The following is a 56,814-nucleotide window of genomic DNA, read 5'->3' on the forward strand; positions in this document are numbered from 1 at the left end:
GGCCCGCCCGCGCACGAGGTGTGGCTGCCGCCGTTGGACGAGTCGAACTCGCTCGACACGATGCTGCCGAACCTCAACCCCACCGACGACCGCGGTCTGTCCCCGGTCGGGTTCTTCGGCAACGGCCGGCTGCAGGTGCCGCTGGGCATCGTCGACCGGCCGTTCGAGCAGCGGCGTGACCTGCTGTGGGCCGATTTCTCCGGTGCGGCCGGTCACGCGGTGATCGCCGGTGGTCCGCAGGCCGGCAAGTCGACCATGCTCCGTACGCTGATCATGTCGATGGCGCTCACCCACACGCCCGATGAGGTGCAGTTCTACTGCCTCGACCTCGGTGGTGGCACGCTCGCCGGTCTTGCCGATCTGCCGCACGTCGGTGGCGTGGCCGTGGCCCGGCGCGAGCCTGACAAGGCCCGCCGGATCGTGGCCGAGCTGACCACGCTCATGACCGAGCGCGAAGGCCGGTTCGGCGCGCTGGGCATCGACTCGATGACCGAGTTCCGCAACCGCAAGCGCCGCGGCGAGATCTCCGCCGAGCAGGACCCGTTCGGCGACGCGTTCCTGATCGTGGACAACTGGCGTGCCATCCGCGACGACTTCGACGAGCTCGAGGCGTCGATCACGCGACTGGCCCAGCAGGGTCTGTCCTACGGCATCCACGTGGTCATCTCGGCCAACCGGTGGGCCGACCTGCGTCCGGCGATCAAGGACATGCTGGGCACCCGGTTCGAGCTGCGCCTCGGTGACCCGACCGAGTCGGACATCGACCGCCGCGTCGCGGTCAACGTGCCGGCCGGCCGCCCCGGCCGTGGTCTGACCCGCGAAAAGCTGCAGATGCTCACGGGGCTGCCGCGCATCGACGGCTCCAGCGACGCCGAGTCGCTGGCCGCGGGTGTGGCCGACGCCGTCGCGAAGATCCGCGGCGCCTGGCGTGGCCGCTCCGCGCCGCAGGTCCGCCTGCTGCCGGAGATGATCACCTACGACGAAGTCCTCAAGATCGACGCCAACCGCAACACGAAGCTGGTGCCCTTCGGCGTCAACGAGGACAACCTCGCTCCGGTCTACCTCGACTTCGACGCCGAGCCGCACTTCTTCGCGTTCGCCGACGGCGAGTCGGGCAAGACGAACCTGCTGCGCCAGATCGGCCGCGGGATCGCCGAGCGGTACTCGCCGCAGGAGGGCGTGATCCTCCTGGTCGACTACCGGCGCACGATGCTCGGCTTCCTCGAGGGCGACTCGCTGCTCGGGTACGCCGTGTCGTCGAACCAGCTCGACAGCATGGTCCAGGACGTGCACGGGTCGATGACCCGGCGCCTGCCGGGCCCGGACGTCACGCAGGACCAGCTGCGCAACCGGTCGTGGTGGACCGGGCCGGAGCTGTTCATCCTGGTCGACGACTACGACCTGGTGGCCACGCAGACGTCCAACCCGCTCAAGCCGCTGGCGGACTTCCTCGCCCAGGCGAAGGACGTCGGCCTGCACCTGATCATCGTGCGCCGCACCGGTGGTGCGTCGAGGGCCTCCTACGACCCGGTCATCGGCAAGCTCAAGGAGATCGCGGCGCCGGGCATGGTCATGAACGGCTCGAAGGACGAGGGCGTGCTGATCGGCAACATCCGGCCCGCCGCGATGCCGCCGGGCCGGGGCGTGATGCTCAGCCGCAAGAACGGCAGGCAGCTCGTGCAGGTCTCGTGGATCCAGCCCGACTGATTTCGGTGGCCGGCCGCGGCGTGCGCGGCCGGCGCCTGGGCGACGGCAGGAGTGACGGGTGACGGTGCGGGTCGCGGTGGACTTCGGAACCACCAGCACCTGCGTCGTCGCCTCCGTCAACGGCCGCGAGCCGCAGGTTGTGGTGATCGACGGCCAGCCGTTGATGTCGTCGGCGGTCTTCGCGGCCGCCGACGGCACGCTGTTCGTCGGCCAGGAGGCCGAGCGGCAGGCGGCCGTTGACCCGTCGCGCTACGAACCGAACCCGAAGCGGCGCATCGACGAGGGTGACCTGCTGCTCGGCGACTCCGTGCTGCGGGTCACCGACGTCGTCCACGCCGTACTGGGCCGGGCGGTGGCCGAGGCGCGCCGCATCGCGGGCGACGCCGAGGTCGACCTCCTCGTGCTCACGCACCCCGCCGACTGGGGTGCGATCCGCACCCGTCTGCTGCGGCAGGCCGCGGGCCGGCTGGCGCGCGAGGTCGCGCTGGTGCCCGAACCGGTGGCCGCGGCCGTGTACCACGCGGCCACCTTCACCCCCGTCGCGCAGCCGGACGGGCGGACCGTGGAGTTCAGCGGACGGCCCGGCGACGCGCTCGCGGTGCTCGATCTCGGGGGCGGCACGGTCGACGTCAGCGTCGTGCGGCGGCTGCCCGAAGCCGGGCGTGGGCCGGGCGCTCGTGGTGGCTTCCAGGTGCTCGCCACCCGCGGCGATCCGAGCTTCGGCGGGGCGGACATCGACCAGGCCCTGCTGGAGCACATCGGCTCGCTGGTGTCAGGGGCCGATCCGGACGCGTGGCAGCAGCTGGCCACGGGCCGCGAGCTGGCCGACCGGCGGCGCCGCCGCGTGTTGCGCCAGGACGTGCGCGGCGCGAAGGAGACGCTGTCGCGCCACACGTACACCGACGTGCCGATGCCGCCGCCGTTCGCCGACGCGCACGTGACGCGCGAGGACCTCGAGAAGCTCATCGCGGCGCCGCTCGGGCGCACGGTGGAGCTGACCAGCGCGGCGATCGCCGACGCCGGGTTGCGGCCCAAGCAGCTCACCGCGATCTTCCTCGTCGGCGGCTCGAGCCGGATCCCGATGATCTCCCGCCTGGTCCACGAGCGCACCGGCGTGGTGCCCACGAGCCTCGACCAGCCGGAGACGGTGGTGGCGCGCGGTGCGCTGCGGGCGGTGCTCGTGGACCCCGACCGCACGGGCGCACTGCCCGGCGCTTCGGTGGGGCGCCGGGCCGGTGCCCTCGGTGGCGTTCCGCCGGTCGAGCAGCGCACCGACGTCGTGCGGCCCGGCGAGCTGCCCGAGGGCGACGGCCGCACCGAGCTTTTGTCTCGGCCCGCTGCACCGCGGGTTCAGCCGAGGCCGCAATCAGCGCCCCCGGCGGTGCCCCAGCCGTTGTCCGGGCCGACCCCGGCCGTCCGGCCGACGCCGGGCCGAGGCTTCGCTGGACCTGCTCCAAGTTCGGCGCGTCCGGGTGGTCCAGGCCGCCCGCCGGGACAGCCGTGGCCGCCGGAGACCAGCGCCACCGGCAAGAGCGCCGGCCGGAAGCGGCTGTGGGGGATCGGCGCGGTCGTGGCGGTGGTCGTGGTCGTCGCCGCGGTGGTGCTGTTCGTGGTCAACCGGGGCGGTGACGACCCGGCGGCGCTGCCGGGCAAGACGTTCGTCCAGTACGACTTCAGCGTCAGCGCGCCCCAGGACTGGGTCCAGACCTCCGACCAGGTCGCCGAGCGCCAGGTGATCCTGCACCCGCAGGACGCGTCGGCCGGCAACGACCTCGTGGTCGCCCAGGAGTTCGTGATGGACTACGACGCGACGGTCGACCGCGCGCAACTCGTGAAATCTTTGCAAGCGCAGGCGGCCAGGGACCCGAACTACAGCGCCTTCGATCCGGACCTGACGTACGGTGGCCGCACCGTGATCGGGTACCACCAGCGCAAGAGCGACCAGCTCACCGTGAACTGGTACGTGGTGGTGCAAGGGAAGATCCGGGTGCACGTGGGGTGCCAGTACGAAGCCCCCGCGTTGCGGCAACGCGTCGACACGGCCTGCGAGCAGATCGTGTCGACGCTGAAGATCACCAGCTGAAGGAGTGCCCGTGCCGTCGGAACCCGAGTCCGCCGCGGCGGCTTTCACGCGAGCGGGGCAGGACGCGGTCACGCACGCGCGCCGGGTCGCCGGCACCGCGCTCGCCCGCAACGTCCGCCACCGCGAGGACAACCGGGAACTGATGAAGGCCTACGCCCGCCACCGGCTCGCGGGCGGCGGCGCGGTTGAACCGACTCCGCGGGTGCTGCGCGGTGCCGCCGCCCGGTTCCGCGCGGCGTGCGGGCTGCCGATGCCGCACCTGCCGACGGAGGCCGAATTGGTCCGGTCCGAGCCCGAAGTTCCCTCGCCGGCCGCACGAACGAGTGATGACGAAGAGGACTTTTCGCAGTTGCGAATCATGAGCCGGGAACCGTGAAACTGGTTCATCCCGGCTGTGCGTGTGCTAATTGCCCAGTAGGCCAAGGGTTTTGCGACTTTTCGCGGCGGCGTCGCGCTCGGCTCGGCGGCGTCGGTTCCCCCGGGTGGCGTTCACGCAAGCAACTACTTGGGAAATCTCGCACCAAGGGTGAACCGAACCTGGCACTGTCTTCGTCGTAGGGGTGTACGGCGGAAACAGGACGCCGGTACGCACGACAATCAGATGAAGGGGGTAGTTCCCATGGCGGCTGGCGGCTTTGAAGGAACTCCGGAAGAGTTCACCAACGCTGAGAACCAGGTCACCGACGTTCGCGTCGCGATGGACCAGCGGCTTTCCACCCTGCAGGGTGAGATCGAAGCGACCCGCGCGGGCTGGGACGGCGAAGCGGCTCAGGCGTTCAACAACGTCATGCAGCGCTTCGACGAGTCGGGCAAGAAGCTGAACCAGTCGCTCCAGCGCATTGCGGACCTGCTGCAGGAAGCCGGCTCCAAGTACCAGCGCACTGAAGCCGAGCAGAACGAAATCGTGAGCAGCTTCAACAAGGGCTTCGGCGTCCTCGGCTGAGCCGAGCGGCAACGTTCAGTTCATCCATTCCACACCCCGACTTTGACAGGAGTACGACATGGCACGCATCCTCGTTGACCCGGCCACGATCCACCGGGCGGCTGACGACTGCAACTCGACCACCAAGGACCTGAAGTCCTCGTTCGACCGGCTCAAGGAAGACCTGAGCAAGCTCACGAACACCTGGACCGGTTCGGCCAAGGACAACTACCTGAAGGCCCAGGCCGACTGGGACAACAGCTTCAACGACCTCACCCAGCTGCTGGCGCAGATCGCCATCGCGCTGCCGGAGATCGCCGACGGTTACACCAAGACCGACAAGGACGTCGAGAACCTCTTCTGATTCTCGGGTTCTGACGAAACCACGGCGGGCTCCGCACTTCGGTGCGGGCCCGCCGTTTTCGTTGTGGCGCAGTCGTGTGCGGAGCAAGGGGATTCGCCGCGTCCGTTGTGGACTGGGGCGGCGGGTCCCCTGGCGCTCAGTGCGGCGCGCCGACCTCGTACTCGGGCTTGTCGTTGAGCACCCGCACCGTGACCTTTCGCGGCTGCCCGCCGAGCTGCAGCGTGCAGTCGAAGGTGGTGCCGTTCTGCGTGGACTCACCCGATGGGCAGGCCACGTTCTTCACGTCGGGCTCGCCGTAGTTCTCGGCGAGCACGCGGGAAACGCCGTCCTGCAACGACTTCTGGTCGAGCGTGTCCCCTTGGAAGGCGCCGAGCAGCCACGCCGCGCCGCCGCCGATGATCACCACGGCCACGGCCGCGCCGGCGATCACCCACGGCCGCTTCGAGCGCGGGGCCTTCTTCACGGCTTCGGCTGAGAACGCGCCGAGCCCGCCGTACGTCGTCGGCTGGAACCCGCCGCCGAACGCCGCGCCCTGCTGCTGCGGCGGCACGCCCGGCACGTGCTGTGCCTGCTGTCCGGTGGGGTAGGGCTGCTGTTGCGGTCCGCTCGCCGGGTTCGCGTACTGCTGCGGACCACTCGCCGGGTACTGCTGCGGGGCGGCGCCGGGCTGCGGCTGCGCCGCGGGGTTCGCGTACTGCTGGGGGTTGGCGTACGGCTGTCCGCCGGTGTTCGGGTACTGCGCCGGTGTTCCCTGCGACCACGGGTTTTGCTGCTGCGGGTTTTGCGGCTGCTGCCACGCACCCTGCTGCGCTGCACCCTGCTGCATCGGGCCCTGCTGCCACTGGCCGGGGTACTGGGCTTCCTGCCCACCAGGACCGCCGGACGCGGGCGCCGTGGGCGGCTGCCACCACTGCTGTGGTTGCCGGGGCTGCTCGGGCGGCTGGGTCATCGGAGGTCACCTCGGGTGCTCATCAGTTGCCCTGCAGCTGGGCGAGCCGGTTGTAGAAGTCCTGCTTCGCGGCGTCGTCGGGCAGTGCGGTGATCTGGCTCGCGTCCGGCAGCTTCGGCAGGTCCTGCGCGGTCGCCTTGCCGGTGAAGCGGAAGTCGTAGTTGAGCTCGATGTCATGGCCGTCGCCGGAGAACTTGGCGGCCATCACGAACTCGGCGAGCGAACCGTCCGGCTTGAGCTTGATCGTGGTGGGGATCACGGACTTGTTCAGCTGCGGCCCCACCTCTTTGAGCAGCGAGTCGGGCAGCAGTTCCACGCGCTTGTCGAGGAACTGTGAGAAGGGGACGTTGACGGTCAGCTCCGCCGAGCCGTCGGCCGCGCTCTTCGCGCCGCGTACGGCCTTCTTGTCGGCGTTGTACGAGTCGTCCACGGCATTGGCCATCTTGCAGGCCGTGAGCACACCGCCCCACGCGCACGGCTGGATCAGCCCGGCCTCGGGCTTCGGCATCGACACCCACGCCGTCGGCTCGAGCGACTTGTACGTGGGGCCGAGGTAGACGTACTCGAGCGTCCCGTCGGCGGGGGTGAACGTGTCGATGATCTCGTCGGGGTTCTTCTGCGACCGGTTGTGGACCACGCGACTCTCGGGGCTGCCGGTGCGGGCCGAGGTGATCACGCTGTGGATCCACTTGTCGTCGAACTTGAAGTAGGCGTCGGCGGAGTTGGTGACGTCGCGCGCGTCGAGGATGGAGTTCTCCAGCTTCGACATCGCCTTCTCGAACTTGGCGCCGACGTAGGCCGAGGCCTGGTCGCCGTTGGGCAGCGCGGTGCCGGCGCGGGCCTGCCCGCACGCGGTCGCGAGCACCAGCACGGCGCCCAGCGCGAGCGCCACCTGGCTTGCCCGTTTCGTCATCGCTTTCCCCCGGGTGTTCGGCTGTCCGCGCGGATCGTCTCATCTTGACGGGTCGCGCGGACCCGCGTGGGTGGTTCGGCGACGTCGGCCGGTACAATCATCGACGCGGTCCGAGGTGCCCGGTTTCGGGGGTCTCGACCGGCGGGCACCCCCCGCTGCACGGGTCACGTAAGCAGAGGCGTATCTTTATATGTCGTTGTGCGTTGCGGCGCGTCAGCGCTAGGCCCGCACAGAACCCACACGCAATGTTGACGACGAGGTAGACCCTTGCCCACGTACAGCCCCAAGCCCGGCGACGTCACTCGTGCCTGGCACGTGATCGACGCCGAGGATGTCGTGCTCGGCCGGCTCGCGACCGAGGTCGCCACGCTGCTGCGCGGCAAGCACAAGCCGACTTATGCCCCGCACGTGGACACCGGCGACTTCGTCGTCATCGTCAACGCCGAGAAGGTCGCGCTCACCGGTAACAAGCGCGACCAGAAGTTCGCGTACCGCCACAGTGGCTACCCCGGCGGTCTGCGCAAGCGTTCCTTCGGCGAGCTGCTCGACACCAAGCCCGAGCACCTTGTCGAAAAGGTCGTGAAGGGCATGCTGCCGAAGAACAAGCTCGGCCGCGCCATGGCCAAGAAGCTGAAGGTGTACGCCGGCCCGCAGCACCCGCACGCCGCGCAGCAGCCGCAGGCGCGCGAGATCACCAAGATCGCGCAGGTCGCGCAGTGAGTGAGGAACAGTCTGTGACCAGCACCGAGACCGAGGCTCCTGTGGCCGACGAGGCCGTTGTCGCCACGTCGGAGACCCCCGCGGTCGAGACCCCCGCTCCCGAGACCCCCGCGGTCGACGGCGCTGTCGCCACCAGCGAGTCGCCGGCCGCCCCGCGTCCGTCGCGTGCCGCGGGTGGCAACGCCCAGACCGTCGGCCGTCGCAAGGAAGCCGTGGTCCGCGTCCGCGTCGTCCCCGGTACCGGTGAGTTCAAGCTCAACGGCCGCACCCTCGCGGAGTACTTCCCGAACAAGGTGCACCAGCAGCTCATCCGTGAGCCCCTGGTCACGGTCGACAAGCCGGACTCGTTCGACATCTTCGCCAACCTCCACGGCGGCGGCATCTCGGGCCAGGCCGGCGCTCTGCGCCTCGCCATCGCCCGCGCGCTGGTCGAGGTCGACGCCGATGACCGCCCGGCCCTCAAGAAGGCCGGCTTCCTGACCCGTGACGCGCGCGCCACGGAGCGGAAGAAGTACGGCCTCAAGAAGGCCCGTAAGGCTCCGCAGTACTCGAAGCGCTGATGTTGCGGTCGTGGGGCGAGTCCTGCTCAGCGCCTTGAGGCGCTTCGCCGGACTCCCTCCGCGATCACTGCGTTCGTGGGTGGGCTCTGCTCGCGCCAGTGGCGCGTCGCTGGGCTCACTCCGCGGACCATTTGGGGGTCGAACCCCCAAGCCCCCGGCTGCGTTCGTGGGTGGTCCTGCTCGCGCCTGGTGGCGCTTCGCCGGGCTCACTTCGCGGACCATTTGGGGGTCGGACCCCCAAGCCCCAGCCAGGGCGAGCCCCTGGACCCCCGTGGCTCACGCAGTCGTGGGCTGGAGCGGGCGACGTACGTCATTCGTGGGGTGGGCCCTGGTGCTTCGCGGGCTTACCTCGCGGTCGTGCGGGGGTTGAAGTGCTTGGCCTCGTGAGAGGCAACCTCGGGAGCGCCCATCCGTCCATCGGATGGGCGCTCTCGTGCTTTCCGAGTGCTGTCTGAACGTGTTCTCTGGGACCTCATGCGTCCCATCTGCCCCACAGTGATGCATTTCGCGCGCGGTCCGCGACATTCCTGGGGTGGGGGCAGGGGCCGCCGGGTCGTAGCCGCCGCTAGGTTGTCGTGGTCTATTGGACCTAGGAGGTCGTGGAGATGGCCCGACTGTTCGGCACCGACGGGGTACGAGGCCTGGCCAACGCCGAGCTGACCCCCGAGCTGGCGCTTTCGCTCGCGGCCAGCGCCGCGCGTGTGCTCGCCGCGCACGACCGTTCGCACCGCCCGGTGGCTGTGGTCGGCCGCGACCCGCGCGCCAGTGGCGAGATGCTGGAGGCCGCCGTGGTGGCGGGCCTCGCGTCCGCCGGCGCCGACGTGCTGCGCCTGGGCGTGCTGCCGACGCCCGCCGTCGCGTACCTCGTGGGTGCGCTGGAGGCTGATCTGGGCGTGATGATCTCGGCTTCGCACAACCCCATGCCGGACAACGGCATCAAGCTCTTCGCCGCGGGTGGGCACAAGCTCCCCGACAGCATCGAGGACGAGATCGAAGCCGGCCTCGGCGGCGCCGACGTCGTCCGCCCGACAGGCTCGGGCGTCGGCCGCGTGTCCGACGCCTCCGACGCGCTCGACCTGTACCTCGCCCACCTGGTCTCGGCCACGCCGCACCGCCTCGACGGACTGAAGGTCGTGGTGGACTGCGCCAACGGTGCGTCCGCCGTCGCCGCCCCCGAGGCTTACCGCCGCGCCGGCGCCGAGGTCGTCGCCCTCCACGCGGAGCCCGACGGCATCAACATCAACGAGCACTGCGGTTCGAACCACCCCGACCTGCTCCGCGCCGCCGTCGTCGAGCACGGCGCCGACCTGGGCATCGCCCACGACGGCGACGCCGACCGCTGCGTCGCCGTCGACGCCTCGGGCGAGCTCGTGGACGGCGACCAGATCATGGCCGTGCTGGCCCTCGCGCTGGCCGAGGACGGCGAGCTGGTGAAGGACACGCTCGTCGCCACCGTGATGAGCAACCTGGGCCTGCACCTCGCGATGAAGGCCCATGGCATCACGGTCGTCACCACCTCCGTCGGCGACCGCTACGTGCTCGAAGAGCTGCGCGCCTCCGGCCTCGCCCTCGGCGGCGAACAGTCGGGCCACGTGGTCCTGCCCGCCCACGCCACCACCGGCGACGGCCTGCTGACCGCCCTGCGCCTCATGTCCCGCATGGCCGCCACCGGCAAGAAGCTCGCCGAGCTGGCGTCCGTGATGAACCGCCTGCCCCAGGTCCTCGTCAACGTCCCCGTCGCGGACAAGGCGGCCGTCGCGGGCTCCTCCGAAGTCCGCGACGCCGTCGGCGAGGTCGAAGCCGAACTCGGTGAAGAGGGCCGCGTCCTCCTGCGCCCCTCGGGCACCGAACAGCTCGTCCGCGTCATGGTCGAGGCCCCGGCCCACTCCACGGCCCAGGCGGCGGCGGATCGGCTGGCCGGCGTGGTGTCCGCGGTCTCCTGATTCGTCCCGGATTTGGTGAACGCCCTGCGCCCTCGGTGACCCCGGAGGTACATTCCGCATGCAGTGCGGACCGACGGGGGAGTGGGATGGACGGGCAGGAGGGGCTGAGTCCTCAGTTCACCAGGAGCCTGGTGGCGATGGAGGAGGCCAGGGCCCAGTACCGGGCCGATCACGAGCGCGCACTCGCCGACGACGAGACGCGTCAGGCGGAGTTCGCCAAGCTCGTCGAGGAGAACCGCGCCCGCAGCGAGCAGCTGCGCGCGGAGCGTGAGGCCGCCGGAACCGAGAGCGATCCCGCCACGTCGAAGGAAGCGGAACTGGCCGCCATACAGGCGGCGGAGGCGGCCGAAGACGGCGCGATCTTCCAGTTCGAGGACGAGGCCGCGGTGGAAGCGCCGCCGCAGCCGGTGGTGCCCGCCTTCCGGCCACCCGCGGCGCCGGTGGCTCCACAGGCCCCGGCCCGCCCGGCCGCACGGCACCGCGCGTCGGAGGTCGACGACGACTTCTCGGCCACGAACTGGGTCGACGACCACTGAGGCAGCTGTTCCGCACGAGGGGAGAAGTGCGTTGGCCGGATTCAACATCGAACCGGATCAGGTTAAGAACGTTGCGAACGAGGTGTCCTCGATGGCGACGTCGTTCGACGAGATGAAGACCTACACCGCGCAGTCGCAGCTGACACCCGCTCACTTCGGCAAGATCCCCGGCCTCTCCGAAGCGGCCGGCGCGTACGTCGCCAAGGCCCAGGCACTCGGCGACTCCGCCACGAAGGGCGGCGCGTTCGTCAAGGATTACGCGACGCGACTCAACCAATCGGCCACCGTGCACTCGGAGAACGAGCAGGAGAGCACCTGGGGCATCACCGACGCGGGCAGGGAGGCCTGACCGTGACTCCACCTCCTGCCACTGGCCGTCTCGGCGACACCATCATCGCCCCGCTGCAGCCCCCGGCTGACGTCCACCTGGACGACACGTCCGACAACATGCTGAAGTCGCTCACCGGCTTCCACGACAAGATGACCGGCAAGCTCGGCGGTCTCTACACGCGGTGGATCGGGCACCCGTCGCGGAACCTCGCGATCCAGTTCGCCGCACCGTATGGGCAAGGTGACGAGGAGAACCGGCTGCTCGGCGAGCTGGGCGGCTTCGGCTTCGGCTATTTCTGGGGCGCGCAGGGCCGAGCGGCAAACCTCGGCAAGGCTGCGAAGGCGGCGCAGGACGCGAGCGGCCAGGTCAAGCAGGATCTGTCCGCAGCTTGGCAAGGCAAGGCCGCGGACTCCGCCGCTGAGAAGATGGATGACCTGAACAAGTCGCTCGGCGACTACGGCGGCACGGTCAACGGGTTCAGCCAGTTGCTGCAGAACCTGTGGCACACGGTCCGGCCGCCGATCGTCGACTTGGCGAAGCTGCCGGATGCGCCGGGCCAGGCGCCGAAGATCTTTGTGGATGCGCACAACCCCGATGACTGCGATGGCTTGTCGATGTTCATCGACCGGCTCGACGACGCCATCAAATGGGGCCGACAGAACACCAATGTGCAGTGGGACATCGCGACGGTCTGGGGCGATAACCGCAGCACCTCCGAGGTTGCGAAGAGCCAAGAGGACGGCACCGGGCCGATCGCGCCCCAAGACCTGCGCAACATGTCCGTCGACCTGGATGTTCATTTCGACTCGAAGTGGTCGAACGACCTCATCAGGCAGATGGACGAGTACAGCGCGCAGTACTCCGATGCCATGACCACCTTCCGCCAGGCGATCCGCAACGCGCACACCGCCGCGACCAACGCGTTGCGGGCGTTCTCGGATGGTCTGAACGTACCGACGGACCCGTTCGGCTCGCTGCACCTCGGCGCGTCGCCGGGCACCGGTGGTGGCACCAAGACCAGCAGCTCGGGCGGGCACAGCAGCGGCTCGGGCGGACCGTCGTCGGGTGGTGGGGGCGGGATGACCGCGCCGTCCGCCGCGGCGCCGCAGCCGACCCCCGCGGTCACACCGCCGGCGGCTGCGGATCCGAACCTCAACCCTGTCACCCACCAGCCGCTCGAGGTGGACCCGGCGACGGGGCAGCCGTACCCGATCGACCCGAAGACCGGCGAAGCGATCAAGTCCGACGCGACGGAACCCGAGACGGTGACCGTCAAGCAGGGCGACAACAAGATCTCCATGACCGAGCCCGATGACGACGGGAAGATGGGCATCACCGTCGACGACGGGACCGGGCAGGAGAAGCAGTACCAGCTCGATTTCGGCGACGAGCCCGCGCCAAGCCAGGGCAGCGACGCCGACTTCGGCCCACAGGGGCACGACGGTGCGCAGGACGCGTCGGGCCAGCCTGACGCTGGTCGTCACCAGGCTCCGCAGCCCGACGGCGCGCCCACCGCGGCCGACGGCACCGCGACCTCGGGCCAGGTCTTCCAGCCAGGCCCCGACGGCAAGATCCACATCGACGACGGCAACCTCAAGATCACCGCCGAACGGCCGGACGGTGCGGACGGTCCCACGGTGGTGACCGTCGACGACGGTTCCGGCCAGCCGACGAAGTACACCCTCGGCGACGACGGCGACCTCCACCCCGCTACTGCGGACGGCCAGCCCGCCGGGAACCTCGCGCAGCCCGCGGCGGCTCAGCACGCCGGCGTGCCGGACCAGACCGGCCCGATCGACCACGCCACCCCGGTCAGTCACGGCGCATTGGACCAGACCGGCCCCGTCGATCACTCCGGTGCCGTCGATCACTCCGCCGCCCACGACGCGACCGACGCCGGGGCGCCGACCGGTCGTCACCACGCTTCGCCGGACGTCGGGATGCCGGCCGATACGGTCGATGCGACGGCGGCGTCGGCCGATCAGCCGAGCGTGGACGACTCGACGACCGCTCAGTCGCTCACCGATCCCACCGACAGCCACAGCGGCCTCGGCCCTGGGTTCGACGACGGTCTCGGCCAGACCTCCGAACCGGCCGACTGGCAGGGCGGCGGTGGAGCCACTGCTCCGACCTCCGGCGACCTCGGCACGGCCCCGACCACGACCGACCAGCAAGGACAGCCCATGGCCATGATGGGCGGCGGCGGCATGATGGGCGGTGGTGGGCTCGGCAACACAGGCGGTGACCAGGAGCGCGGGGCGAACCCATACCGGTCCGGCCTGTTCGAGTCGACGCCGAGCGGCCGCCGGATCAGCGGCTCGCTACTCGACGACGAGGACTGAGCTCTTTGTCTTTGTCGACTCGGGCCTTCTGACTCGCTAGATTTTCGGTGCACGCAAAGTGGCACCGGGCGCCGCCGGCGTGCGTCGGAGTGGGTGCGGGTCGGCGGAGTGAGGGGGTGGCCATGCCGGAGGGCAGCCACCGGGCGGACGCGGAGGCGATGCGCGCCGCGAAGGGCGCGCTCGAGGCCGCGGCCGGGCGGGTGTCCGGGGTGGCGTCGCAGGTCGTCGAGGCGGATTTCGGGCGCGGGCACGGCGGGGCGTTTGCCGCGTACCGCAACGGGTTCGCCGCGCTGGGTGGTGCCGTCCAGGCTTACGCCGGTGAGCTCGCGTCGTTCGGCAGCAGCGTCGACGTGGCGGCGGGGCGGTACGCGTCCATCGAGGGCGAGCACGTCGACACCGCGCGGAACACGGCGAACCGATGACCGGCGCGCTGCGTGGCCCCGAGCCCGGTGGCGTCGGGGTGGCGACCTCCGACAATGTGCTCGCGCTCGCCGCGCCGGCGCTGGATTTCTTCGCGCAGTGGGCCTCGGTCTGGAACGCGTTCGCGGCCACGAAGATCGACGTGGACAAGGACATCCGGGACAAGTTCCAGGACAGCGCCGGCCTCGACTTCCGCAAGTTCCTCGCCGACGCCGACGCACTGGCCCACACGCGCGAGACCCTCGACTCCACCCACGCCGACGCCACCACCGCCACCACCACCCTCTTCCGCGACTGGCAAAGCCCCGCCGCGACGGCCGCTCAAAGCGCCTATCGTCGCCTCCACCCCGACGCCTTGCTCGACCACCTCGCCGGAGCCGCCCAGCTCATCCCCGAGACGATGACCCACGTCTTCACCGCCCTGAAGACCAAAGTGGACGAAGCGCTGAAACTCCGCACCGACTCGATCGCGGGCGCTCCTTTGCCGGTGGCGCAACGGGTTGCCGCGGTGGCCCAAGGCGGCGCCGTCTCGAAGAACGAGCTGCTCGACCTCGCCCAGTGGCTCGACTCCGCCAGCCCCGGCAACGACCTCCACAACCGCCTACGCGACTGCGAGCCCGGTGACAACGATTACGCCACCCGCGCCGCCCGCCAATGGCTCAACGGTCCTTTCGCGACCGAGTTCAGCAGCCGCTACGCCGCGTTCCAGGGTCTGTGCGCGACGGCCACCTCCACCATCGACGGTCACTTCCGTGTCTTGGCGGGATTCCTGGCTGTTCCGGCTGGGACGTCCACAGTGGACACTTCGGTGGATTCCCCCACTCCGACCCTGGGTCTCCCCGCTGACTCACCGACTCCCGCCCTCGGCCTCCCCGTGAGCTCACCGACTCCTGGCCTCGGCCCGTCCGTGGACTCGTCAACCCCCGCCCATGGCATTCCAGTGGGCTCACTGACTCCCGCCCTTGACCCTTCCGCGGACTCACCGACCCCCGCCTTTGGTCTCCCCGTGATCCCGGCCGACTTCGACCCGTCGTCAGGCTCGACCTCGGGTGACCTGAACGTCCCGGACGACAGCACCACGGCCTCGGCCTCCCTGTCCGACCTCGGCGCCCACATCGTCGACCCGCCCCAGGACCAGCACCCCTCCGCGGAACTCGGCACGGCCCCCGGCGGCGACGTCACCTTCGACCCCCTCGGTCCCAACCCCGACTCCCTCCCCGACGGCATGAACGGCTTCGGCGCCCTGCCCTTCCCCGGCCCGAGCGGCCTCGGCGCCGCCCCCGGCGACCAAACACGCACGGCCGCCCGCCTCGGCACGGACGTCTTCGACACCCGCGCCTCGGCCGGCCGCATCAGCGGCTCCCTCGACGAGGGGCCCGGCGTTGACCGCCGCTGACCCGCCCGCCCCACGCAGCTTGACCGCCGCCGCTCAGCCCGCCGGACGTCGGGTCGTGAACCCCGTTGCCCAACAAAGCACGAGCGCTGTCGACCAGGTCACGGGACGGCGGAACCGACCTTGACCGCCGCCGACCGACTCGGTGCCGCGCGCGCGGCCCAGGACGCCGCCACCCGCGAACACCAGGAACAACGCGCGCTCCGCGACCGCCACGTCACCTCGGCCACGTCCGCCGCCACCGAGTCCCTTCACCGCGACGCCGCCACCCACGGCCGCTACCTCACCCGCGCCCAGGACCTCCAGCGCCGCCACCGCGAAGCCGGCGGCTGGCTCACCGAAAAGACCATGACCGACCGCACGCACACCATCGACCTCACCCCGCCCGCCGACCCGCAGCCCGACGAGCCCGCCCCGCCAACCCCGGGCCACCCCACCCGCCCCGGCCGCTTCGACGACCACGACTTCTCGAACAACACCTGGATGGTCGACTGACCCCATTCGGTCGCCGCGTGAAGGCGTGAAGGGTCCCTTCAGGCCTTCTCAGCGCCACACGCCCTAACCCGCCGCCTCCGCGAGACCCCGCAGCCCTGGTTGGCGTGATGAATGTCCCCTTCACGCAGCCTCGGGTTCGCGACCGGTCCCTTCGCGACGGGAGAGGCAGCGCGACCCAGCTTGGCCCGCACCGGCCCGATCAACGACAGCCAACCCTCGACCCGGCGCCGGTCCACTCAATACCGTGGCAAGTGCGCGGCGGGTCCCTTCGTCCAGCGGCGGGTCGCCGAGAGGTCCTTTCGCGAGCGGCCAACCTCGGGCACCCAGCCCAGGAGCGGCCCGGCAGAAGCGATGAAGGCCCCTTCACCCCAACCCCGGTCACAGACCGTCAGGCAGCCGGCTCTTCCGTCAGCTCGATCGGCGCCCGCTTAACATCCGCGTCCAGCAGCGGCAGGTACCGCTCCGTACCCGTCAGGTGCGTCAGGAAAAACGCCGTGAACAACGCCCGAGTCAGCTGCTGCGTACGCCGGTGCGGTTTGCCGTGGAGCAGGAGCTGGCTCCAGTGCCGTCCTTCGGTCACGCCGAGGTGCGAGGACTTCCCCAACGTGCGCAGCTGAACGGGCCCAGCCCACGCCGTAGCAATGGCCTCCGCATGGCCCACGGCCGGCGCGACCAGGTCATCCTCCGCCGCGAGGTGCAGGCCGGGGGCGGTGATGAGCTGGGCGGCCGCCGAGGCGGAGGGGAGGGTCTGGGCGGCGGTGATCGTCGCGACGGCGCGGATGCGCGGGCGCACCGAGTCGTCGGCCGCGGCGGCCTGGGCGGCGGCGAGGACGGCGGACCCGCCGCCGGTGGAGTGGCCGGCGAGGCCAAGCTTGGCTGGGTCGACGCTGATGCCGTCGGGACCGAGGCGGACGGTGGTCACCACGTCGAGCGTCGTCAGCAGGTCGCTGGCCAGCAGGCGGTACGACGGCAGCGGCCCGCCCTGCGTCGCGGGCGCGGCGGCGACCACGCCCCAGCTCGCGAGGTGGTGCAGCAGGTGCCGGTACCGCGACGCGGGCTGCAGCCACCCGTGCCCGAACGCGATGGCCGGCAGCCCCAGTCCCTGGCGGGGCGTGAACACGACCCCCGGCAGCCCGACCAGGGCCAGGTTGCCGCGCAGGACCTCGTGGGGCCCCGGGTGTGACAGCTCCGCGAGCAGTTGCTTGGGCTTGCTGGCCATGCGCGTGACCTTACTGCCCGCACCCGGGCCCGGCCCGCCCGCCGCTCCGGGCCAGGTCACGCGCGCTCGTAGTACGCGATGAGCACGCCCTTCGTGGTCGCGACGCTGCGAGTGAGCTTGAACTCGGTCAGCGGCGCCGGGCCCTCGAACAGCCGCGCGCCGACGCCGAGGGTGAGCGGGTGGATGACCAGCGTGTAGCGGTCGACCAGCCCGGCCGCGTGCAGGCTGCGCACGAGCGCCGCGCTGCCGACGATCGCCAGGTCGTTCCCTGGCTCGGCCTTCAGCTCGGCGACCGTCTTCGTCGCGTCGCCGGGCAGGAGGATCGAGTTCTGCCACGCGCCGGCGCTGCCGAGGGTGGTCGAGGCCACGTACTTGGTGGCGGCGTCGAGGTGCGCGGTGAACGGGTTGCCGTCGTCGCGCCCCGCCCACACGCCGATGAAGTCCTCCCACGTCCGGCGCCCGAACAGCATGTCGCCGGGCCGGCTCATACGCCTGGCCATCTCGCGGCCGAGGACCTCGTCCTGGAACTTCGTGCCCCAGCCCCCGTGCCGGAACCCGCCGCGCGTGTCCTCGTCCGGCCGCCCGAGGCCCTGCACGACCCCGTCGAGGGTGACGTTCATGGTGACGCTGAGGGAACGCATGGTTTCTCCTCTCGTTTTGCCCTCTACACGAGCGGGAATCGCCTGATTCGACATCCGCCGGGCGCGGAGTTGTCCACATCTCGCCCCACCTGTGGGCAACTCGGCTCGCGCGCCGAGTGCGCCCGCCCAAGCTCACCTGCCGTGCCGGCTCAGCAGCCGACTTCCCCACCAGCATCCGATAGGGGCGAACGGCCACCCCCACCCGAAGCACCCACCCAAAGCCCCACAACTCACCCCCTCCCCAGCCCCGAAAAACCCCAGATCCCCACCGATCAGGGGTCCAAACCAACCCACCCCACTCCTCACCGTCACCGCTCGATCTCCCCTGGTCAGGTGGGTTGAAAAGCCTCGGGAAGGTACCGGAGTAGGGGACTGGACATCCCTCGTTAGGCTTGTTCGCGTGTGTGGAATCGTGGGATATGTCGGACACCGGCCGGCGCTGGATGTGGTCCTCGGTGGCCTGCGGCGGATGGAGTACCGCGGCTACGACTCGGCCGGGGTGGCGGTGCTCGACGGCGCCGGCGCGCTGAGGGTCGAGCGCAAGGCAGGGCGGCTCGCCAACCTGGAGGCGCAGCTCGACACCGTGGGCAGGGACGGCTTCACCGGCACTGCCGGCATGGGCCACACCCGCTGGGCGACGCACGGCGCGCCCGTGGATCGGAACTCGCACCCGCACCAGGACGCCTCGAAAAAGGTCGCCGTGGTGCACAACGGCATCATCGAGAACTTCGCCGCCCTGCGTGCGGAGCTCGAGGCCGACGGCGTCGAGATGGCGAGCGACACCGACACCGAGACCGCCGCGCACCTGGTGGCCCGGGCGTACAACGGCGGTGACACGCAAGGCGACTTCGCCGCCAGCGTCGCGGCTGTGTGCCGGCGGCTGGAGGGCGCGTTCACGCTGGTCGTGACGCACGCCGATCAGCCGGACACCATCGTGGCCGCTCGCCGGTCCTCGCCACTGGTGGTCGGGGTCGGGGAGGGCGAGCACTTCGTCGCGTCCGACGTCGCCGCGTTCATCGAGCACACGCGCGAGGCCGTGGAGCTGGGGCAGGACCAGCTGGTCGTCATCACCCGCGACGGCTACGAGGTCACCGACTTCCACGGCGACGCCGCGCAGGCCAAGCCGTTCACCGTCGACTGGGACCTCAGCGCCGCCGAGAAGGGCGGCCACGAGTACTTCATGCTCAAGGAGATCGACGAGCAGCCCGAAGCGCTCGCCAACACCCTGCGCGGCCACTTCGAGGCCGGCCGCATCATCCTCGACGAGCAGCGCATCTCCGACCAGGACCTGCGTGACGTCGACAAGGTCTTCGTCGTCGCCTGCGGTTCCGCCTACCACTCGGGCCTGGTCGCCAAGTACGCCATCGAGCACTGGACGCGCCTGCCGGTCGAGGTCGAGCTCGCCAGCGAGTTCCGCTACCGCGACCCGGTGCTCGACCGCGACACGCTCGTCGTCGCGGTCTCGCAGTCCGGGGAGACGGCCGACACGCTGGAAGCCGTCCGCCACGCCCGCGAGCAGAAGGCCCGCGTGCTCGCCGTCTGCAACACCAACGGCGCCCAGATCCCCCGCGAGTCCGACGCCGTGCTCTACACGCACGCCGGCCCCGAGATCGGGGTCGCGTCGACGAAGGCGTTCCTCGCGCAGATCGCCGCCAACTACCTCGTGGGCCTGGCGCTCGCGCAGGCGCGCGGCACGAAGTACCCCGACGAGGTCGCCCGCGAGTTCGCCGAGCTGGAGGCCATGCCGGCCGCCGTGCAGAAGGTGCTGTCCACTGTGGACCAGGTCAGGGACCTCGGCCGCCGGATCGCCGACTCCAAGGCGGTGCTGTTCCTCGGCCGCCACGTCGGGTTCCCGGTCGCGCTGGAGGGCGCGCTGAAGCTCAAGGAGCTCGCCTACATGCACGCCGAGGGCTTCGCCGCCGGCGAGCTCAAGCACGGCCCGATCGCGCTGGTCGAGGAAGGCCTGCCGATCGTCGTGGTCATGCCCTCGCCCAAGGGTCGCGCGGTGCTGCACTCGAAGCTGGTGTCCAACATCAGCGAGATCCAGGCCCGCGGCGCCCGCACCATCGTGATCGCCGAGGAGGGCGACGAGGCGGTGCGGCCGTTCGCCGACGAGCTGATCGAGATCCCCGCCGTGCCGACGCTGCTGCAGCCGCTGGTGTCCACCGTGCCGCTGCAGGTGCTGGCCGCGGAGATCGCCCGCGCCCGCGGGTACGACGTCGACAAGCCGCGTAACCTGGCGAAGTCCGTGACCGTCGAGTAATGCGGAGGGCCCGCCGTGCAGGGAATCTGGACCACGGAACGGATTCGCGAGGCGGAGGGCAAGCTGTTCGCCGTCACGCCCGAAGGCGAGCTGATGCGCCGGGCGTCGTTCGGCCTGGCCACGCACCTCGCGGGGTTTCTGGCCGAACGCACCGGCGGCGTCGCCGGACGACGGGTCGTGCTGCTCGTCGGCTCCGGCGACAACGGCGGTGACGCCCTGTGGGCCGGCGCGTTCCTGCGTCGGCGCAGCGTGGCCGTCACGGCGGTGCTGCTGAAGCCGGAGAAGGCGCACGCCCGGGGATTGGCCGCGCTACGCAGGGCCGGCGGCCGCGTGGTGTCCGTCGAGGACAGTCCACAGTGGATCGCCAAGGCCGACGTGGTGGTCGACGGCATCGTCGGCATCTCCGGCAAAGGCCCGCTGCGCCCCGACGCGGCCGAACTCGTCGACAAAATCCAAGCGCCCATCGTCGCCGTGGACCTCCCCAGCGGCGTCGACCCGGACACCGGCGCCGTCGACGGCCCCCACGTCACCGCCACGCTCACCGTGACCTTCGGCGCCCCCAAACCCGTCCACGCGCTCGCGCCCCAGCAGTGCGGCGACGTCGTGCTGGTCGACATCGGCCTGGGCCCCGAGCTCGGCGACCCCGACCTGCGGCGCCTGGAGCTCACCGACCTCGCCGACCTCTGGCCCATCCCCGGCGCGGGCGACGACAAGTACACCCAGGGCGTCGTCGGCATCGCCGCCGGCTCCGCGACGTACCCGGGCGCGGCCGTGCTCGCCTCGGGTTCCGCCGTGCGCGCCACCGCCGGCATGGTCCGCTACGCCGGCCCCGCGGCCGACGTGGTCCGGAGCCGCTGGCCCGAGATCGTCGCGACGGGCTCCGTCACCGACGCCGGCCGCGTGCAGGCCTGGGTCGTCGGCCCGGGCATCGGCACCGGCTCCGAAGGCCGCGACGTGCTGCGCCACATCCTCGGCCAGGGCGTGCCCGTCTGCGCCGACGCCGACGCCACCACGATCATCGCGCAGCACCCCGACGTCCTCGACGCCCGCGACCCCGAGACCCCGCTCGTGCTCACGCCCCACGCCGGCGAGTACGAACGCCTCATGGGCACCCGCCCCGGCGCCGACCGGGTGAAGGCCGCTCGCGACGCCGCCAGGAAGTACACCGCCGTCGTCCTGCTCAAGGGCCACTGCACCGTGATCGCCGCGCCGGACGGGCGCGTCGCCGTCAACACCCCGCGCGGCTCCTGGCTCGCGACGGCCGGCTCCGGCGACGTCCTCACCGGCCTCATCGGGTCGCTGCTCGCCGCCGGCCTCGACCCGTGGCTGGCGGCCGCCGCGGGCTCGCAGGTGCACTCGCTCGCCGGCGCCCTCGCCGCGGACGGCGTGCCGACCTCCGCGTCCGGTCTGGTCGACGCCATCCCGGGAGCTCTCAAGCTCGTTCGAGGTACCAGCGATGTAGAAGTTATCGAGTTACCCGTTAACTAACGCGATAAAATCTGGTAAGAACGAGGTGTGAGCACTGGCGCCCCCGTTCAGGTGACCCTCAACCGGGTCGACGGTGAGGTGCGCCGTGCCTAGGACCCGACCGTCCGACGCGGCCGTCGAGCAGCGCCGGCAGGACATCCTCGACCACGTCATCGAGCACGGCGAGGCGCGCATCGACGACCTCACCACCCGCTTCGGCGTGAGCCTCATGACGATGCACCGCGATCTCGACGACCTGGCCGACCGCCGCCTCCTGCGCAAGCTGCGCGGCAAGGTCGAGGCCTACCCGGCGCTCACGATGGAGACCGCCAGCCGGTTCACGCTGCACTCCGCCGAGAAGGAAGCACTCGCCGCGGCGGCCATCAAACACGTCGAGCCCGGCCAGACCGTGTTCGTCGACGACTCCACCACGCTGTTCCCCCTGGTCGAGCGCCTCGCCGACATCGACGGCCTCACCGTGATCACCAACTCCCTGCGCGCCGCCAAGCTGCTCGGCGACGGCGTGAACGTCGTCGTCGCCGGAGGCCGTTACCACCCGGAATACGACTCCTGCTCCGGTCCCGACGTGCTGGCGCTGCTGGAGCGCACCCGCGCCGACATCGCGTTCGTGTCCGTGAGCGCCGTCGCCGTCGGCCGGCTTTTCCACCCCGTGCAGGACTACGCCGAGCTCAAGAAGGCCGTGCTGCGCGCCGCGAACCGCAACGTGCTCGTGCTCGACCACTCGAAGTTCGGTCGCACCGCGACGTTCGCTCATGGCGACGTCGGCGACTACGACCTCCTGATCACCAGCGAGATCACCCCGACCGAGGAGATCGAGGCCGCGCTCAACGCCGGCACGGCCGTGGAGACCGTGGAGCACGTCGAGGAGGGACAGCCCTATGACAGCTGAGCTGGTGGCCGGGATCGACTCGTCGACCCAGTCGACGAAGGTCGTGGTCTGCGACGCGCGCACCGGCGCCGTCGTGCGCACCGGCCGCGCGCCGCACCCCGACGGCACCGAGGTCGACCCCGCGGCCTGGTGGCAGGCCTTCGGCGAGGCCACCGACGGTGTGCTCGACGGCGTGAAAGCCCTCGGCATCGGCGGTCAGCAGCACGGCATGGTCACCGTCGACGAGGACGGCGAGGTGGTTCGCCCCGCCTTGCTCTGGAACGACACGCGCTCCGCGCAGGCCGCCCAGGACCTCATCGAGGAACTGGGCGGCGCCGGTGTCTGGGCCAAGTCCGTCGGCTCCGTGCCGGTCGCGAGCTTCACCGTCACCAAGCTGCGCTGGCTCGCCGAGCACGAGCCCGCCAACGCCGACCGCGTCGCGCGCGTGCTGCTGCCGCACGACTGGCTCACCTGGCGCCTGCTCGGCAAGCCCGAGCAGGCCATGACCGACCGCGGCGACGCGTCCGGCACCGGCTACTTCTCGCCGACGGAGAACGCCTACCGCGTGGACGTCCTGGCCCACGCGTTCGGAGGCCGCACGCCTGAGCTGCCGACCGTGCTCGGCCCTTCCGATACCGCCGGTCACACCGAAAACGGCCTGCTCGTCTCCGCCGGCACCGGCGACAACATGGCCGCCGCGCTGGCGCTGGAGCTCACGCCGGGCGACGCCGTGATCTCCCTCGGCACCAGCGGCACCGTCTTCGGGGTGACCGAGACGGGTTCGGCCGACGCGAGCGGCCTGGTCGCCGGGTTCGCCGACGCCACCGGCCGCTTCCTGCCGCTTACCGCAGCCCTGAACGCCGCCCGCGTGCTCACCGCGGGCGCGACCATGCTCGGTGTCGACCTCGCCGAGTTCGATCGCCTCGCGCTCGCCGCCGAAGCCGGTGCCGGTGGGCTCACGCTCCTGCCGTACCTCGACGGCGAGCGCACCCCGAACCTGCCGGATGCCACGGGCTCGCTCCACGGCCTGACCAAGGCGAACATGACGCCGGAGAACCTGGCCCGCGCCACCGTCGAGGGCATGCTGTGCGGGCTGGCCGCGGGGCTCGACGCCGTGCGCGCGCAGGGCATGGACGTCCGGCGCGTGCTGCTCATCGGCGGTGGCGCGCAGTCGGCCGCCGTGCGGGCCGTGGCGCCGATCGTGCTCGGCGTGCCCGTGGTGATCCCCGAGACGGGCGAGTACGTCGCCCTCGGTGCCGCGCGCCAGGCCGCCTGGGCGCTGGCCGGCACCGCCGAACCACCCGCGTGGGTGGCCGAAGGACCTGGAAACCGGCTCGTGCTGGACGAGCCGGCCGAGGCGCAACGCGCCGCGGGCAAGGAGATCCAGCGACGCCACCTCGAAGCGCGCGAAGCCGCGCACGGGGTTCCCGTGAAATTCGGAGAGGACTGACCGATGGCCACCATCACCTACGACAAGGCTTCCCGGCGCTACGCCGGCACCGAGCGGCCTGCCGTCGACGCACTCGAGCTGGAGATCGCCGACGGCGAGTTCCTCGTGCTGGTCGGCCCGTCGGGTTCGGGCAAGTCGACCGCGCTGCGCATGCTCGCGGGTCTGGAGGACGTCGACGAGGGCTCGATCTGGATCGGCGACCGCGACGTGACGCAGCTGCCGCCGCGTTCGCGCGACATTGCGATGGTGTTCCAGAACTACGCGCTGTACCCGCACATGACCGTCGCGCAGAACATGGGCTTCGCGCTGAAGATCGCGGGCCGTCCGGCGTCGGAGATCAAGCAGAAGGTGCTCGAGGCCGCGAAGCTGCTCGACATCGAGGATTACCTCGACCGCAAGCCGAAGGCCCTCTCCGGTGGCCAGCGCCAGCGTGTCGCCATGGGCCGCGCGATCGTGCGTGAGCCGCAGGTGTTCCTCATGGACGAGCCGCTGTCCAACCTGGACGCCAAGCTGCGTGTGTCCACGCGTACGCAGATCGCCGCGCTGCAGCGCCGCCTGGGCGTCACCACCGTGTACGTGACCCACGACCAGGTCGAGGCCATGACGATGGGCGACCGCGTGGCCGTGCTGTCCGACGGTCTGCTGCAGCAGTGCGACACCCCGCGCGCGCTCTACGACCACCCGGCCAACGTGTTCGTCGCCGGCTTCATCGGCTCGCCCGCCATGAACCTCGTCTCGGCGAAGCTCACGGCCGACGGCGCCGAGATCGGTGGCGCGAGCGTCCCCCTCACGCCCGCCGTTCGTTCGGCTGCCGACGGTGACACCGTGACGCTGGGCTTCCGCCCCGAGTCGCTCGAGGTCACCACCGACGCCGCGGGCGCGCTGCCCATCAAGGTCGACCTGGTGGAGGAGCTGGGCTCCGACGCGTACGTCTACGGAAAGCTCTCAGGCGCGCACCCCGAGATCACCGCCGAGGGCGCGTCGAAGAACGTCGTGGTCCGCGTCGACCCGCGCGCGACCCCGTCGATGGGCGACACGCTGCACCTGCGGATCCGGCCCGACGAACTGCACGTGTTCTCGGGTACCAGCGGGCTCCGCCTGCCCTGACGCACAGCACTCTCGGACCCGCGTGGGAAACTGGCGGTCGCTATGACTGCCAGTTTCCCGCGCGCGGAGGTCGTGATCGACCTCGACGCCGTGCGCCACAACGTCGCTCTGCTGGCCGGCCGCGCCGCCGGTTCGGCCGTGATGGCCGTGGTCAAGGCCGACGCGTACGGCCACGGCGCGGTCCCCGTCGCGCAGGCCGCGGTGGAGGCCGGCGCCACCTGGCTGGGCACGTGCTCGCTCGGTGAGGCGCTGGACCTGCGCCGCGCCGGGCTGTCGGTGCGGCTGTTCAGCTGGCTCGACGTGCCGGAGGTCGACTTCGGACCCGGCATCCTCGCCGACATCGACCTGGGTGTGAGCTCGGTCGACGAGCTTCAGCGCATCGCTTTGGCGGCACGGCAGGTGGGTCGCCGCGCTCGGGTGCACCTCAAGATCGACACGGGCTTGTCGCGCAACGGTTGCCAGCCCGCCGACTGGCCCGAGCTGGTCGCGGCCGCCGCGGCTTCGGCCGACGTGGACGTGGTCGCCGTCTGGTCACACCTCGCGTGCGCCGATGAGCCGGGCCACCCGTCGATCGACATCCAGGCCAAGCGCTTCGCCGACGCGTACGACGCAGCGCGCGCGGCCGGTCTGGACCCGCTGCGGCACCTGGCGAACTCCGCGGCCGTGCTGACGCGGCCCGACCTGCACTTCGACCTCGTGCGGCCCGGCATCGCGATGTACGGGCTGAACCCCGTGCCGCAGCACGAAGACCTGCGGCCGGCGATGACGTTCCGCGCGGCCGTGGCGCTCACGAAACGGCTGCCCGCCGGCGAGTCCGTCTCCTATGGACATACGTGGACGGCCGAGCGCGACACCACCGTGGCGCTCGTGCCCGCCGGCTACGCCGACGGTGTGCCGCGGTCGCTGTCGGGCCGCATGGACGTGTGGCTGGGCGGGCGGCGCCGGGCGGTCGTCGGGCGCGTGTGCATGGACCAGCTCGTGGTCGACTGCGGTGACGAAACCCCGGCTGTCGGCGAAGAGGTGGTGCTGTTCGCCGACGGTCGCTCAGGTGAGCCGACCGCGCGCGAATGGGCCGACAAGCTGGGCACGATCGACTACGAGATCGTCACGTCGATGTACCGTCCGCGCGTGCGGCGGCGGTACCTGGGGGAGAGGCCGTGAGCCCTTCGGCTCGGTTGTGGGCGATCGTCGGAGGTCTCGGCGCGGTGGCCACGGGTACGGCCGCCGCGGCCCTCGTCGCGGCGCAACAGCGCAGGCAGAGTGAGGACCAGTACGTGGACGAGCAGCTGGGCGAGCTGAAGCCCGACCGCACGTCCACGGTCGCGGCCGAGGACGGCACGCCGCTTTCGGTGGAGGAGATCGACCCCGAGGACGGCGGCGAGCCCGAGCTGACGCTGGTCGGCGTGCACGGGTTCGCGTTGTCACGCAAGTCCTGGCACTTCCAGCGCCGCGCGATCGCTTCGCTGCGGCTGCCGCGCGTGCGGCAGGTCTACTACGACCACCGCAGCCACGGCCTGTCCGGCGCGGCGACGGCCGAGACCAGCACCATCGAACAGCTGGCGCACGACCTCGACAGCGTGCTGCGCGCGATGGTGCCCGAAGGGCCGATCGTCCTCGTGGGACATTCCATGGGCGGCATGGTGATCATGGAGCTGGCCGCGGAGAACCCTTCGCTGTTCGAGGATCGCGTGTGTGGCGTCGCGTTCATCGCGACGGCCGCGGGTGAGGTGGGCGCGCGCGGGCTGCCGCGTTCGCTGCTGTCGAAGTACAACCCGTTGACGCGCGGCGTCGGCAACCTCGCGGGCTGGCAGCCGGGCCTGGTGGAGTTCGTACGGGCGGCCGGTGGGCAGCTGGAACGGCAAGCCGTGCGGCGCCTCGCGTTCGGCAGCCGCGACGTCTCGCCGCGGCTGGTGGACTTCATGATCGAGATGCTGGCAGTGACGCCCGTGCGGGGCCTGGTGAACTTCGTCGACACGCTCGGCAGCCACAACCGTTACGCCGCCTTGGCGGGCCTCAAGCACACCCAGGTCGTCGTGATCGGTGGTGACTCCGACCGGTTCACGCCGTTCTCGCACGCCGAACGCATCGCGGCCGAGCTGCCCGAGGCCGAGCTCGTGCGCGTGCGCGGCGCGGGCCACATGGTGCAGCTCGAACAGCCCGACCTCGTCACGGGCCGGCTCATCGATCTTCTGCAGCGCTGTTCCGGAAGCGCCGCACCCAACCGGCGGAACTGGTGGTGGACACGGTGACGTTCCTTCTCGCGACCCCCGACGACACGATGGCGTTCGGCAGGTCCCTGGGCGCGTCCCTGCGCGCGGGCGACCTGGTGCTGCTCGCGGGCCCCCTGGGCGCCGGCAAGACCACGCTCACGCGCGGCATCGCCGACGGCCTCGGCGTCGGCGGCCGCGTGAGCTCCCCGACGTTCGTCCTGGCCCGCGTCCACGCCGCGGGTTCCCTCGGCGTGCCCTTGATCCACGTCGACGCCTACCGCCTCGGCGGCGACCTCGCTCAGCTCGACGACCTGGACCTCGACACGGACCTGGAACGCTCCGCCGTCGTGGTGGAGTGGGGCGAGGGCTCGGCGGAACGGCTGTCGTCCGACTACCTAGTGGTGCGGATGTCCCGTCGGGACGACGACGTGCGCGAGGTTTCGCTTGAGCCGCACGGATCTTGGGCGGCACGGATGTCGGCGTTGCCGTCGGCTTAGACCTGGCCCCGCCCCTGCCCCGCCGCCGCACGCCCGGCAAGGTGACAGGTCAGCGGTGGTGCCTTCGCGGGTGGCAAGATGCCCAGCTCCGTGGCCACGCCGCCAACCGTGCGGCAAGGCCACGCCGCCAATGGCAAGCCCCAGTGGTGATCGGCAGGCCTCGCCAGCGAATGGAATCTTGCCGCACCCGTCGCAAGCCGGCCGGAGCCGGCAACCAGCTCGCGCCCGTCGCACGCCATGCGTCACCCGGTGATCGTCTGCCCGGACCCCGTCCCGGAAACGCACCCCACGTACCAGCGGGCGACCTCGGCAGCGGACGTACCGACGGCGTCGGTGATACCCAACGCAGCCAGGGTTTCCGCCACCCAACCCGGACTGACGACGTTGATCCGCAACCCCCGCGGCAGCTCGGCGGCGGCGTTGCGCACGAAGCCCTCCAGACCGGCGTTGACCAGAGCGCCGAGAGAACCACCGGCCATCGGCGCGGCAAACGTCCCCCCGGTGAGCGTGATCGACCCGTTGTCCCGCAAGTGGAGCAGCGCGTGCCGGGCCAGCGCCACCTGTCCCAGCAGCTTGCCGCGCAACCCCTGCTCGAACTCCTCGTCACTGGCAGAAGCCAAGTCCAGCAGCGGCCCACTCGCCGCACAGCACACCACGGCGTCGACCTCCGGCACCGCGCGGAACAGGCCCTCGATCGACGAGGTGTCCTCCAGATCCACCTGCACCGGCCCCCGCCGCGACGCTCGCACGACCACGTGCCCGGCCGCCTCCAGCGCCGCGGCGACCGCGCTGCCGACGGTCCCGCTCGCCCCCACCACGATGATCTTCACGCCCCCATTCTCACCTCGGGCGCAACACCGTTTCAGGGCTCCACGATCCCCCGCGCCAAGCCGAGTTCGACGAGGTCCTGAGGCCGTAACCGCAGCTGGTCGGCCGTGGCCGGAATCTCGGTCATCGGGCGTTTGAGGATCGCGGCGGCAGCCTCGGGCGAGGTGACGGAGAAGTAGGCGTCCGGCGCGATCCACGTGTTGTCCGGCGCCGCGAAGGCCAGCGCGCCGCCGGAGCCGCCCTCGCCGATGACCAGGGTGGTGATGGGGACGGCCGCGGTGGCGATCGCCTCGAACAGCGACGCGATGGCAGGGCCGGCGCCGCCCTCTTCGGCGTCGGCGTCGTTGGCGGCGCCCGGGGTGTCGACGAGCGTCAGCACGGGAATGCCGAGCCGCGAAGCCAGGTGCACGAGGCGGGCGGCCGTGCGGAAGCCCGCCGGACGCGTGGCGGTGCCGCACTGCGCGGCGAAGGCCACCGCACGGCCCTCGCGCAGGCCGAAGCCGCAGAGGACGCCGTCGTCGACCGCGCCGGTGCGGTCGCCGCGGAGGGTTTCGTGCCAGTCGAAGTACGCGTCCACGTACGAAGCCGCACGGGGGCGGCGCGAGGATCGGGCGGCGCGGACAGCGTCCCACCCCGTCGAGGGCAGCGGCACCGACCGCAGCGCGCCCGGGGGCGGAGCCGCCGCGGAAGAACGGGAAGTCAGCAACACCAGCCACCGCTCCAGCACCGATGCCAGCGAAGACGGCGACACCAGCTGGTCGACCTGCCCCCACTCGTACTTCGCCTCGACTGTGTAAGCCTCCGAAGGCGACGTCGCAGGCCGCACGCGCGAGCCCGCGAACCCCACCTGCGCCAGCGGCAGCCCCAAGACCACGTCGGCACTCGCGCCCAGCGTCGCCCAGCCGCCACCGGTCGTCGGGTCGCGCAGCACGGAGATCTGGGCGACGCCGTCCGCCCGCGCCGCCGCCGAGGCGCGCGCGATCCGCTGTAGCTGGGACAACGCGCGCATGCCGTGCTGCATGCGCGAGCCACCGGTCGCGATCAACGCCACCACCGGCAGTTTCCGCGACCGAGCCCAGGAAAACGCGGCCTCCACGCGGTCACCGGTCCGTCGCCCGATCGACCCGCCGAGGAACCCGAACTCCCACACCACGAGCACCGCGGGCGTCGCACCCACCAGCGCCTCGCCGACGACCACGGACTCCGTCTCGCCCGTCCGCGCCGCGGCCGCCGCGTAGGCCTCGCGGTAGCCGGGCCAGCCGAGGGGGTCGTCCAGACTACTGTCCGCACTACTGTCCACATCGGACAATTCGGTGAACCCCGTCGACACCTGCGCGATGACCTCACGGGCCGAGGGCCTCACCCCAGAGCTCGCTTCAGGATCTTGCCCATGTCGTTGCGCGGCAACGCATCCAGGTACCGCACGACCCGCGGCCGCTTGTGCGGCGCCAGCAGTTTCGCCACGTGATCAGCCAGCTCCGAAGCCGACGGCCGCTCACCCGCGGGCACCACCCACGCCACGATGCGCTCACCGAGATCGTCGTCCGGCTCACCCGTCACGGCCGCCTCGGCGACGCCCGGGTGCTCCAGCAGCGCGTTCTCGATCTCGCCGGCGCCGATCTTGTACCCACCGCTCTTGATCAGGTCGGTGGCCTTGCGCCCGACGATCTTCACGTACCCGTCGGTGTCGCGCGTCGCCATGTCGCCGGTGCGGAACCAGCCGTCGGCGAGTGCGGCGGCCGTCGCGTCGGGGCGGTTGAGATACTCGGTGAACAGGTTCGAGCCGCGCACCTGGATCTCGCCGACGGTCTCTGCTGGATCAAGTCCGGTGATCGCTGTGCCTATTTCCCTGCCCGCCTCGTCGACCAGCCGCAGCTCGACGCCCGCCAGCGGCACCCCGACCGTGCCCGGCTTGCGCTCGCCGTCGGCGCGGACGCTCGTGTTCATCAGCGTCTCGGTCATCCCGTAGCGCTCCACGACCTGCTGCCCGGTCGCCGCCGTGATGCGCTGGTGGTCGTGCACGGGCAATGCTGCCGACCCGGACACCAGCAGCCGCGCGCCGCGCAGGGCCGAGGCCAGCTCGGTGTCGTCCGCCACCGTTTCCGCGATCCGGTGGTACATCGTCGGGACGCCGAACATCATCGTCGCGCCGCTGGTCAGCTCACGGGCGACGCCTTCGGTCGAGAACCGCCCGAGGTGGCGCACCGAGCCACCCCGGCGCAGCGGGCCGAGGATGCCGAGGATCAACCCGTGCACGTGGAACAGCGGCAGCCCGTGCACCAGCACGTCGTCGCCGGTCCACTCCCACGCGTCCTCCAGCGCGTCCAGCGTGGCCGAGATCGCGCGGCGGGGGAGCACCACGCCCTTGGGCGGGCCGGTGGTGCCGGAGGTGTAGACGATGAACGCGGGCGCCTCGGCGTCCGGCTCGTCAGTGGGCACGGACCCCGACCCGGTGAGCGGGATGTCGCGCCGCTCGAGCCCCGCCAGCCCCTCAGGCAGCTCGACGCCGGCCTCGGCCAGCACGAGCGCCGGGGTGCTGTCGGACAAGATGTGGGTCAGCTCGCGTTCACCGATTTTCGGGTTCAACGGCACCACGGGAACCCCCGCGAGCAGTGCGGCGACCACGGCGACGCTGGTGTGCAGCGTCGGTGTCGCCCACACCGCGACCCGGCCGGCGGGCATCTCGTTCGCCAGGGAACCGGCGACCGCGCCCAGCTCGGCGTAGGTGAGCGCCTGGTCACCGAAGCGCACCGCCTCCTTGCCAGAGCCGTCGGTGATCGCGGGGAACAGCGGATCGGGCACGGTGAGGACCTCCTGCGGCGCGGCGTCGGCGGGCGTCTCACCGGCACCGTACCGCGCCGTGACCTCGGCCACCTGCGACGCGATTCACACGGTTGCGGGGTTGCCCCTTCGGCCCGCCAGTCTGTCACTTCGAGACTGGACGTAAGCTGGGAAACCGTGCTGGTACTGGCGATCGACACCTCGACCCCGGCCGTGACCGCGGGCATCGTCGCCGTGGACGAGTCGGAACTGACCACCCGGGCCGACCGCGTCACGGTCGACCCGCGAGCCCACGGCGAGCTCATCACGCCCCACGCCCTCGCGGCGGCCGAGGCAGCGGGGGTGACCCTGCGCGACCTCGACGCGATCGTGTGCGGCGTCGGCCCCGGCCCGTTCACGGGCCTGCGCGCCGGCATGGCCACGGCCGCGGCGTACGGCCACGCGCTCGGCATCCCCGTCTACCCGGTCGGCAGCCTCGACGCGATCGCCGCCGAGGTGGTGCGCACCGACAAGCCGTTCCTCGTGCTCACCGACGCCCGCCGTCGCGAGGTGTACTGGGCCGAGTACGACGCGGCCGGCACGCGCGTGAGCGGTCCCCACGTGCAGCGGCCCGCCGAGGTCGAGACCACTTCCCGCGTCGCCGCGGGTGACGGTGCGCTGCAGTACGCCGACGCGATCGGCGTCGTGCCCATCGAGCCGCGGTTCCCGTCGCCGTCCGGGCTGGTCCGCGTCGCCCGCGAAGCCCTGCTCGCCGGCGCGACGCCCGAGCCGCTGACACCGCTGTACCTGCGCCGCCCCGACGCCGTCGAGCCGGCGGCCCGCAAGCGGGTGACGTCGCCGTGAAGCTCGACGGCCTGCGCCGCAGCGACCTGAAGCGCTGCGCGGAGATCGAGCAGTTGCTCTTCCCCGGCGACGACCCGTGGAGCGCCCGCGCGTTCCACTCCGAGCTCGACCAGGGCCACTTCTACGTGGCCGCGCGCACCGACGACGGCACCGATCTGCTCGGCTACGGCGGCCTCGCCGTGGTCGGCCGCCGCGGCGAGTACGAGGCGGAGATCCACACCATCGGTGTGGTGCCCGAGGCGCAGGGCCAGGGCATCGGCAAGGCCCTGCTGCGCGCCCTGTTGGACCGCGCCGACGAGGTGTCGGCGCCCGTGTTCCTCGAGGTGCGCACCGACAACGACACGGCCGTCGGCCTCTACGAACGGCACGGTTTCGAGAAGCTCGGCATCCGGAAGCGCTACTACCAGCCCTCCGGCGCCGACGCGTTCACCATGGCCCGCCCGGCGCGGACCCCGGCACGAGATGAGGTGGCCGGCTGATGTCGCGCGTCATCATGGGTATCGAGAGCTCCTGCGACGAGACCGGCGTCGGCCTCGTCCGCCTGCACGACGACGGCGCGGTGGAACTGCTGGCCGACGAGGTCGCCTCCAGCGTCGAGCAGCACGCGCGCTTCGGCGGCGTGGTGCCCGAGGTCGCCAGCCGGGCGCACCTCGAAGCGATGGTGCCCACGGCCGAGCGGGCGTTCGCGACGGCCGGGCTGAAGCTGTCCGATGTGGACGCCATCGCCGTGACGGCCGGGCCTGGGCTCGCCGGTGCGTTGCTGGTCGGGGTGTCGGCGGCGAAGGCCTACGCGTCGGCGCTCGACGTGCCGCTCTACGGCGTGAACCACCTGGCCGGGCACATCGCCGTGGACACGCTGCAGCACGGTCCGTTGCCCACGCCGGTGCTCGCACTGCTGGTGTCCGGCGGGCACACGCAGCTGCTGCGCGTGGACGACATCGCGTCGAAGATCACCGAGATCGGGTCCACTGTGGACGACGCTGCCGGCGAGGCCTACGACAAGGTCGCCCGCGTGCTGGACCTGCCTTATCCGGGTGGGCCGCCGATCGACAAGGCGGCTCGGCTGGGCAACGGCTCCGCCATCGCGTTCCCGCGCGGGATGACCGGTCCGCGCGACGCGAAGTTCGACTTCTCGTTCTCCGGCTTGAAAACCGCGGTGGCGCGGTGGGTGGAGAAAGTCGAACGCGACGGTGGCGAGGTGCCGGTGAACGACGTTGCGGCTTCGTTCCAGGAGGCCGTGGCGGACGTATTGACGGCGAAGGCCGTGAAGGCGGCGAAGGAACAGGGGATCGGGACCATCGTGATCTCTGGCGGCGTCGCGGCGAACTCGCGGCTGTCGGAGCTGGCGGCCGAACGCTGCGCCGCGGCGGGCATCGAGCTGCGCGTGCCGCGGCCTCGGTTGTGCACGGACAACGGCGCGATGATCGCGGCGCTGGGCGCCCACGTCGTCGCGGCCGGCCGGCCGACGGCGCCGTGGGAGTTCTCGGCCAACCCCGGGCTTTCGGTGGAGATCGTGTCACTTTAGTAATCCGGCCAAAAGCAGGCCGACCCCCACGCGGCACGTAACTGTTGCTACGAAGCCATTCGGCCGTGACTGTGGTCGGATTACTAACGATCGGCACAGTAGGAGCGGGCGTTCTCCAGCGCGGTCTTGACGCCCAGCAGGCGCTCGATCGCGGTGGTGGCTTTTTCGGCGGCGTGGCCGTCGCCGTAGGGGTTTGGCGTCTGCGCGGGGCACAGGCTCCCGGCCAGCAGCCGGGTCGCGGTGCCGGTGATCTTCTCGGGATCCGTGCCCACCAGCCACGCGCACCCGGCGTCGACGGCCTCGGCGCGTTCGGTGACCTCGCGCAGCACCAGCACGGGCGTCCCGAACGTCGGCGCCTCCTCCTGGATGCCGCCTGAATCCGTGAGCACGAGCGACGCCAGCCGCAAGGCGCGCACGAGGTCGGGGTACTCGAGCGGCTCGGTGATCGTCACGCGCTCGACGCCGCCGAGCGTCGCGGTGACCTGCGCCCGCACCGCCGGATTGGGGTGGACGGGGAACAACACCTGCACGTCCGGATGGGTTTCGACGATCCGCCGCACGGCGCTCAGCGTCTGGTTCAGCGGCTCACCCCAGGACTCCCGGCGGTGCGACGTCACCAGCACCAGCCGTTCCCCGGCCTCCGCGATCTCCATCTCCAGCAACGCCAGCGCCGGATCGTGCGCGGGCAAGTCGCGCGCCGTGATCGCCAGCACCGCGTCGACGACCGTGTTCCCGGTCAGCACGATCTTCTCCTCGGCTATGCCCTCCGCGCGCAACGAGTTCGCCGCCGCCTCGGTCGGCGCCAGGTGCAACGCCGCGATGCGCGCCACCATCTGCCGGGTGCCTTCCTCCGGGAACGGCGCGGCGAGATCGTTCGTCCGCAGCCCGGCCTCCAGGTGCACCACCGGGATCCCCAGCCAGAACGCCGCGAGCGCCCCCGCCAGCCCGGTCGTCGTGTCCCCCTGGACGACCACCGCCGCCGGCACGAGGCTCCGCAGCTGCGCGTCCAACGCCGGCAGTAGCCCGCTCACCAGTTCCGCCTGCGTCCCGCTCACCCGCACCGGCACGTCCAGCCACGCGTCCACGCCCAGCCCGAACGGCACCAGCGCCTGCTCCACCATCCCCTGGTGCTGGCCGCTGTGCACCAACACGGGCCGCACCCCGTCGCGCCCCTCGAGCGCCACGACCAACGGCGCCAGCTTCACCGCCTCCGGCCGCGTGCCGGCCAGCAACATCACGTCCACGTGTTCCACACTTTCGAGTGTCCCGGAAACCCCAGCTCACCGACGTTCGAGCGAACGGCCGGGTCTTTCACCGCGCGCCACGCGCAGTCGCCGCGAGGTGCGGCTGGCGGGGGTCTTGTGCTGTTCGGTTGTGCGTCCTGCTTCCGCGCGCCCGGAGGCTCCGCGGTTCGCGCCGTTGCCCGGCGACCGGCGGGTGGCGGTCGCCTGTACCGGTGCCCCGCGCGCGGCGCCGGTTGTGCGCGCAGCCGACGGTGGCGCCGCGGTTGCTGTCGCTTGTGGCCGGTCGCCCTCTCCTTGGTGTTCGGTCTGTGGAGTGGCGCCGGGCTGCCCGCGGGAGGCGAGCAGCCCGGCGCGCGCGTCGCGCAACCGTGGGCCACCGGCTGGATCCGGTGGCCCACGGTGGCGTTAACCGCGGGCGAGCCGCCGGTTGCGGCGGTAGGCGGCGATCACCGCGACGGTCCCGAGGACCACGAGGAGCGCGCCGACCGTGATCCACCAGCCGACGTCGGCGCCGGTGGCGGCGAGGGTGCCCACGCCGCCACCGGCGACGCCGACGCCCGCACCTGGCATCTTGTACATCAGTCGATCACCCCGGACCGGTCAGGCGACCGAGCGACGACGGGTGAACCGCAGGCCGACCGGCACGGCGACGGCCGCGAGCACGCCGAGTCCCGCCCACAGGCCGGCGCCCGACGCGAGCGGCATCGGCGGAGCGGCCGGGCCGCAGGTCGCCGACGACACGATGACGTCGCCGCTGCCGAGGGCGCCGACGACGCCGCCCAGCAGCTTCAGGTGCAGCGCGTTGACGGTGAGGCTGCCGTCCTTGTTCTTGATCTGCTCGTTCAGGATCAGCGTCGCCACGTTGACCGGGCCGAGGCCGACCTTGATCTGCGTGTTCGGCGCCGGGTTCGAGTCGACGTCGCCGACGCTGCCCAGATCGGCTCCGACCAGCGTGGAGCTGCCCTTGACGCCTTCCTGGGTCGCGGTGCAGACGGCCTCCACGGCCTTGATCCCGACGTTGCCCAGCGCCGCCTTCAGCAGCGGCAGCCCGACGTCGGCGGTGCTCGCCTTCGCCGTGACCGCGCCCGAGTTGTCGTCGCGGACGGCCGAGGTGTTGATGACCCCGGCGGTGAGGATCCCGGCGGCGTTGGCACTGACCGTGCTGTTGCTCGTCGGTCCGTCGGTGTTCGCCGCCGCCAGCGGGCCGAGCTTGACCGCGGACGCGCCGAGCAGCTTCACGTCGACGTTCACGCCGTAGGCGGAGCCGTCACCGGGCGCCGCCGAAGCCGGAACTGCTCCGGCGAGGGCGATGCTCGCCACCACAGCGGCGAGCATCCCGCCTCGTCGCAAGAGGTGTTTCTTCACTGGTCCTCCGATTTTTGTCAGGGCGAGCCGGTGCACGGACGAATCCCGCTGAACAAGAGTCGGCACGCTGATCGGATATCGGTGGCGTTGCCGGAAATGGCACACAATTCCGGGGAGACCACCGTATCGGGTGGTTTCACCGGGCCGGTCCCCACGTCGGTGCGGGCATCACCTGAACGGCCTAGCAAGGTTCTTGCCATTCGTGCCGAAAGGCGCTGGGAGATCCCTGAGAAGGGGGATACCTGTCGAAAGTTCCGGCACCTGTGTCCTACGCTGGCGCCGGGGTCCGCCGTTCTTCCGAACGTTTCCGGCTGAGAGGTTCGTCGTGGCAGTAGCGAACACACCTGTGTCCCCCGTCTCCCGGTTTCCGCTGCGTATGGCGGTGCTCGGGGTGGTCGCGGTCGGCGTGGTCCTGGTGCTCGTGGAGCGGTCGTACCGCGAGCTGGAAGTGCAGCTCGCGGGGGCGATACTGAGGGTCATCACCTCATCGGGTGTTTATGTGGCCGGTAGTCGCGAATCTGTGTACTTCGGGTTGACCGGCGCTACTCCGTTCGGGTTGAGAATGACCCCGGAATGCTCTTCTGTATTCCTCTTGCTGCCACTTCTGCTCGTGACCGCGGTGCTCCTCTACTTCCGTCCGCAGAATGCGCGCCGACTGTTTCTCTCGCTGGTAATTGCCGCGATTGCCGTCATTCTCGTGAATCAGTTGCGCATTCTCACCATCGTCGGTCTGGTCCACGTGCTGGGCACCGACGAGGGCTACTACTGGGGCCACACGCTGCTCGGCTCGATGGTCAGTGTCCTCGGCGGCGCGGTGTCGCTCGTGCTGTTCGTCTGGCTCGCGACCCGCAAGACGAAGGCGGAGAAGAACCAGGGCACCGCCGCGTGAACGACACCGGCTTCAAGGTCCTGCTCTCGATCACCCAGGCGTTCGCGCTGACGATGAGCGTCGCGTTCATCGTCTACGTCGCGATGATCGTGGTGCCCTACCTGCGACGCAAACCCGCCCCGGTCGGCGACCCCAGCGCGTTCGCCTGGCACTTCTTCGTGCCGTGCCGCGACGAGGAAGCCGTGATCCGGGAGACCGTGCGCTACCTGCGCACCACCTTCCGCCGTGCGCACGTGTGGGTGGTCGACGACGACTCCGACGACCGCACCGCCCGCGTCGTCCGCTCGGTCTGGCGGCGCAACGGCGGCTACGACCCCAACCTGCACCTGGTGGCGCGCAAGCGTCCCGAGGCCCGCACGGGCAAGGGTGACGCCCTCAACGCCGCTTACCAGGCCCTCAACGAATGGCTCGAGCCCGACACCGACCGCGACCGCGTGGTCGTGGTGGTCGTCGACGCCGACGGCCGCCCTGCCGCCAACTGCCTCGAAGTCTGCGCGGCCGAGCACCTCTTCGGCGACGAAAAGATCGGCGCCGTGCAGCTCGACGTGCGCATGAGCAACGTCCGCACCCGCGCGCCGGGGCGCACCTGGTTCGCGCGCGCGTTCGGCCTCAAGCTGGCGCAGCTGCAGGACCTGGAGTTCCGCACGGCGATCGCCGCGATCCAAACGTCGCGCGGCTTCACCGGCACGATCTCCATGGGCGGCAACGGCCAGTTCACCCGCCTCGCCGCCCTCGACTCCATCGGCGGCGACGAGCACCAGCCCTGGCGCGGCTCCCTGCTGGAGGATTTCGAGCTCGGCGTCCACCTGCTCACGGCCGGCTGGCGCACGGGCTTCACCCCGGATTCCCATGTGGCGCAGGAAGGCCTGTACAGCCTGCGGCGTTTCCTCGTGCAGCGCACGCGCTGGGGCCAGGGCACGATGCAGTGCTCGCGGTACCTGCGCCGCATCTGGGACTCGCCGCATGTGTCCACTTTGGGCGCCGCGGAGATGATGTACTACCTGGCGCAGCCGTGGATGCAGCTGCTCGGCTCGCTGCTCTACCCGGTGCCGTTCATCCTCCTGCTGGCCACCACGGCCGGCGACCCGTCGCAGGTCTGGACCTGGTTCACCGGCGGCGCCTGGATCCTCTTCGCCATCTACGGCTCGTTCGGCCTGCTGCCGTTCGTGGTGTGGGGCCCGATCTACCAGATGAAATGCTTGGGCAGCAAGAACATCTTCCGCGGCCTCGGCATGGGCCTGCTGTACGCGGCCTACATCTACACCTTCTACATCACGTCCTGGCGCGCCGTGATCCGCCTCGTGCGCGGCCGCAACGGCTGGTCCAAGACGCGGCGCAACACCGAGGTCACCAGCGGCGTGAAAGTGGCGCTGGACAGCTGAGACACGAGAAGGGCCCCTCCGCGGAGGGGCCCTTCTTCGTTGTGCAGACTCAGAATGCCGGCTTCAGCACCACGTCGTCGAGGTTCACGTACTCGACGCGGTGTCCGAACTGGACTTCCACGTACTTCATTTTGCCGCGCACCACCACGTGGTCCGACACGTCGAACGTCGTCGCCGAGTAGTACTCCGACGGAACGACGCCGCCGACGGAGTACTTCTGGCCCGCCGCGAACGTGTAAGGCATGGGCGCCAGCGCTTGGACGGCGACGTTCGCCGGGTAGGCCGAGGCCTCCGGGAACGCCCGTCCGTAGACCGGGATCGTCGCCTTGCCGGGCTTCGGCGTGGCGACGAGACCGCTCGCCGGGACCACGGTGTTGCTGGGCAGCCAGCCCTTCTGGCCCAGGTACCAGATCGCGGTCCAGCCGCCCTGGTGTCCGGCCACGGCGTACTGCTGGCCGGTGGCCACGCGGCTGCCGACGTCGGAAACATCCATAGTGGACGGTCCGGTTCCGTGCAGCCCGGCGTCGGACAGCAGGGGAGACGTGGCGTCCGGCGCGGTGTGCAGCGCCACGGCCTCCGAGCCGCGCGCCGCGCACGGGGTGCCGGAGCCGATCTTGTCGCAGCCGGTGAACACGGGCTGGTTGGCGGCGAACTTCGGCGCGATCGTCACCATCGACGAGCCGGCCCGGCCGGTGGCCTTGATCGGCGCGCCCAGCAGGTCGAAGTAGTGCGACCAGTCCCAGTAGGGGCCCGGGTCCCAGTGCATGCCGGCGATCGTGGCGGGCGTGGTGCCCGGCACGTTGTCGTGGCCGATGATGTGCGCGCGGTCGAGCGGCACGCCGTAGCGCTTCGCCAGGTAGCCGACGAGCTTCGCCGACGACCGGTACATCGCTTCGGTGTACCAGGTGCCCTGCGCGGCGAAACCCTCGTGCTCGACGCCGATGGACTTCGCGTTGACGTACCAGTTGCCCGCGTGCCAGCCGACGTCCTTGGTCGGCACGTGCTGCGCGATCAGGCCGTCCTGCGAGCGCACGGTGTAGTGCCACGCGAGGTAGGTCGGATCCTGCGCGAGCGTGAGGGCGTCGTCCCAGTAGCCCTCGGTGTCGTGGATGACGATCGTGTCGATCTTCTGGCTCTGCGGCCGGTTCGCGATGTCGTGGTTGCCGTAGTCGCCGCCGGGCAGCTCCTGGTACGGCGCCGGCACGGACTCGCAGGCCACGGACTTCGGGCACTCGGTGGCGGGCGGGGCGTCGGTCTTGAGGCCCAGCCGCTCGGCCTGCGCCTTGTCGGGTGTGACGCCGGGGGTCGCGGCGAGCGTGACGGCCTGGCCGTCGTCCGTCGTGCGCGTCTCGCCGGTGGCGATGGTGCCGTAGACCTCGTCGGCGAAGGTCTGGGCCGCCGTCACGTCCTCGGAGCCGCTGTACGCGGCGACGGCGCCGTACCAGTCCTTCGCGTCTTCGCTGCGTACGCCGAGCTTGCGCTGATACTCGGCCAGCAGGGCCGTGCCGCCGCGGATGTTCTGCTTCGGGTCGGTGCGCAGCGTCGCCGCGTCCGTGTGCAGCAGGGCCGCGGCCTGGTCCACGGTCTGCAGACCGGGCGGGACGGCCGCGGGCTGCTGCGTGGGCTTGGGGTGCAGCGCGGGCCGGGCGTCGTCGCCGCGCGGGTCTTCGCCGTTCTGGTCGAACTCGCTGGTCACGACGCCGGCCGTGCGCAGGTCCGTGAGGTGCATCGGCCCGTAGCCGGCGGCGGTGCTGGGCGTACCGGCGTTGTAATCCCAGCGGGACTCCAGGTACGAGACGCCGAGCAATACACCGAGCGGCACGCCGAACTCGCTTGCCGCGCTTGCGAAGTCCTGCTGTCGCTGTTGGTTCGCTGGTTGGGCTTGGGCGGGAGCCGACGTCGCCAACGCGACCGCCAGCAACCCCGCCCCGCCCGCGACGGCCAGCCGCCGCGTAACGGAGTGGAACATCGGTGGGACCCCCAGGTGTCGGTGCTTTTCCGGCGAAACTTAACCAGAAACGTCGGCGCCTGGTAAGCCTCCGCGACGGCGGTTTCGCCCAGCGGTCGTCAGCGGCTGATCACGAGCACGAGGGAGCCGTCGAACGTGGGTTGCTCCTTGAACGCGCCGTACTTCGCGGCCCAGGTCCCGTCGGCGAGATCGCTGGTCAGCTTGCGGGTGAAGCGCTCCTCGGCCGCGGCGTCGACAAAGCTCCACGCCGAACAAGCCTGCCGCGCCGCCGGCTCCAGCAGCATCTCCGGCCGCGCGTAGTACGCCTCGTTGAACCCGTCGACGCAGTCGCGCGGCACCGGCACGGGCACGACCTCGGTGTCGCCCAGGTACTTCGCGATCTCGCTGATCGCCGGGTACCGGCGCGCCTCCGTGTCGAGCACTTCCGGGGCGTACTCGTACAACCAGAAGTCCCGCACCCGGTCCGGATCGCACGTCAGGATCGCGACGGGACCCTTCGTGACGCGCCGGACCTCGCCCAGCCCCTTCGCGAGATCCGGCCACTGGTGCACGGTGAACGTCGCCATCGCCGCGTCGAAGCTGTTGTCCCCGAACGGAAGATCCTCCGCCGTCGCATCCACCGCGGGCCTGTCCGTGCGCCGCAGCGCCCGCATCGACGCGGACGGCTCCACGGCGGTCACGCGGCGGTCGGCCGGCTCGTACGACCCCGCGCCGGCCCCGACGTTCACCACGGTCTTCGCGTCCCCGAGCGACGCCAAGACCGCGGCGGCTATGCGGGGGTCGGGGTTGCGGAACCCGGTGTAGACCTTGCCGATCTCGCCGTAGTCCGCGTCGCCTGCGCTGCCGTCGGCCCGTCTGCTGGTCACGGGAGCGAGCCTAGCGATCTTCGGCCGTGGTCAGGCGGTACTCGTCCAGCAGCCGGAAGAACACGTCCAGCGGCTCCTCGGCGCCGGCGTGCCGCTCGATCGCCGCGGCCCAGCCCAGCGACATCGACCACCCGGTCCGCACGCGCACCCACTCGGCGAACGCTCCGGCCTGCCCCATCACGAACTCCTCGTCCACCCCGGTGTACGTACAGCGCCAGCACTGACCGAGTCACGAGCGAGCCTCCTGGAGTCTGCGGGGAACGTCGAACAGCAGCCGGCCAGAGCGAAATGGTCACCGTTGCGGCGCACGAAGAACAGCCGCGAGACGATCCATTGTGGACGGAAGAGCCCAGTAATAGACCCACGTCCCTCGTCGCTCGCAGTCGATCAAACCGGCCTGGCGCAACAGTTTCAGGTGGTGCGAGATCGTCGGCTGCGCGAGGTCGAACGCGGGCGTCAGCTCGCACACGCACATCTCGCCGCCCTCGCGGGAGGCGATCATCGACAGCAGTCGCAGTCGCACCGGGTCGCCCAGTGCCTTGAACACGCGGGCGAGTTCGGCGGCTTCGGCCTCGGCCAGCGGCGCGGAGGTCAGTCCCGCGCAGCACGCCTCGCGCTGATCGAGCACCGGTAGCTCTTGCATCGACATGTTTCTATATTGACGTTCGCCGATCCAAGGCGCAAGGTTGTTTCCACAAACGTCGATGCAAGCTGATCCAGCGAGGAGAAGCACGATGACCGACCTGCGTGAAACCGTGCGCCGGCACTACGCCGCGGCCGCTCGCGAAGTCACCTCGGGCGGCACAGCCTGCTGCGGTCCGGCACCGGTCGAGGTGGACTTCGGCTCCACCCTCTACGCCGCCGACGAACGCGCCGAGCTGCCCGCCGAGGCCGTCGCCGCCTCCCTGGGCTGCGGCAACCCGACCGCCGTGGCCGAGCTCCGACCCGGCGACCACGTCCTCGACCTCGGCTCCGGCGGTGGCATCGACGTCCTGCTGTCCGCCCGCCGCGTCGGCCCCACCGGCAAGGCCTACGGGCTGGACCTGACCGACGAGATGCTCACCCTCGCCACCACCAACGCCGCCAAAGCCGGCGCCACGAACGTCGAGTTCCTGCGCGGAGCGATCGAGTCCATCCCGCTGCCCGGGAACACCATCGACGTCGTCATCTCCAACTGCGTGATCAACCTGTCCACCGACAAACCCGCCGTCTTCGCGGAAACCTTCCGCGTCCTCAAGCCCGGCGGCCGCCTCGCCCTCACCGACGTCGTCGCCGACGACACCCTCAGCCCGGCCCAGCGCGCCGAACGCGGCGACTACGTCGGCTGCATCGCGGGCGCGCTGTCCTTCGCCGAGTACCGCGCCGGCCTGGAGGCCGCGGGCTTCACGGACATCCGGCTCACCCCGACCCACCCCGTCGCCGACGGCATGCACTCCGTGATCGTCCGCGCCACCAAACCCGCCTGACCGAGCGGGTCCTGGCACCCTCGCAAGGGTGCACCTGACCGTCGTCGGCCAGGCCGTGGGCCTGTTCGTCGTGACCAACGTCGACGACCTCCTCGTGCTGGCCCTGTTCTTCGCCCGCGGCGCGGGCCTGCCCGGCGCGACCCGGGCCGTCGCGATCGGCCAGTACCTCGGGTTCCTGGCCATCCTCGCCGTCGCCGTGGCGGCCGCATTCGGGGTGACGTTCCTGCCGGCCGGCTTCGTCCGGTACCTCGGCCTGCTGCCGATCGCGCTGGGGATCCGCGCCGCCGTCCAGGCCTGGCGCCGCCGCGGCGACGACGGGGGAACCACCCGGCCCGACCGGCCGCGGACTCTCGAAGTCGCCGCCGTCACGTTCGCCAACGGCGGCGACAACATCGGCGTCTACGTCCCCGTCTTCGCCACCGCCGGACCGGGCGGCACGAGCGTCTACGCGGTCGTGTTCCTCGTGCTGGTCGCCGCCTGGCTCGCCGCCGGCCGCCACCTCGCCACGCGCTCCGCCGTCGCACGGGTGCTCGCGCGCTGGGGCCACATCGTCCTGCCCGCCGTGCTGATCGGCATCGGCCTGCTCATCCTGATCGACGGCGCCTGGTGACGGGGTCCGAAACGATCGCGGAACAAAACCCCCGGTCAGCCCGCCTCGCCGAGGATTCCCGCACGTCAGATGGACCCTCCTTGCACTGCTGGCACTCCCGTGGCTAGAGTGCTAATCGAACGGCCCGAACACGCCCGGCACCCGCGACGGCGGGGGTGGTAGGAGCCGTAAGTCATCCTGCCGACGCTTTCGACGACCGTGGAGGTCAACCCGGTGAGCGTGAACATCAAGCCGCTCGAGGACAAGATCGTTGTCCAGACGAGCGAGGCCGAGGAGACGACCGCTTCCGGCCTCGTCATCCCCGACACCGCCAAGGAAAAGCCCCAGGAGGGCAAGGTTCTGGCCGTGGGCCCGGGCCGGATCGACGACAAGGGCAACCGCGTGCCGCTCGACGTGGCCGTGGGCGACGTCGTGATCTACTCCAAGTACGGCGGCACCGAGGTCAAGTACAACGGCGAGGACTACCTGATCCTCTCCGCCCGCGACGTGCTGGCCGTCATCAACTGACGTCCGCTCGAAGCGCATGACGCCCCGGGCCCCGCACAAGCCGGGGGACGGGGCGTTCTTGCGTTCAAAAACCCCTGAAAGGTAAGCGGAACACGCTATGCCCAAGCAGATCAGTTTCGACGAGGACGCTCGTCGCGCGCTCGAGCGCGGGGTGAACAAGCTCGCCGACGCCGTCAAGGTGACCCTCGGCCCGCGTGGTCGCCACGTCGTTCTGGACAAGAAGTTCGGCGGCCCGACCATCACCCTCGACGGAGTGACCGTCGCCCGTGAGATCGAGCTCGACGACCCGTTCGAGAACCTCGGCGCGCAGCTGGCCAAGAACGTGGCCACGAAGACCAACGACGTCGCCGGTGACGGCACGACCACCGCCACGGTGCTCGCCCAGTCGCTGGTCAAGCACGGCCTTCGCAACGTCGCCGCCGGCGCCAACCCGACCTCTGTCGGCAAGGGCATCGAGGCCGCGGCCGAGAAGGTCATCGAGGTCCTCAAGTCCAAGGCCACCCCGGTCAAGGGCCGCGAGAACATCGCGCAGGTCGGCACCGTCACCTCCCGCGACGCCACGATCGGCCAGCTGCTCGGCGAGGCCGTCGAGCGCGTGGGCGAGGACGGCGTGATCACCATCGAGGAGTCGTCGACCCTGGCGACCGAGCTCGTGATCACCGAGGGCGTGCAGTTCGACAAGGGCTTCCTGTCGGCGCACTTCGCGACCAACCCCGAGGACCAGAAGGCGATCCTCGAGGACGCCTACATCCTGCTGTCCCGCGAGAAGATCTCGGCGCTGGCCGACCTGCTCCCGGTGCTGGAGAAGGTCGTCGAGGCCAAGAAGCCGCTGCTGATCATCGCCGAGGACGTCGACGGCGAGGCGCTGTCCACCCTCGTGGTGAACTCGCTGCGCAAGACGATCACCGCCGTCGCGGTCAAGGCGCCGTTCTTCGGCGACCGCCGCAAGGCGTTCCTGGACGACCTCGCGTTCATCACCGGCGGCGAGGTCGTGTCCGCCGAGATCGGCGTGAAGCTGTCCGAGATCGACCTCAGCTCGCTGGGTCGCGCGCGCCGGATCGTCGTCACCAAGGACGACACCACGATCGTCGACGGCGCGGGCTCCAAGGACGCCATCGCCGGCCGGATCGCGCAGATCCGCAACGAGATCGAGACCACCGACTCCGACTGGGACCGCGAAAAGCTGCAGGAGCGGCTCGCGAAGCTCGGCGGCGGCGTGGCCGTGATCAAGGTCGGCGCGGCCACCGAGACCGAGCTCAACGAGCGCAAGCACCGCATCGAGGACGCCGTTGCGTCCACGAAGGCGGCCGTCGAGGAGGGCATCCTCCCCGGTGGTGGCTCGGCTCTGGTCCACGCGGTCAAGGAATTGGCAGGGCTCGAGTCCGAGTTCTCCGGTGACGAGGCCACGGGCGTCCGCATCGTCCGCGACGCGCTCACCGCCCCGCTGTTCTGGATCGCGACCAACGCGGGCCACGAGGGCGCGGTCATCGTGAACAAGGTCCAGGAGCAGAGCTGGGGCGAGGGCTTCAACGCCGCCACCGGCGAGCTCACCGACCTGATCGCGGCGGGCATCGTCGACCCGGTCAAGGTGACCCGCTCCGCGGTCGCCAACGCCGCGTCCATCGCCCGGCTCGTGCTCACCACGGAGAGCGCCGTGGTCGAGAAGCCGGTCGACGAGGAACCCGACGCCGGCCACGGCCACGGTCACTCGCACTAGTTCCACCAGCACGCCGAACCGGGGCGGTACTCCCTTTCGAGGGGGTGCCGCCCCGGTTCTTTTGGTCCTGGGGGAGCCGCTGCTCGCGGGACCTCGACGGCGACCGCGTGACCTACGAGGTTCCCGCTCTACGAGGATCGCGTGGTGCGCCTGGGTTTCCCTCTGGCGAGCACCGACTGGTTCGGCCTCCGCCACAGGCGACGTCCGGCGCACGCACGCCGCGGCCTGACCGGTTGTGTGCGGAAGATCTTGGCCGCCGGTTTTCCCGGTGCCGTCGAGTAGTTTCACTGTGACTACTGGAGGCGCCGATGACTTCGGGAACGCGAGAGCTTTCCGCCACGGCCTACGTGGTGCTCGGCATGGTCGCCCGGCTCGGCGTGACCACGCCGTACGCGGTGAAGCAGGCGTTGCGCCGCTCGATCGGGCAGCACTGGCCCGTCCCGCACGCGCAGCTGTACGCGATTTCCGGCCGGCTGCAGGAACAAGGCCTGCTCGAAGGTGACCAGGAGACGTCCGGCCGCCGTCGCAAGACCTACTGCGTCACCGAAGCCGGCCACCGAGCGCTGCGGGAGTGGCTGCGCCGCCCCGACGCCGAGCCGGCCGAGATCCGCGGCGTGGCCTGGCTCAAGCTCGCGTTCAGCGACCTCGCCGACCCTGAGAGCCTTTCGCGGCTCGCGGCCGAACAGGTCGAGCAGCACCGCGGCCGCATTGCCCGGCACGGCACCGCCGCCGCGTCCGACCACGCCACGCAGCTGGCCCTTGAGCTGGACCGCGCCGCCCTCCGGTTCTGGACCGGGCTGGCGGTGCGGCCCCGGTGAGCGCCGGCCGGAACCGGCGCCCCGCGGCTCAGGCGGTGAACCCGCCGTCGACCGTGATCGCCGTGCCCGTCAGGTAGCGGCCGTCCGGGCCCGCCAGATGGGCCACGGTCGCGGCGACGTCCGCCGCGTCCGCGTAGTGGCCGAGCGCGATGTGCGGCACCTGTGCCGCGGCGCTGGGACCGTCGACCGGGTTCATGTCAGTGTTCGTCGAGCCCGGGTGGACCACGGTGGCGGTGATGCCCCGCGGCCCGAGGTCGCGCGCCAGGCCGCGCGTGAAGCCGATCAGCGCCGCCTTGCTCGCCGAGTACAGGCTCATGCCGGGGAACGGCACGCGCTCGGCGAGGTCGCTGCCGATGGAGACCACGCGGCCGCCGCGGGGGAGGTGCTTCAGCGCCGCCTGCGTGGCGACCAGCACGGCGCGCACGTTCACCGAGAGCGTGCGGTCGATGTCGTCGAGCGAGAGCTCGTCGAGCGGCGCCGCGATGGAGATACCCGCGTTGTTGACCAGGATGTCGAGCCCGCCGAGCTCCTCGGCGACGCGGTCGACGGCCGAGGCCACCGCCGCGGCGTCCGCGGAGTCGGCCTGCAGCGCGAGGCCGCGCCGGCCTTGTTCCTCGACCTCGGTGACGACCTTGGCCGCCTTGTCCGCGGAGCGTTCGTAAGTGATGGCGACGTCGGCGCCGTCAGCGGCGAGCCGCTTCGCGATCGCCGCGCCGATGCCTCGGCTGCCGCCTGTCACCAGGGCGACCTTGCCGTCCAGCGTTCCCATCGAGGTTCCTTTCTGTATCGATGACTACATAAAAGACGTTGTAGCATGGCGGCGTCAAGTATTTTGTATCGCTTGCTAAAGAAGGTGGTCCATGTCACCGCGTGGCCGGCCCCGCGCGTTCGACCGAGAACACGCGCTCACGCAGGCGATGTTCGTGTTCTGGGAGCGCGGTTACGAGGGCACGTCGCTCGCCGACCTCACCGGCGCGATGGGCATCAACCCGCCCAGCCTGTACGCGGCCTTCGGCAGCAAGGAGGCGCTGTTCCGCGAGGCCGTCGACCGCTACGGCACCACGTACGGCAGCCACACGCCCCGCGCGCTGGCCGAAGAGCCGACGGCGCGCGAAGCCATCGAAACGATGCTTCGGGACAACGCCCGCACGTACGTGGAGCCGGGCCACCCCACGGGCTGCATGGTCGTGCTGTCCGGCACGAACTGCTCGCCCGCGAACCGGGGCGTGTGCGACCTGCTCGCCGAATCGCGCGCGGAAGTGCGCCAGCTGGTCCGCGAGCGGCTGCAGCGGGGCATCGACGCCGGCGAGCTGACCGGGGACCCCGACGCGCTCGGCGCTTACTACGCCACGGTGCTGTTCGGGCTGTCGATGCAGGCCCGCGACGGCGTCGACCTCGCTGGGCTCACCGCCGCCATCGACCTGGCGATGTGCTCGTGGCCGGGCACCGACGCCGGACACGCGACAGGGGCGGCGTCCGAAGTGGACACCGCCCCTGTCGCGAGTTCGTGATCGCGCTCAGCCGCCGGACATGCTCAGCGCTCGTTTGTCCTGCTTGATCAGGTTCTCCCGCTCGGACTCCGACAGTCCGCCCCAGATCCCGTAGGGCTCGTGCACGGCCAGTGCGTGCCGCCGGCACATGTCCAGCACCGGGCAGGCCAGGCAGACCGCCTTCGCCCTGGCCTCACGGCGTGCCCTAGCCGGACCCCGCTCGCCGTCCGGGTGAAAGAACGCCGCGCTGTCCATCCCCCGACACGACCCCTCCAGCTGCCAGTCCCACATATCTGCGTTGGGACCGGGGAGCCTGCGCGTGTCTGCCATCCTGACCGCCTCCGTCATCCGGTCGATGCCATTAGCTGCTCTGCTGTGGTGCCGATACTCCATTCGGTGCAACGGCGGTAACGTTAGAAGCGCGCCAATAGTTGTTCAAGGGCTTCGGGATGATTCAGCCGTTAGGCATCCCCCGGAATGGTGAGCAGGGGTTTTGGCTCCGGTTGCCGTGACTCTCGCGGGCCTGGATATTGGCCGGGTGGGATCCGGAGCGCGTGAAGGAGAACCCACCCTGCCGGTGGCCTCGGTCGCTCGCCGCCTCGGGGTCGCCCCGTCGACCCTCCGTACCTGGGACCGCCGCTACGGCCTTGGCCCCAGCCGCCACACCGACGGCAGGCACCGTCGCTACGGCAGCTCCGACATCGACCGCCTCGAGCTCATGCAGCGCGCCCTCCTCCGCGGTGCCTCGACAGCCGAAGCCGCTCGCTACGCGCTGCAGCAGATGCCACGCGCGGAGATCGTCCCGCCCGCCGACGAACCCGCGACCCCGGCACACTCCGCGCCCGCCGACGGTGAGGTCCCGTCGCGCCTGGCCCGCCGCCTGAGCACGGCCGCGCTGGCCATGGACGTCGGCGCCGTGCAGCGCATGCTGGCCGAGGCCCTCGATGAGCTGGGCGTGCTCGCCGCGTGGTCGGGTGTGGTCGAGCCGGTGCTCACGGCGCTCGGCGCGCGCTGGCGCGGGGTCAGTGCCGGCGCCGAGGTCGAGTACCTGCTGGCCGAGTGCGTGTACGCGGCGCTCGTCCGCGCGACGCCCGTGCTCGACGCGCCGCTCAACCTGCGTCCTGTGCTGCTCGCGTGCGTGCCGGAGGAACGCGACACCATGCCGGTCTACGCGCTCGCGGCCGCGCTGGCCGGGCGGCGGATCGGCGCGCAGCTGTTCGGTGTGCCGCTGCCCGCGGAGGTCCTGGCGGTGGCCGTGCGACGCAGCGCGCCTGCCGCGGTGGTGCTGTGGGCGCACCGGCGCGACGCGGCGGACCCGCGGCTGTTCGCGCGGGTGTCCCGCGGCCGCCAGCGCAGCCGGCTGTTCGCGTGCGGGCCCGGCTGGGACGTCGCCACGCTGCCCGACAAGGTCGAGCTGCTCGCCGACCTGCCCGCCGCCGCGGGCCGCGTCGAGCACGTTCTTGTCGGGGCGGGGCGCTAGAAAGGTCCCGTGCCCCGAACCTCCCTCGTCGAGCTCGCGTTCGGCGATCTCGTGCCGCCGCCGGTGCCTGTCACTGCGCCGCGCTCCGCCGCGCCCCGGCAGCGGCTGCTGGCCGCCGTCGTGCTCGGCGCCCAGGGTCGCTACGCCGCCGCGGCCACGGCGCTGGCCGACCTGCGCCGGGGTGCCGACCCGGTGGTGGCCTCGCTGGCCGCGACCACGCTGGCGTCGCACCGCCGTCAGCTCGGCGGGCACGTCGCCGCGCGGGCGCTGGACGGGGAGGCCCTGGTGGCTCTGGACGGTGCCGGCGCGACCCGCGTGGACCCGGACGGCCTCGACGCGTCCGGCGCGCGAGCAGACGCCCTGCTCGGCCTGGCCGCCGACAACCTCGCCCTGGGCCGCCTCGCCGCCGCCCGGCGTCTGGCGGCCCGCGCGGCGGAGGCCGACGACCGCTGGCGCGCGACCGTCCGCGGCGGTTGGGTCGGCGCCGAGATCGAGCTGGCCGCCGGCCGCCCGCGTGAAGCGATCGCGCCCGCGCGGCGAGCTGCGGAAACGGCGCGGGTGCGCGGCTCGTCTCGGCACGTCGTCAAATCCGACATCGTGCTCGGAGTCGCACTCGCGACGGCCGGGGAACCGGAGCAACGCGCTACTGCACTCGACGTCGTCACAAATGCCGCCATGGCCGCCGAGAAATACGAACTCTATTCACTTATTTGGGTGGCGACCCGCGTGGCGGCCGATCTGGACCCCGGACACGCCGAGAATTATCGATTCAGAAGCCTTGAGGTGTTGCACGCAGTGTTACGGCACGCAGATCCTTGCGTGATGCGGATCGCAGAGGATTCACCGTGGGTGCCAGAGAGGCCGGGTTGAGCCCTCTGGAAACGCCGTTCCGGCATCCGGGCTAAGAAACTTCAAAAAAAGCCACCGGATCGTGTCAAGGTTCGGGCTAAAGCGTCCGATAGGGGAAGTGGAATGTCACCCGGCTGCAGGAAGGAAACCCCGTGACGACGGTCTTGATCTGCGACGACCGACGCAGTGTCCGCGAAGGGCTCACCCGTGTGATGTCCGCGGTCCCAGGGGTCAGTCGCATCGACTGCGTAGCGCACGGTGACGAGCTGTTGGCCCGGTACACCCGTCAGCCGGTCGACGTCGTGCTGGTCGGGACGCAGCGCGCGGTCCCGACGGGCGTCGAAGCCACTCGGCGGCTCGTCTCCGCGAACCCCCAGGCGAACGTCATCGTCTTCGGTGCCCCCGACGACGCCGGCAGCATCGCCGCCGCCATCGCCGGCGGTGCCCGCGGCTACCTCCGCTGGGACGCCTCGCGCCCCGAGCTGGTCGCCGCACTGGCCCACACGCTCGCCAGCACCTCGGTGCCGGCGCCGCGCCAGCCGTCGGACCCCGGCGTGCAGCTCACCGAGCGCGAGCTGCAGGTGCTGCGCGGCATGAGTCAGGGCAAGAGCAACGGCCAGATCGGCCGTGAGCTGTACCTGTCCGAGGACACGGTGAAGACGCACGCGCGGCGGCTGTTCCGCAAGCTCGGCGTCCGCGACCGCGCCCAGGCCGTGGCCCACGGTTTCCGCCGTGGCCTCGTGTCGTGAGTACTGCGTCCTGAAATCGAGTAACTGCCAGACCACGCTCCGCGTGACAGGTTGTCCGTTCTGACGCCACGGTGACGACGGGCCAGGGTTGCCGCCCTGGCCCGTACCTGTGTCCTCGGGTCTTGACCTGTGTCATCGGTGACAGATGTGTCACCTGTCACGTTCGTCGCCTTCGTCCCCACCGCTCGGGCAGGCTCCCAGCCGGCGCCACCCTCCCGGGCAGCAAGTCGTACCCCGCAGGTCAGCCGATCGTTGGTCTTCTGGTCGACATGTGCGGTGCGGCCGGGTCCACGGACGCGGCTCGCCGGTGACCACCTCTGGCGGTTGTCGGAGAGGTCGCCGACGGTACGGTAACTGTCACCGGCGGGCGGGGCACGATGACCACGCGCCGGATTCTTTGCACGCCTACACGTAACACTGGGACTGTTGTCTGCGATGGCCAATGTGGGGGACGGATTGGATGAGCCGGTCGCCGCTGCCGTGGAGGGAGACCCCCAGGCAGTCGATCGGCTGCTGGCGGCCATCCGCCCCCTGGTAGTGCGGTATTGCCGCGCTCGAGTTGGCAGGCAGGAGCGTTCGTTCGCTTCGGCAGACGATGTTGCGCAGGAGGTGTGTCTCGCGGTGCTCACGGCATTGCCTTCGTACCGTGAACAAGGTCGCCCGTTCCTGGCTTTCGTCTACGGCATCGCCCAGCACAAGGTGGCCGACGCGCACCGCGCGGCGGCCCGCAACCGGGCTGAACCGGTGGCCGAGGTCCCCGACGAGGTCGAGGTCGGCGTCGGTCCGGAACAGCGCGCGTTGCAGGGCGAGCTGAACGAACGGATGGCACAGCTGCTGAAGGTGCTCCCCGACAAACAGCGCGAGATCGTCGTGCTGCGCGTCGTGGTGGGCTTGTCGGCGGAAGAGACCGCGGAGGCCGTCGGGTCGACCCCTGGTGCCGTTCGAGTGGCCCAGCACCGAGCGCTTGCTCGCCTGCGTAAGGTGCTCGCCGCCGAGGAGGTGATCTGAGTGACCGATCACGACGACGATCGTGACCTGTCGCCGTCCGCGTTCACGAGCGGCATGACGGCCTACGAGCCGGAGGCCGACGGTGACCTCACGGCCATCCAGGCCGACGACGCACTGCTCGACGCACTCGGCGGCACGGACCCGGCCATCGCCGACGGGCTCGGCGACCAGGAGCTCAACGCTCTGCTGCTCGCCTGGCGCCGCGACATCGACAGCGAGCCGCTGGCAGAGCTGGTCGACGTCGACACCGCCGTCACCACCGTGAAGACGGCTTCGCTGGCGCGCAAACGTGCCGACCGCAGCCGACGGCGCCGCATCCTGGTGCCGGTCGCCGCCGCGTGCGCCGCGGTGGCCATTGCGTTCGCCGGCACCGGCCTCGCCGCACGCGACGCCCAGCCCGGCGACACGCTGTGGGGCCTGACCAAGGTCCTTTACACCGACCACGCCCACTCGGTCGAAGCCGCCGCCGCGGCGAAGCTCGACCTCGAGAAGGCGAACCTCGCCCTGGCCGACAACCGCCTCGCCGACGCCCGCAAGGCCCTCGACGACGCGCAGGCCGCCCTGAACCAGGTCACCGACGACGAGAACCGCGACCAGCTGCTCGAGCAGCACCGCCAGCTCGCCGCCCAGCTCGGTGCCCCCACCGTGCCCACCACGGGCCAGAACCCGCCGAACAACCCGTCCACGCCGCCGCCGGTCAACAACCCGGCCAACACGGCGTCGCAGCAGTCGAGCGGCCAGCCGACGTCCCTGCCCGGCACCGGCTCGGGCTCCACGAGCCAGCCGGACACGACCAGCGTCACGGCGCCGCCGCCCCCGCCTCCGCCGCCCCCGGACACCACCACCGACACGCCCACGCCGCCGACTACACCCACCGACGCCACGGGCAACGCGACGGGCAACGACCCCGGCAGCGGCGGCGGCAGCCCCCGCAACGAATCCAACGAATCCTCGGAAAGCGGGACCGTCGGCGGCCAGAACAGCTCGCCGGAGAACCCGTAAGACCTCGCATCGAAAACGCCCTGGCTCCGGCCGGGGCGTTTTTCGTCTCCGGATCAGCCGGGTCGGTCGGGTCAGCCCCGCCGGAGACGAGAACGGCCCTGGTGAGCAGTCTCACCAGGGCCGGTCAACGCAACAGCAAAAAATTCAGTACGCGCTCTCGTTCGCCGTCACGCCGTCGGCGAAGCCGCGGCAGTAGTCCCAGCTCACGTAGTCGCCGGGGTTCGGGTCGAAGGCCGGCTCGTGGGGGCGCATGCGGCCGTCCGCGAGCAGCTGTTCGAGGCTCGCGCGCAAGAGGTGCCAGTCGTGGTAGTGGGGTTCGTCGCATTCGCCGCAGTCCACGACGATGCCGCGGACGCCGCGAGGCTCCAGGAGGGCTTGGTACACCGCCAGGTCGGAGAGGTCGGCCAGCAGCTCGGTGCGTTCGTCCGGGCTGATGGGCTCGTCCAGCTGGTCTTCGGGATCGAGGAACGCCCGGGCCGGATCGTCCGGGTCGTCCGCGAAGGGGTCGGGGGGCAACACGTCGTGCGGCACGGCCTGCACGGTACCCGCCGTGTGGCGCCCGTCCCCACCCACCCGGGTCAGGCGCGGACCCCGGATATCATGAGGGGAAGGCTCAGCCAGCCCCTCGGCCAGATCGCTCACCCCCGCCAGGAAGGCCCTTCGCCCGCTATGACCAGCGAAAGCATCACCGCCCCCGTGCCCAGCAAGTTCGCGATGCTGGGTCTGACCTTCGACGACGTGCTGCTGCTGCCGGCCGAATCCGACGTGGTGCCCAGCGGGGTCGACACCAGTACCCGTCTCACGCGCAACATCACCCTCAACGTCCCGCTGGTTTCCGCCGCCATGGACACCGTCACCGAAGCCCGCATGGCGATCGCCATGGCGCGCCAGGGCGGCATCGGCGTGCTGCAGCGCAACCTGCCGATCGACGAGCAGGCCGCCGCCGTCGAGGTGGTGAAGCGGTCCGAGGCCGGCATGGTCACCGACCCGGTCACCTGTTCGCCCGACGACACGCTCGCCGAGGTCGACGCCCTCTGCGCCCGCTTCCGCATCTCCGGCGTCCCGGTCACCGACGCGTCCGGTTCGCTCGTGGGCATCATCACCAACCGCGACATGCGGTTCGAGGTCGACTACACCCGTCTGGTCAGCGAAGTCATGACGAAGGCGCCGCTGATCACCGCGCAGGTCGGCGTCACGGCCGACGCCGCGCTCGGCCTGCTGCGCCGGCACAAGATCGAGAAGCTGCCGATCGTCGACGGCGCGGGCAAGCTCCGCGGCCTGATCACGGTCAAGGACTTCGTGAAGACCGAGCAGTACCCCAACGCCACCAAGGACACCGACGGCCGCCTGATCGTCGGCGCGGCCGTGGGCGTCGGCGCCGACGGGCACAAGCGCGCGATGACCCTGGCCGAGGCCGGCGTCGACGTGCTGATGGTCGACACCGCCCACGGCCACTCCCGCGCCGTGGTCGAAACCGTCAAGCTGCTGAAGAAGGAGCTGGGCGACACCGTCGACATCGTCGGCGGCAACGTCGCCACGCGCGCGGGCGCGCAGGCGCTCGTCGACGCGGGCGTGGACGGCGTGAAGGTCGGCGTCGGCCCGGGCTCGATCTGCACCACGCGCATTGTCGCCGGTGTCGGTGTGCCGCAGATCTCCGCGATCTACGAGGCCGACCAGGCCTGCCGCCCGGCCGGCATCCCGGTGATCGGCGACGGCGGCATCCAGTACTCCGGTGACATCGCCAAGGCCATCGCGTCCGGCGCGTCCAGCGTGATGCTGGGCAGCCTGCTCGCCGGCACCGCCGAGTCGCCCGGCGACCTGATCCTCGTCGGCGGCAAGCAGTTCAAGGTCTACCGCGGCATGGGTTCCCTGGGTGCGATGCAGTCGCGCGGCCAGGGCAAGTCGTACTCGAAGGACCGCTACGCGCAGGACGACGTGCTCAACGAGGACAAGCTCGTCCCCGAGGGCATCGAAGGCCGCATCCCGTTCCGCGGGCCGCTCGCCAACGTCGTGCACCAGCTCGTCGGCGGCCTGCGCGCCGGCATGGGCTACGCGGGCGCCGAGACCATCGCGCAGCTGCAGGAGGCGCAGCTCGTGCGCATCACGGCGGCCGGGCTGAAGGAGAGCCACCCGCACGACATCACGATGACCGTCGAGGCCCCGAACTACTCCGCGCGGTAACTCCGCCCGAACGGATCTTCCCGACATCCCGCCCGTCCCGGCACACTTCGAGACATTGATCTTTCTCGAGGGGGCGGGCGGGATGTCGATTTCACGGCGGGTTGTGCTGGCTGTCACCGCGGCGGCGGTTCCGGCAGGAATCGGTGCTGCGCACGGATTCCGTGGAGCGCGTCTCCTTCTGACGCGGTTTTCGGGGCCCTGAGCACTGAGCGGCATTTGTCCCCTCACGGCGACGGCCGCGGTGCGGCTGAGTGGTGCGGTGAAAGCGGATCGTCTCGCCGAGTTGTTCGTGGTCGTCGTCGGCTTCGCCGTGCCGGCGACCGTCGCGGCGGGTCTCGTGGTGGAGTACGCAGGACCGGCGCACGTCGAGGCCGCGCAGGTCGTGAGCTGCCGCGAAGTGCCCGGCGCCGGTGACCGCACGATCCGGTACGTGGTGCGGTTCATCACCCAGATCGGCGAAGACGTCGAGGTCTCAGGCGACGACCCGCGCCTCGACGCCGGCGTCGGCGCCTCCGTGGAGCTCACCCGGGCCGACCGCTCCGGCGCCGTGCGCGCGGTGCGCAGCGGCGGCGAGACGACGATCGTGCGCACCTCGTTGTTCGTCGGCCCCGTCTGGGGCGGCGTGATCGGGGTGCTCGTGCTGGCCTACGCGGTGTTCCTCATGGTGCGGGGCGGGAAGCGGGCGCTGCCGGTGTCGCTGGCGGTGGGCCTGCTTTCCGCGGTCGCGGGGGCCGTGGCGGGCGTGACGTTGTTCTGACCCGCCACAGCAGCACGGGCGTGGCCAGCATCAGCAGCCCCGCGAGGCCGATCGCCTCGCGCGTGCCGAGCCACGCGCCGAGCGCGCCCCACACCAGCGTCAGCGCGGCCCGTGTCGCCCCGCCGGTGATGCCCCAAGCGGACAGCACCCGGGCGGCGCGCGAGGTCTCCGCCTCCTGCAGCCGGTAGGTGGCCGAGACGGGGTTGAAGATGCCGATCGTGAGGATCAGCCCGAACTCGACGAGCATCACGAACCCCAGCCCCGCCGGCCCGTGCGGCGTGAAGGCGAGTGCGACCGGCCAGATCACGCGCAGCGTCCCCGTCACCAGCAGCACGCGCTCGGGGCCGAAGCGCGCTGTGATCCGGCGCGACAGCCGCGAGCCGAGCAGCCCGCCGAGGCACGGCACGCCGAACGCCAGCCCGTACTGCCACGCCGCGAACCCGAGCTCCCGCAGCAGCAGGATCGCGAGCAGCGGTGACGTCGCCATGATCAGGCCGTTCACCAGCGTCGTGTTGAGGAACAACGCGCGCAGCCGCGGGTGGCCGAGGATGTAGTGCCAGCCGTCGAGGACGTCCCTGGTCCGGACCGTCGCCGGGCGCGCGGTGGGTGGCGGCTCGGGCGTGCGGATGGCGCCGATCGCGAGCGCGGAGAGCAGGTAGCTGACGCTGTCGAGCACCACGGTCGTGAGTGGTCCGAACACGCCGATCAGCGCTCCGCCCGACGGCGGGCCGACGGCGGTGGCGGTCCACTGCGTGGTCTCGAACCGGCCGTTGGCGACGAGCAGGTCCTCGCCCGTCGCCATGCCCTTGAGGTACGCGCCGCTGCCCGCCGTGAACACGATGTTCGCGGTCGCCACGACCACCGACACGGCCACGAGCTGCCCGAACGTGAGCCCGCCCAGCGCGTAGCCGAGTGGCAACGTCAACAGTGCGACGAAGCGCACAGCGTCCATCGCCACCAGCACCGGCCGTTTGCGCCGGAACTCCACCCACGGCCCGAGCGGCACGGCGATCAGCGCGCCGACGGCCAGGCCCGCCGCGGCCAGCACCGAGACCTCCGTGGTGCTG

The 56,814-nt window shown here is 71.1% G+C and carries 58 protein-coding genes (1 of these 58 only partly in view); 40 read left to right on the forward strand and 18 right to left on the reverse strand.

The window, feature by feature from the left end:
* The 5 genes from eccCb to ABZU76_RS32025 all read left to right on the forward strand — a co-directional run.
* A partial coding sequence (gene eccCb, locus ABZU76_RS32005) for a type VII secretion protein EccCb (protein ID WP_354875980.1) occupies positions 1-1,707 on the forward strand: 1,707 nt, incomplete at its 5' end.
* Between the two features lie 58 nt (positions 1,708-1,765).
* Positions 1,766-3,790, forward strand: a complete 2,025-nt coding sequence (locus tag ABZU76_RS32010) for a type VII secretion-associated protein (RefSeq protein WP_354875982.1) — start codon at positions 1,766-1,768, stop codon at positions 3,788-3,790.
* A 10-nt stretch (positions 3,791-3,800) separates the two neighbouring features.
* Positions 3,801-4,166, forward strand: a complete 366-nt coding sequence (locus ABZU76_RS32015; RefSeq protein ID WP_220246109.1) for a hypothetical protein — start codon at positions 3,801-3,803, stop codon at positions 4,164-4,166.
* A gap of 243 nt (positions 4,167-4,409) precedes the next feature.
* Positions 4,410-4,733 carry a WXG100 family type VII secretion target gene (locus ABZU76_RS32020; RefSeq protein WP_220246110.1) on the forward strand — a complete coding sequence of 108 codons (324 nt, stop codon included), beginning with the start codon at positions 4,410-4,412 and terminating at the stop codon, positions 4,731-4,733.
* A gap of 58 nt (positions 4,734-4,791) precedes the next feature.
* Positions 4,792-5,076 (forward strand): WXG100 family type VII secretion target, encoded by a 285-nt coding sequence (locus ABZU76_RS32025; RefSeq protein WP_354875984.1) that lies wholly within the window; start codon positions 4,792-4,794, stop codon positions 5,074-5,076.
* A 136-nt stretch (positions 5,077-5,212) separates the two neighbouring features.
* On the opposite strand, the gene ABZU76_RS32030 is transcribed toward ABZU76_RS32025, so the two are convergent.
* Together ABZU76_RS32030 and ABZU76_RS32035 are read right to left on the reverse strand one after the other, a co-directional pair.
* Positions 5,213-6,025: a DUF4333 domain-containing protein gene (locus ABZU76_RS32030; RefSeq protein WP_354875986.1), complete on the reverse strand. Its 813-nt coding sequence runs from the start codon at positions 6,023-6,025 to the stop codon at positions 5,213-5,215.
* 22 nt (positions 6,026-6,047) lie between these two features.
* Positions 6,048-6,938: a hypothetical protein gene (locus tag ABZU76_RS32035; protein WP_354875988.1), complete on the reverse strand. Its 891-nt coding sequence runs from the start codon at positions 6,936-6,938 to the stop codon at positions 6,048-6,050.
* Positions 6,939-7,205: 267 nt separating this feature from the next.
* On the opposite strand from ABZU76_RS32035, the gene rplM reads away from it, so the two are divergent.
* From rplM to ABZU76_RS32080, 9 genes are all read left to right on the forward strand, one after another.
* Complete coding sequence (gene rplM, locus ABZU76_RS32040) at positions 7,206-7,658, forward strand: 50S ribosomal protein L13 (protein WP_220246114.1); 453 nt, start codon at positions 7,206-7,208, stop codon at positions 7,656-7,658.
* A gap of 14 nt (positions 7,659-7,672) precedes the next feature.
* Complete coding sequence (gene rpsI / locus ABZU76_RS32045) at positions 7,673-8,218, forward strand: 30S ribosomal protein S9 (RefSeq protein WP_220246115.1); 546 nt, start codon at positions 7,673-7,675, stop codon at positions 8,216-8,218.
* Between the two features lie 605 nt (positions 8,219-8,823).
* Entirely contained in the window at positions 8,824-10,161 is a 1,338-nt protein-coding gene (glmM, locus tag ABZU76_RS32050) for a phosphoglucosamine mutase (RefSeq protein ID WP_354875991.1), read from the forward strand.
* 86 nt (positions 10,162-10,247) lie between these two features.
* Complete coding sequence (locus tag ABZU76_RS32055) at positions 10,248-10,697, forward strand: hypothetical protein (RefSeq protein ID WP_354875993.1); 450 nt, start codon at positions 10,248-10,250, stop codon at positions 10,695-10,697.
* A 91-nt stretch (positions 10,698-10,788) separates the two neighbouring features.
* On the forward strand, positions 10,789-11,046 hold the full coding sequence (locus tag ABZU76_RS32060) for a hypothetical protein (protein ID WP_354875995.1): 258 nt from the start codon (positions 10,789-10,791) through the stop codon (positions 11,044-11,046).
* Between the two features lie 2 nt (positions 11,047-11,048).
* Entirely contained in the window at positions 11,049-13,370 is a 2,322-nt protein-coding gene (locus ABZU76_RS32065; protein ID WP_354875997.1) for a hypothetical protein, read from the forward strand.
* Between the two features lie 122 nt (positions 13,371-13,492).
* Positions 13,493-13,792 carry a hypothetical protein gene (locus tag ABZU76_RS32070; protein WP_354875999.1) on the forward strand — a complete coding sequence of 100 codons (300 nt, stop codon included), beginning with the start codon at positions 13,493-13,495 and terminating at the stop codon, positions 13,790-13,792.
* Positions 13,789-15,186 (forward strand): hypothetical protein, encoded by a 1,398-nt coding sequence (locus ABZU76_RS32075; protein ID WP_354876001.1) that lies wholly within the window; start codon positions 13,789-13,791, stop codon positions 15,184-15,186. The genes ABZU76_RS32070 and ABZU76_RS32075 overlap by 4 nt, the downstream gene beginning before the upstream one ends.
* 120 nt (positions 15,187-15,306) lie before the next feature.
* A complete protein-coding gene (locus tag ABZU76_RS32080) occupies positions 15,307-15,678 on the forward strand; it encodes a hypothetical protein (RefSeq protein WP_354876003.1) in 372 nt (123 codons plus the stop codon).
* 388 nt (positions 15,679-16,066) lie between these two features.
* On the opposite strand, the gene ABZU76_RS32085 is transcribed toward ABZU76_RS32080, so the two are convergent.
* Positions 16,067-16,897: an alpha/beta hydrolase gene (locus ABZU76_RS32085; protein ID WP_220246123.1), complete on the reverse strand. Its 831-nt coding sequence runs from the start codon at positions 16,895-16,897 to the stop codon at positions 16,067-16,069.
* Between the two features lie 56 nt (positions 16,898-16,953).
* Positions 16,954-17,538 carry a dihydrofolate reductase family protein gene (locus ABZU76_RS32090; protein ID WP_354876005.1) on the reverse strand — a complete coding sequence of 195 codons (585 nt, stop codon included), beginning with the start codon at positions 17,536-17,538 and terminating at the stop codon, positions 16,954-16,956.
* A 400-nt stretch (positions 17,539-17,938) separates the two neighbouring features.
* Between ABZU76_RS32090 and glmS the strand changes: the two genes are divergently transcribed.
* The 8 genes from glmS to tsaE all read left to right on the forward strand — a co-directional run bounded on the left by glmS (position 17,939) and on the right by tsaE (position 27,421).
* On the forward strand, positions 17,939-19,801 hold the full coding sequence (gene glmS / locus ABZU76_RS32095) for a glutamine--fructose-6-phosphate transaminase (isomerizing) (RefSeq protein WP_354876007.1): 1,863 nt from the start codon (positions 17,939-17,941) through the stop codon (positions 19,799-19,801).
* A gap of 15 nt (positions 19,802-19,816) precedes the next feature.
* Complete coding sequence (locus ABZU76_RS32100; RefSeq protein WP_354876009.1) at positions 19,817-21,289, forward strand: NAD(P)H-hydrate dehydratase; 1,473 nt, start codon at positions 19,817-19,819, stop codon at positions 21,287-21,289.
* An 85-nt stretch (positions 21,290-21,374) separates the two neighbouring features.
* The gene (locus tag ABZU76_RS32105) at positions 21,375-22,178 is read left to right on the forward strand and encodes a DeoR/GlpR family DNA-binding transcription regulator (RefSeq protein WP_354876011.1); all 804 of its coding nucleotides are present in this window, start codon (positions 21,375-21,377) and stop codon (positions 22,176-22,178) included.
* Positions 22,168-23,607, forward strand: a complete 1,440-nt coding sequence (gene xylB, locus ABZU76_RS32110; protein ID WP_354876013.1) for a xylulokinase — start codon at positions 22,168-22,170, stop codon at positions 23,605-23,607. The genes ABZU76_RS32105 and xylB overlap by 11 nt, the downstream gene beginning before the upstream one ends.
* A gap of 3 nt (positions 23,608-23,610) precedes the next feature.
* Entirely contained in the window at positions 23,611-24,714 is a 1,104-nt protein-coding gene (gene ugpC, locus ABZU76_RS32115; protein ID WP_220246129.1) for a sn-glycerol-3-phosphate ABC transporter ATP-binding protein UgpC, read from the forward strand.
* 42 nt (positions 24,715-24,756) lie between these two features.
* Positions 24,757-25,875: an alanine racemase gene (gene alr / locus ABZU76_RS32120; RefSeq protein WP_354876015.1), complete on the forward strand. Its 1,119-nt coding sequence runs from the start codon at positions 24,757-24,759 to the stop codon at positions 25,873-25,875.
* Positions 25,872-26,963, forward strand: a complete 1,092-nt coding sequence (locus ABZU76_RS32125) for an alpha/beta hydrolase (protein WP_354876017.1) — start codon at positions 25,872-25,874, stop codon at positions 26,961-26,963. The genes alr and ABZU76_RS32125 overlap by 4 nt, the downstream gene beginning before the upstream one ends.
* Positions 26,948-27,421, forward strand: coding sequence for a tRNA (adenosine(37)-N6)-threonylcarbamoyltransferase complex ATPase subunit type 1 TsaE (gene tsaE, locus ABZU76_RS32130; protein ID WP_354876019.1), 474 nt, complete (start codon positions 26,948-26,950; stop codon positions 27,419-27,421). The genes ABZU76_RS32125 and tsaE overlap by 16 nt, the downstream gene beginning before the upstream one ends.
* Positions 27,422-27,663: 242 nt before the next feature.
* On the opposite strand, the gene ABZU76_RS32135 is transcribed toward tsaE, so the two are convergent.
* The 3 genes from ABZU76_RS32135 to ABZU76_RS32145 are packed head-to-tail and all read right to left on the reverse strand — an operon-like array spanning position 27,664 to position 31,051.
* Complete coding sequence (locus tag ABZU76_RS32135; RefSeq protein WP_354876021.1) at positions 27,664-28,251, reverse strand: short chain dehydrogenase; 588 nt, start codon at positions 28,249-28,251, stop codon at positions 27,664-27,666.
* Between the two features lie 32 nt (positions 28,252-28,283).
* Complete coding sequence (locus tag ABZU76_RS32140; protein ID WP_354876023.1) at positions 28,284-29,612, reverse strand: carboxyl transferase domain-containing protein; 1,329 nt, start codon at positions 29,610-29,612, stop codon at positions 28,284-28,286.
* A complete protein-coding gene (locus tag ABZU76_RS32145; RefSeq protein ID WP_354876216.1) occupies positions 29,609-31,051 on the reverse strand; it encodes an acyl-CoA synthetase in 1,443 nt (480 codons plus the stop codon). The genes ABZU76_RS32140 and ABZU76_RS32145 overlap by 4 nt, the downstream gene beginning before the upstream one ends.
* Positions 31,052-31,207: 156 nt before the next feature.
* Here ABZU76_RS32145 and tsaB point away from each other — a divergent pair, with 156 nt between their 5' ends.
* The 3 genes from tsaB to tsaD are packed head-to-tail and all read left to right on the forward strand — an operon-like array spanning position 31,208 to position 33,398.
* A complete protein-coding gene (gene tsaB, locus ABZU76_RS32150; protein WP_354876025.1) occupies positions 31,208-31,873 on the forward strand; it encodes a tRNA (adenosine(37)-N6)-threonylcarbamoyltransferase complex dimerization subunit type 1 TsaB in 666 nt (221 codons plus the stop codon).
* Positions 31,870-32,352 (forward strand): ribosomal protein S18-alanine N-acetyltransferase, encoded by a 483-nt coding sequence (rimI, locus tag ABZU76_RS32155; RefSeq protein ID WP_354876027.1) that lies wholly within the window; start codon positions 31,870-31,872, stop codon positions 32,350-32,352. Before tsaB ends, rimI begins: the two co-directional genes overlap by 4 nt.
* Positions 32,352-33,398: a tRNA (adenosine(37)-N6)-threonylcarbamoyltransferase complex transferase subunit TsaD gene (gene tsaD / locus ABZU76_RS32160; RefSeq protein WP_354876029.1), complete on the forward strand. Its 1,047-nt coding sequence runs from the start codon at positions 32,352-32,354 to the stop codon at positions 33,396-33,398. Before rimI ends, tsaD begins: the two co-directional genes overlap by 1 nt.
* Positions 33,399-33,481: 83 nt before the next feature.
* Here tsaD and wecB read toward each other — a convergent pair whose 3' ends face one another.
* From wecB to ABZU76_RS32175, 3 genes are all read right to left on the reverse strand, one after another.
* Entirely contained in the window at positions 33,482-34,642 is a 1,161-nt protein-coding gene (wecB, locus tag ABZU76_RS32165; protein ID WP_354876218.1) for a UDP-N-acetylglucosamine 2-epimerase (non-hydrolyzing), read from the reverse strand.
* A 405-nt stretch (positions 34,643-35,047) separates the two neighbouring features.
* The gene (locus ABZU76_RS32170) at positions 35,048-35,221 is read right to left on the reverse strand and encodes an LPXTG cell wall anchor domain-containing protein (RefSeq protein WP_354876031.1); all 174 of its coding nucleotides are present in this window, start codon (positions 35,219-35,221) and stop codon (positions 35,048-35,050) included.
* 21 nt (positions 35,222-35,242) lie between these two features.
* A complete protein-coding gene (locus ABZU76_RS32175; RefSeq protein ID WP_354876033.1) occupies positions 35,243-36,007 on the reverse strand; it encodes a choice-of-anchor P family protein in 765 nt (254 codons plus the stop codon).
* Positions 36,008-36,332: 325 nt separating this feature from the next.
* Here ABZU76_RS32175 and xrtP point away from each other — a divergent pair, with 325 nt between their 5' ends.
* Together xrtP and ABZU76_RS32185 are read left to right on the forward strand one after the other, a co-directional pair.
* Complete coding sequence (gene xrtP / locus ABZU76_RS32180; protein ID WP_354876035.1) at positions 36,333-36,896, forward strand: exosortase P; 564 nt, start codon at positions 36,333-36,335, stop codon at positions 36,894-36,896.
* A 53-nt stretch (positions 36,897-36,949) separates the two neighbouring features.
* Complete coding sequence (locus tag ABZU76_RS32185; protein WP_354876220.1) at positions 36,950-38,278, forward strand: glycosyltransferase; 1,329 nt, start codon at positions 36,950-36,952, stop codon at positions 38,276-38,278.
* 49 nt (positions 38,279-38,327) lie between these two features.
* Here the strand turns inward: ABZU76_RS32185 and ABZU76_RS32190 are convergent, their stop codons facing one another.
* The 4 genes from ABZU76_RS32190 to ABZU76_RS32205 all read right to left on the reverse strand — a co-directional run bounded on the left by ABZU76_RS32190 (position 38,328) and on the right by ABZU76_RS32205 (position 41,762).
* The gene (locus ABZU76_RS32190; protein WP_354876037.1) at positions 38,328-40,247 is read right to left on the reverse strand and encodes an N-acetylmuramoyl-L-alanine amidase; all 1,920 of its coding nucleotides are present in this window, start codon (positions 40,245-40,247) and stop codon (positions 38,328-38,330) included.
* Positions 40,248-40,345: 98 nt separating this feature from the next.
* Complete coding sequence (locus ABZU76_RS32195) at positions 40,346-41,113, reverse strand: class I SAM-dependent methyltransferase (RefSeq protein ID WP_354876039.1); 768 nt, start codon at positions 41,111-41,113, stop codon at positions 40,346-40,348.
* Positions 41,114-41,123: 10 nt separating this feature from the next.
* Positions 41,124-41,309: a hypothetical protein gene (locus ABZU76_RS32200; RefSeq protein ID WP_354876041.1), complete on the reverse strand. Its 186-nt coding sequence runs from the start codon at positions 41,307-41,309 to the stop codon at positions 41,124-41,126.
* Positions 41,310-41,405: 96 nt separating this feature from the next.
* Positions 41,406-41,762 carry a metalloregulator ArsR/SmtB family transcription factor gene (locus ABZU76_RS32205; protein WP_354876043.1) on the reverse strand — a complete coding sequence of 119 codons (357 nt, stop codon included), beginning with the start codon at positions 41,760-41,762 and terminating at the stop codon, positions 41,406-41,408.
* 85 nt (positions 41,763-41,847) lie between these two features.
* Between ABZU76_RS32205 and arsM the strand changes: the two genes are divergently transcribed.
* The 5 genes from arsM to ABZU76_RS32230 all read left to right on the forward strand — a co-directional run bounded on the left by arsM (position 41,848) and on the right by ABZU76_RS32230 (position 46,231).
* Positions 41,848-42,579, forward strand: a complete 732-nt coding sequence (gene arsM / locus ABZU76_RS32210; RefSeq protein ID WP_354876045.1) for an arsenite methyltransferase — start codon at positions 41,848-41,850, stop codon at positions 42,577-42,579.
* A 28-nt stretch (positions 42,580-42,607) separates the two neighbouring features.
* Positions 42,608-43,189 (forward strand): cadmium resistance transporter, encoded by a 582-nt coding sequence (locus ABZU76_RS32215; protein WP_354876047.1) that lies wholly within the window; start codon positions 42,608-42,610, stop codon positions 43,187-43,189.
* A gap of 213 nt (positions 43,190-43,402) precedes the next feature.
* The gene (gene groES / locus ABZU76_RS32220; protein WP_009072407.1) at positions 43,403-43,696 is read left to right on the forward strand and encodes a co-chaperone GroES; all 294 of its coding nucleotides are present in this window, start codon (positions 43,403-43,405) and stop codon (positions 43,694-43,696) included.
* Between the two features lie 97 nt (positions 43,697-43,793).
* On the forward strand, positions 43,794-45,413 hold the full coding sequence (gene groL, locus ABZU76_RS32225) for a chaperonin GroEL (protein WP_354876049.1): 1,620 nt from the start codon (positions 43,794-43,796) through the stop codon (positions 45,411-45,413).
* Positions 45,414-45,721: 308 nt separating this feature from the next.
* Positions 45,722-46,231 carry a PadR family transcriptional regulator gene (locus tag ABZU76_RS32230; RefSeq protein WP_354876051.1) on the forward strand — a complete coding sequence of 170 codons (510 nt, stop codon included), beginning with the start codon at positions 45,722-45,724 and terminating at the stop codon, positions 46,229-46,231.
* A 28-nt stretch (positions 46,232-46,259) separates the two neighbouring features.
* Here the strand turns inward: ABZU76_RS32230 and ABZU76_RS32235 are convergent, their stop codons facing one another.
* Positions 46,260-47,000, reverse strand: coding sequence for an SDR family NAD(P)-dependent oxidoreductase (locus tag ABZU76_RS32235; RefSeq protein WP_354876052.1), 741 nt, complete (start codon positions 46,998-47,000; stop codon positions 46,260-46,262).
* Between the two features lie 91 nt (positions 47,001-47,091).
* On the opposite strand from ABZU76_RS32235, the gene ABZU76_RS32240 reads away from it, so the two are divergent.
* Positions 47,092-47,742: a TetR/AcrR family transcriptional regulator gene (locus ABZU76_RS32240; protein ID WP_354876053.1), complete on the forward strand. Its 651-nt coding sequence runs from the start codon at positions 47,092-47,094 to the stop codon at positions 47,740-47,742.
* Between the two features lie 6 nt (positions 47,743-47,748).
* Here ABZU76_RS32240 and ABZU76_RS32245 read toward each other — a convergent pair whose 3' ends face one another.
* A complete protein-coding gene (locus tag ABZU76_RS32245) occupies positions 47,749-48,069 on the reverse strand; it encodes a WhiB family transcriptional regulator (RefSeq protein ID WP_220246148.1) in 321 nt (106 codons plus the stop codon).
* Positions 48,070-48,259: 190 nt separating this feature from the next.
* On the opposite strand from ABZU76_RS32245, the gene ABZU76_RS32250 reads away from it, so the two are divergent.
* From ABZU76_RS32250 to ABZU76_RS32270, 5 genes are all read left to right on the forward strand, one after another.
* Positions 48,260-49,201: a MerR family transcriptional regulator gene (locus ABZU76_RS32250; protein WP_354876054.1), complete on the forward strand. Its 942-nt coding sequence runs from the start codon at positions 48,260-48,262 to the stop codon at positions 49,199-49,201.
* A 9-nt stretch (positions 49,202-49,210) separates the two neighbouring features.
* Positions 49,211-50,071 (forward strand): hypothetical protein, encoded by an 861-nt coding sequence (locus ABZU76_RS32255; protein WP_354876056.1) that lies wholly within the window; start codon positions 49,211-49,213, stop codon positions 50,069-50,071.
* Between the two features lie 131 nt (positions 50,072-50,202).
* On the forward strand, positions 50,203-50,799 hold the full coding sequence (locus ABZU76_RS32260; protein ID WP_020662719.1) for a response regulator transcription factor: 597 nt from the start codon (positions 50,203-50,205) through the stop codon (positions 50,797-50,799).
* Between the two features lie 435 nt (positions 50,800-51,234).
* Positions 51,235-51,807, forward strand: coding sequence for a sigma-70 family RNA polymerase sigma factor (locus ABZU76_RS32265; RefSeq protein WP_354876058.1), 573 nt, complete (start codon positions 51,235-51,237; stop codon positions 51,805-51,807).
* On the forward strand, positions 51,808-52,809 hold the full coding sequence (locus ABZU76_RS32270) for an anti-sigma-D factor RsdA (RefSeq protein WP_354876060.1): 1,002 nt from the start codon (positions 51,808-51,810) through the stop codon (positions 52,807-52,809). It begins immediately after the preceding gene.
* A gap of 144 nt (positions 52,810-52,953) precedes the next feature.
* Here ABZU76_RS32270 and ABZU76_RS32275 read toward each other — a convergent pair whose 3' ends face one another.
* On the reverse strand, positions 52,954-53,349 hold the full coding sequence (locus ABZU76_RS32275) for a DUF5319 domain-containing protein (RefSeq protein WP_220247349.1): 396 nt from the start codon (positions 53,347-53,349) through the stop codon (positions 52,954-52,956).
* 129 nt (positions 53,350-53,478) lie between these two features.
* Between ABZU76_RS32275 and guaB the strand changes: the two genes are divergently transcribed.
* On the forward strand, positions 53,479-54,990 hold the full coding sequence (gene guaB / locus ABZU76_RS32280; RefSeq protein ID WP_220246151.1) for an IMP dehydrogenase: 1,512 nt from the start codon (positions 53,479-53,481) through the stop codon (positions 54,988-54,990).
* 259 nt (positions 54,991-55,249) lie between these two features.
* Positions 55,250-55,747 (forward strand): hypothetical protein, encoded by a 498-nt coding sequence (locus ABZU76_RS32285; RefSeq protein WP_354876062.1) that lies wholly within the window; start codon positions 55,250-55,252, stop codon positions 55,745-55,747.
* On the opposite strand, the gene ABZU76_RS32290 is transcribed toward ABZU76_RS32285, so the two are convergent.
* On the reverse strand, positions 55,650-56,814 hold the 3' portion of the coding sequence (locus tag ABZU76_RS32290; RefSeq protein WP_354876064.1) for an MFS transporter. 113 nt of this gene lie beyond the right edge of the window; 1,165 of the gene's 1,278 nt are visible here — the last part of the coding sequence; its start codon lies beyond the right edge, outside the window; the stop codon is at positions 55,650-55,652. The genes ABZU76_RS32285 and ABZU76_RS32290 overlap by 98 nt on opposite strands.

Origin of the sequence: Amycolatopsis sp. NPDC005232 (genome assembly GCF_040607795.1) — a bacterium.
Taxonomy (GTDB): domain Bacteria; phylum Actinomycetota; class Actinomycetes; order Mycobacteriales; family Pseudonocardiaceae; genus Amycolatopsis.

Coding starts and splice junctions, on each gene's coding strand:
- ABZU76_RS32020 (WP_220246110.1), top strand. CDS start 4,410: ATGGCGGCTGGCGGCTTTGAAGGAACTCCGGAAGAGTTCACCAACGCT.
- ABZU76_RS32025 (WP_354875984.1), top strand. CDS start 4,792: ATGGCACGCATCCTCGTTGACCCGGCCACGATCCACCGGGCGGCTGAC.
- ABZU76_RS32030 (WP_354875986.1), bottom strand. CDS start 6,025: ATGACCCAGCCGCCCGAGCAGCCCCGGCAACCACAGCAGTGGTGGCAG.
- ABZU76_RS32035 (WP_354875988.1), bottom strand. CDS start 6,938: ATGACGAAACGGGCAAGCCAGGTGGCGCTCGCGCTGGGCGCCGTGCTG.
- glmM (WP_354875991.1), top strand. CDS start 8,824: ATGGCCCGACTGTTCGGCACCGACGGGGTACGAGGCCTGGCCAACGCC.
- ABZU76_RS32055 (WP_354875993.1), top strand. CDS start 10,248: ATGGACGGGCAGGAGGGGCTGAGTCCTCAGTTCACCAGGAGCCTGGTG.
- ABZU76_RS32060 (WP_354875995.1), top strand. CDS start 10,789: ATGGCGACGTCGTTCGACGAGATGAAGACCTACACCGCGCAGTCGCAG.
- ABZU76_RS32070 (WP_354875999.1), top strand. CDS start 13,493: ATGCCGGAGGGCAGCCACCGGGCGGACGCGGAGGCGATGCGCGCCGCG.
- ABZU76_RS32075 (WP_354876001.1), top strand. CDS start 13,789: ATGACCGGCGCGCTGCGTGGCCCCGAGCCCGGTGGCGTCGGGGTGGCG.
- ABZU76_RS32085 (WP_220246123.1), bottom strand. CDS start 16,897: ATGGCCAGCAAGCCCAAGCAACTGCTCGCGGAGCTGTCACACCCGGGG.
- ABZU76_RS32090 (WP_354876005.1), bottom strand. CDS start 17,538: ATGCGTTCCCTCAGCGTCACCATGAACGTCACCCTCGACGGGGTCGTG.
- xylB (WP_354876013.1), top strand. CDS start 22,168: ATGACAGCTGAGCTGGTGGCCGGGATCGACTCGTCGACCCAGTCGACG.
- ugpC (WP_220246129.1), top strand. CDS start 23,611: ATGGCCACCATCACCTACGACAAGGCTTCCCGGCGCTACGCCGGCACC.
- alr (WP_354876015.1), top strand. CDS start 24,757: ATGACTGCCAGTTTCCCGCGCGCGGAGGTCGTGATCGACCTCGACGCC.
- tsaD (WP_354876029.1), top strand. CDS start 32,352: ATGTCGCGCGTCATCATGGGTATCGAGAGCTCCTGCGACGAGACCGGC.
- ABZU76_RS32170 (WP_354876031.1), bottom strand. CDS start 35,221: ATGTACAAGATGCCAGGTGCGGGCGTCGGCGTCGCCGGTGGCGGCGTG.
- ABZU76_RS32185 (WP_354876220.1), top strand. CDS start 36,950: ATGAGCGTCGCGTTCATCGTCTACGTCGCGATGATCGTGGTGCCCTAC.
- ABZU76_RS32190 (WP_354876037.1), bottom strand. CDS start 40,247: ATGTTCCACTCCGTTACGCGGCGGCTGGCCGTCGCGGGCGGGGCGGGG.
- ABZU76_RS32205 (WP_354876043.1), bottom strand. CDS start 41,762: ATGTCGATGCAAGAGCTACCGGTGCTCGATCAGCGCGAGGCGTGCTGC.
- arsM (WP_354876045.1), top strand. CDS start 41,848: ATGACCGACCTGCGTGAAACCGTGCGCCGGCACTACGCCGCGGCCGCT.
- groL (WP_354876049.1), top strand. CDS start 43,794: ATGCCCAAGCAGATCAGTTTCGACGAGGACGCTCGTCGCGCGCTCGAG.
- ABZU76_RS32230 (WP_354876051.1), top strand. CDS start 45,722: ATGACTTCGGGAACGCGAGAGCTTTCCGCCACGGCCTACGTGGTGCTC.
- ABZU76_RS32235 (WP_354876052.1), bottom strand. CDS start 47,000: ATGGGAACGCTGGACGGCAAGGTCGCCCTGGTGACAGGCGGCAGCCGA.
- ABZU76_RS32240 (WP_354876053.1), top strand. CDS start 47,092: ATGTCACCGCGTGGCCGGCCCCGCGCGTTCGACCGAGAACACGCGCTC.
- ABZU76_RS32245 (WP_220246148.1), bottom strand. CDS start 48,069: ATGACGGAGGCGGTCAGGATGGCAGACACGCGCAGGCTCCCCGGTCCC.
- ABZU76_RS32265 (WP_354876058.1), top strand. CDS start 51,235: ATGGCCAATGTGGGGGACGGATTGGATGAGCCGGTCGCCGCTGCCGTG.
- guaB (WP_220246151.1), top strand. CDS start 53,479: ATGACCAGCGAAAGCATCACCGCCCCCGTGCCCAGCAAGTTCGCGATG.